Below are 56,872 nucleotides of genomic sequence, written 5' to 3' on the forward strand. Positions count from 1 at the left end.
CGATGAGATCGTCGCGCCAGCGGTCGATGCCGAAGCGGCGCGAGGAGTCGGTGAAGAAGATCGTGCCGTCGGTGGCGACGGCGGCGTTGTTGCAGAACACGAGGTCGAGGCCGGCGGCGGAGGTCGCGAGGGTGCGCACCGCTCCCCCGGCCAGCGGCATCGTGAGCAGGCCGGCGCGGGCGTCGCAGATGAGCAGGTCGTCGCCGTAGAGCTCCAGGCCCAGCGGGCGGCCGCCGGTGTCGCCGAGGACGTCGATGCGGCGGCCGTCGGGGGCCACGCGCAGGACCCGGCCGTCGTCGACGCCGGTGTAGACCCGGCCCTCGGCGTCGACCACCACGTCTTCGGGTGCGTGCCCGTTGACCGGGACCACCGTGACGTCACCGAAGTCCATCACGAACCTCCTACCGGTAGGTGAGCAGCTGCGCCGCCTCCGCTTCGAAGTGCGGGTGTTCGTTGAACGTCAACAGGTTCACGCCGCCGCGGCCCGAGGTGAGCTTGGTGATGCCGGTGTTCACGGTGACGCGGTTGAACTTCAGCAGGCCGACCTCGGGCACGCCCAGCACCGCGCCCGCGATCGTGCCGATCACACCGCCGGAGGTGAACACGAGCGCGTGCTCCCCCTTGCCGAGCGACTCGACGAGGTCGGTCAGGGCCGCGGTGCAGCGGTCGAGGAACGCCGGCCACGTCTCGGCGCACGGCCCGTCGGCGCCCGCCGCGACCCACGCGCCGAGGGCGGCGTCGAGCAGGCCCTGGTACTCGCGCGAATCCTCCTGCGGGGCACCGTCGGCGTGGTGGCGCGAAATGTCCACGTGGTCGTATTCGTTCCACCGCGGGTCCTCGACCACGGCCACGTCCGAACCGAGCGTCTTCAGCGCCGTCGCCGCCGTGTCGCGCTGGCGGGCGAGCGAGCCGGAGCGCACCTGCGCGAATTCGACGCCGCGGCGCGCGAGCTCATGACCGACCACAGTGGACTGTTCGAAGCCGCGCTCGGACAGCGCGTCGTAGTCGGCCGCGCCGAACGAGGCCTGACCGTGGCGGACGAGGTAGATCGCACCCAACGCATTCGCTCCTTCGGCTCGTCAGGAGAACTTGGCCAGCAGCCCGGCGGGCAGCACGCGCATGACCACGCTCAGCGGTACCCACGGCCACGAAGGAACGTACGCCATTTTCGGCTCCGCCTCGACCGCCTTGGCCAGTGCGCGGGCACCCGCCTCGGCGCCGGTCAGCAGCGGCGTGCTGCCGCTGCGCGCGGACATCTCGGACGCGATGTAACCGGGGCGGATCTCGGTGACGCTGATGTCGGTGCGGCGCAGCTCGACCCGCGTGCCCGCCACGAACGCGGAAATCCCGGCCTTCGAAGCGGCGTACGCGGTGAGATTCTTCGGCAGGCCCCGGATCGCGCTGAACGAGGAGACCACGGCGAGGTGCCCTTCGCGCTGCTCACGGAAGATGCCCACGGCGGCCTCGATCTGCGCGGCCGCGGCGACGAAGTTGGTCTCGAGCGTCTGGCGGTTGGCGTCGAAGCGGCCCTTCCCCACGGGCTGGCCCTTGCCGAGCCCGGCGTTCACGATTACGCGGTCCAGCGAGCCGAGCTCGCCGCGGAACTCCTCGAAGACGGTGAACACGCGGTCGTGGTCGTTCACGTCGAGCGGGCGGGTGACGACCGTGATCCCGGGGAAGGCGGCCTTGAGCTCGGCCGCAAGCGCGTCGAGGCGGTCGGTGCGCCGCGCGCAGAGGGCGAGGTTGCGGCCGCGCGCCGCGAACTGGCGCGCCATGCCCTCGCCGAGCCCCGAGCTGGCGCCGGTGATCAGGATGTTCTTCCGCAGGACCATGGGCCGGATCCTACCGGTTGGTAACCACCGTGCCGCGGCCCTTGACCGGTGGCCCGGCGCTGGGGGCATCGCCGGGCCACCGGTACCGGGTACGGCCGCCGGCCGTGCACGGGGCGCGGACCGCGGGCCGGGGGCCGAAGCAGCTGCTCCGCGACCGGGATCGCCGGCGCGGGGCTCGCTGGCCATACAAACGCGACCCCGCAGGTCAGGGCAATGGTTCACAGTTGCCAGTACTAGCCCGTTCGCCCCAGCGGTGACGCGGAGTGCCTGGTCGGCTGCTGATACGGTCTGACGTGTCGGTTCGGACACTGTGGGTTTTCGGACACGGGTTTTCACCACGAACCGGTGCGATGCGAGACCACGGGCGGAAGCATGGCTGGTGCAACTGCGGACGAGTCCGGGGCCGACGGCGCCCGGACCGCGTTCGCGAGCGCGCTGCGCGCGGCGATCACCGCCAGCGGCCTGTCGCTCGACCGGATCCAGGCGCGGTTGCGCGCCCGAGGCGCGGCCGTCAGCGTCACGGCGCTGAGCTACTGGCAGTCGGGCAAACGCCAGCCCGAACGCGCGGGGTCGCTGTCCGCGGTGCGCGTGCTGGAGGAGATCCTCGACGTCCCGGCCGGCTCGTTGCTCGGCCTGCTTCCGCCGCCCCGCCCGCGCGGGGCGACTCGCCGCGACCGCGTCGGCGAGGAACCGCTGACGTTCACCCGCGAAACGCTGCAACCGCTGCTGGACCGGGTCGGCGCGCCGAACATGCTCGACCAGCAGCAGCACCTCAAGCTCGTCGGCCTGCACGACCGCTGCGAGATCGCCGCGGACGGCGGCCAGCAGGCCGTCACGTCCCGCGCCGTCTTCCAGGCCGGCGCGGACGGTCTCGACCGCTGGCTGCTCGTGTACGCCCAGGACGACGCCGCTTCCGTGCCGCAGGTCCACGCCGTGCGCAACTGCCGCGTCGGCCGCTTCGAGGCGGATTCCTCGCACGGGATCCTGGTGGCGGAGCTGCTCTTCGACCGTCCGCTGGACCGCGGCGAGACGCACCTGATCGAGTACTCGCTGACCAACTCGGGCCCGCCCTACCCGCAATGCCGCGCCACGCACTACCGCGAGTTCCGCCGCCCCGTGCGCGAATACCTGCTGGAAATCCGCTTCGCCCCGGAAGCCGAACCCGTCCGCTGCTGGCAGTACACCCGCGGCGGCTCGGCCCCGACGCGCCGCCGCCTGCGTCTGGACTCGGCGGGCGGGGTGCACGCCGTGGCGCTGGACTTCGGGCCGGGGATCTTCGGCATCGGGTGGGAGTGACTCAGCTCAGACGACGCCGATCAGCTCCTCCTCGGCCTTCCCGCCCACGAACAGCCACGAGCGGAGTTCGATCTTCTTCCGGTCGCGCACCGACCCGTATCGCTGATGTACGTCCTCGTCGAGGCGCACCGCCAGGTCGACCTTCGACGGAGTCATGTCACCGGACCCGTAACAACGGAACACACGCCTCGCCGCTCGATTCCCCGGTACACGCCAAGGGAGAACCCCAGCGTCGAGCTCCCGCACCACCGGGGGGTTCGCGGCGTTGGCGATCGGGGTGAAGCGGCCGGCCGGATCCGGCCGGCCGGTGAGGATCCCGCAGGCCACCACCGGGTGCTGCGGACGAGCGCGTGCGGCCGGCTGCAGCACCGCGTACTGGCTCAGGGTCAGCACGGTCACCCTCGATGGTCGGCGTTGTCGATCCGCCCGAAGTCTGACGGGTGAGGTCGCCGCCGGCCGCGAATGTCCGGTTCGGCAGCTTCCGGACCCGCGGCGCCGAGTCAGCTCAGCTTGGCGCGCAACACCTTCCCGGTCGCGTTGCGCGGCAGCTCGTCCAGGAACTCCACATCCCGCGGCACCTTGTAGCGGGCGAGGTTCGACTTCACGTAGTCGCGCACCCCCTCGGCGTCCAGCGTGGAGTTCTCGCTGCGCACCACGAACGCCTTGAGCCGCTGGCCGAACTGCTCGTCCTCGACGCCGATCACGGCGGCCTCGATCACATCGTCCCGTTCCACCAGGAGGTTCTCCACCTCGACCGGGAACACGTTTTCGCCGCCGGAGACGATCATCTCGTCGTCGCGGCCGTCGATGAACAGGAGGCCGTCTTCGTCGAAGTGGCCGACGTCCCCGCTGGAGAGGAGGCCGTCGATGATCTCCTTGTGGCGGCCGTCGGTGTAACCGCCGAAGCTGAGTCCACTGCCGACGAAGACGCGGCCCGTCACATTCGGCTCGGAGATCTGCTTGCCGTGCTCGTCGTACAGCGCGACGCGGCAGCCTACGGGCGCGCGCCCGACGGTGCCCGGCGCCTTGCGCCAGTCTTCCGGCGTGGCAACGGTCGCGACGGCGACTTCCGTTGAGCCGTAAAGGTTGTGCACGACGTCGCCGAACTGCTCGTTGGCCCGGTTGCCCAGGTCCGGCGACAGCGCGGAGCCCGCGACGAAGATGATCCGCAGGCACGATGTGTCGTACTTGTTCCGCACCGAAGCCGGCAGGTCGACGATGCGCTGCAGCATCGTCGGCACCAGCACGAGCGTGGTGCAGCGGTGCTCGGCGACGCCTTTGAGCGTCTGCTCCGGGTCGAACTTGCGCCGCATCACCACCTTGCAGCCCAGCGCAAAGCTCAGGATGAACTGCGAAAGCCCGGTGCCGTGGAACAGCGGCGCGCCCATGTAGGTGGCTTCGCCCGCGCGCAGCGGGATGCGGTCGAGGAACTGCGCGGACGCCAGCGGTGACGTGTGCGGCCGAGGCGCGCCCTTCGGCGTGCCGGTCGTGCCGCTCGTGAGCAGCACGAACCCGCCGGGCCTGGCGGGCGCGGGCAGTGGGCGGTCGTCGGTGCTGGCGATGATCTCGTCGAGCACCGGCACGGAGTGATCGCCCGGCTCGTCGACCCACGCGAGGTAGCGCTCGACGTCGCCGGGGATCGCGTCGAGCAGGCCGGTGAACTCCTGGTCGTAGACGAGGGCGGTGACGCGTTCGCGCTGCGCGACGTCGGCCAGCTGCGGCTTGGCGAAGCCGGTGTTCATCAGCAGCAGGCGTGCGCCGAGCTTGCCGGCGGCGGCCATCGTGAGCACCAGGCCGCGGTGGTCGCGGCACAGCGCGGCGATCACGGTGCCCTCGCCGAGCCCGCGCTCGGACCAGGCCCTGGCCAGCGCGTTGGACCGGTCGTCGAGCTGCTTGAACGTGAGCGGGCCGAACTCGTCGACGATCCCGACGGCCGCGGGGTCGCGGCGCGCGGCGATGTGGTTGGCGCCGGCGAACGGGCCGTACTTCCGGATGGCGACGACCGAGCGCACGCCCTCGTCGAGCCGCGGGAACGGGACGAGCCCCGCGCGGCGCATCACGTCGATGCTGCGCACGGTCTCGGCGACCTTGTCCGTGACCTGGCTGGCGAGGCCGAACACCCCGGCCGGGTTCCTCATCCGGGCACCTCCGTCGCTGCTTCGGGGAAAGCCGCCCGTACCGCCGGTATGGGTGGCTACTCGACAGTAGACCAAGCCGGGCGCGCGTGCACCAGACCGCGGCGGACGAGTTCGGTGACCGGAATTGTCGGTGCCTGCGAGCACAATGACGGCGTGCAGGTGATCACCGGCCAGGAGGAGGACTCCGGCTACACGATCTCGACCCCGGAGCGGACCTCCCGCGGGCTGTCGCAGGCCGAGTGGGCGGCCGAGGTGCGGCGGCTCGAGGAGGCCGAGGCGCCGCGCTGGGTGCTGCCCTCGGTCGACGCGCTGTACCCGAAGCTCATCGACGCGGGCGTGCGGCTGGGGCGCTGTCACGACCTGGGCCTCGCGGAGGGCCTGCTGCTCGCGTACGAGGGGCGGGAGAGCGAGTCGCGCAGCCTGCGCGCGGCGTGGGCGCGGGCGCAGGGCGAGGAACCGCCGGACGACGGACCCGCGTTCGGCGAAGCGGCGCAGCCCACTCTGTTCTCGCCGCGCGGACCGGGACTGCCCGAAGGTGTCACGGTCGCCGACGCGGCTCGACGCGTGCTGGCCGAGCAGGAGCAACGCGTGGCTGCCGTCGCTTCGCCAGGTCGGATGCGCCTGCTGCTGGCGGCGGAGTCCGCGAGCGCGCTGGCCGCCGCGGAGATGTCGGCGGCCGGGTTGCCGTGGCGAGCGGACCTGCACCGAGCGCTCCTGGAGTCCCGGCTCGGCCCGCGTGTGCCGTCCGGGCAGCGGCCGAAAGCGCTGGTCGCGCTGGCCGCGCAGATCACCGAAGCGTTCGGCGGGCGGCCAGTGAACCCCGACTCGTCCCCGAGCGTCATCCGCGCTCTGGCCCGAGAGGGCATCGAGGTGCCGGCGGCGCGGAAGTACCTGCTGCGCGACATCGACCACCCGGCCGTCGCGCCGTTGCTGGAGTACAAGGAACTCTCGCGCCTGCACTCGGCCAACGGCTGGGCCTGGCTCGACGAATGGGTCACCGACGGGCGCTTCCGCCCCCACTACGTCGTCGGCGGCGTGGTCTCCGGCCGCTGGGCCACCCGCGGCGGCGGGGCGCTGCAGATCCCGAAGGTGCTGCGCACGTGCGTCCGCGCGGATCCCGGCTGGAAACTCGTCGTCGCCGACGCCGCGCAATTGGAACCACGAGTGCTGACGGCACTGTCGGGCGACCACCGGCTGGCCGACGTCTCGGCGGCCACGGACCTGTACGCCCGGCTGGGCGAGGCTCTCTTTTCGGGCGGCCGCTACGTTCCCCCGCCGTCCGGTTCCTCGGACGACCGCTCCCGCGCGAAAATCGCCATGCTGTCCGCCATGTACGGCGGCACCTCCGGCGAAGCCGGCCCGCTGCTTGCGTTGCTCCGCCAGCGCTTCCCCGACGCCGTGTCCTATGTGGAACAGGCCGCGGCCGCCGGCGAGCGCGGCGAACGCGTGCGGTCCCGGTTGGGCCGCACCTCCCCCGCCCCGTCCGCCGCGTGGCGTGCCCTCACCGGCGGCCTCGCCGACGACGAAGCCACGGAAACCCGCGCCCGCCGCGCCTCCCGCGGCTGGGGTCGCTTCACCCGCAACTTCGTCGTGCAAGCCAGCGCGGCCGACCTGACGGCCGTCCTCCTCGCCACCCTCCGCGGCCGCCTCCCGGCCCCCGCCCACCTCGTCTTCTTCCAGCACGACGAGGTGATCGTCCACACGCCGGCCGAGCTGGCGCCCACCGTGGCGGCCCTCATCGAGTCCACCGTGACGGAGTCGGCACAACTGTTGTTCGGCGAGGCGTGCCCGGTCCACTTCCCGATGCAGACCGCGGCGGTGGACACGTACGCGGACGCGAAATAACCCCAAGGAGATTCGTCATGGGAGCCTCAGACTGGCACTACCGCGCGCCTTATGTTGGCAGCGTCAAAGCAACACACAGGTTCGTCCAGGCGCAACTCCTGTCCACCGGTGACTACCTCTGGCCGTGGGAGAGCTTCGATCCCGAGTACGTTGCGCCCGTGCCCCGACCCAGATCGCTGCCCGACCTCGAAGCCGCCAAGGACTCCGAAAACTTTTGGGACGCCGGCACCCACACCATCCTCGACACCCACCAGATCTCCGAAGCCGACAGCGTGGGCACCATCCGCCCGTTGAACCCCACCGAACTCACCGAGGTATTCGGCACCCACCAACCATCGGCGGCCGACTTCGATCGCGTCTTTCGGCCCGGCCCCTCCGGCCCCCTCGCCGACCTGATGGGCGAGCGCTGGACCGGCCGAAGCCTGGTGCTGTACCACAACGGCAGCCCCAGCGAAGTCTTCTTCTGGGGCTTCTCCGGCGACTGACCTCCGCCGGCTCCTCAGCCCACAGGGCGCTCCGCTTTTCCGTCGGGTCACCCTGTGGTTGAGTTCTCTCATGCTCTACAGCTACTTCACGGCGAATTCGGACGAAAAAGCCGTAACATCCCTCGAGGCGCCCGAAGGCCCGGCCGCGTTGTTCCCCACGGCCTCCTTCAAGGGCGTCGACCCCTACCTGCAGGTGCCCCGGGCCGAAGCGTTCCTGACGGGGATCGGCGAGGAGGCGGCCGCCGACAACCTGCGGGCGATGAAGCTGCTCGCGGAAGTCGGCGAGGGCGACGTCGTGGTCATCACGCTGACCGACGAGTTCCGCGACGCGATCGCGGCCACCGACGAAGCGCGCCGCCGGGAGCTGGCGGAGTTCTGGTCCCGCGCCGAGGAGCTCGAGGCCGGCGCCGACGACATGCTGCCCGTCGTGGACGAGCTCGCTGCTCTCGCGAAGCAGGCGAAGCCCACAGGTGGCCGTCTCTACTGCTACATCGCCACCTAAGGGTCAGTAGCGCACCGAGTTCTGCAGCAGCGGCGGGTAGACCCCGTGCTCCTGCCCGTTCACGGTGGCGCCCGCGTAGCGCAGCATCGGGGCCATGCCGCGGTTCAGCTGGGCCGGGAAGTTCAGCTGCGGTGCGGATACCTCGTCCAGCGCGGCCACCTGCTCCGCGCTCAGCTTCAGCGCCAACGCCGCCAGATTCTCCGTCAGGTGCTCCACGCGCCGCGGCCCGATCAACGTCGAGGTAATCCCCGGCCGCCCCCGCACCCAAGCCAGCGCCACCGCCGCCGGGCTCACGCCCAACTCCTTCGCGATCCCCACCACCACATCGATCACCCGGAACTGCTCCTCCGTCGGCCCCACGCCGAACGCCGCCCCGCGCCGGGTGTCCGCAGCCGCCCCGTCGCGGGTGTACTTGCCGGACAGGAACCCACTCTTCAACGGGCTCCACGGCAGCATCGCCATCCCCGCGTCCTCCGCCAGCGGCAGCAGCTCACCCTCGATCGTCCGCTCCAGCAGCGAATACTCCATCTGCAGCCCGGCCACCGGTGCCCACCCGCGGAACTCCGCGATCGTCTGCGCCTTGGCCGCGAACCATGCCGGCGTGTCGGAGAATCCGACGTACCGGATCTTGCCGGCGCCGACCAGGTCATCGAGCGTGCGCAGCGTCTCCTCGACGGGCGTGCGCCGGTCGTGGTTGTGCAAGTAGTAGAGGTCGATGTAGTCCGTGCCGAGACGCCGCAGCGAATCGTCCAGCTGGTGCAGGATCGCCTTCCGGCCGGCGCCACCCCCGTTGGGGTCGCCCGGGTGCAGGTTGACGAAGAACTTCGTCGCCAGCACCACCCGGTCGCGCAGCCCCGGCGTCGCGGCGAGGAAATCGCCGACGATCTTCTCCGAGTGGGTGTTCGTGTAGAAGTTGGCGGTGTCGATGAAGTTGCCGCCGCGGTCGAGGTAGATCTGCAGGATCCTCTCGGACTCTTCGACGCTGCAGCCGGTGCCGGTGTCCTCGCCGAAGTTCATGGCGCCGAGGCAGAACGGGCTCACGACGAGGCTGGAGCGGCCGAGGTGGACGTAGGAATCAAGGCTCACGGGAATTCTCCTGGCTCTGCACGGGACTTCGATGCCGTTCAATGACAGCAGCAGCACGCCCGCCACCGTGAGCCAGAAAGTCGTAGCCTCTTGCCTGATCCTGTCACGCTCGCCAGTTGTCCCGCCGGGCGCGCCGTGGTCGAATCGAAACGTGTCCCTCTCCGAGCTGCGCACGCTGATCACCCGCCATGCCGGCCGCACCGACCTGCCGGGCGGCCTGATGCTGTCGTGCGAGCGCGCGCCGACCGACCCGGCGGCCTCGCTGACGGGCCCGGTGCTCGCCGTCGTCGCGCAGGGCCGCAAACGCATCGGCACGGGCGAGCGCACCTTCGAGTACGGCGCCGGTCAGTACCTCGTGGTCACCGTCGACATGCCCGTGACCGGGCACTTCGTGGAGGCCAGCCCCACGGAACCGTTCCTGGGCGCCGGGCTGGTCCTCAAGCCGGAAGCCGTCGCCGCCCTCCTGCTCGAAACGGGCGCCACGAGCTCGGCCCCGGCCGGCCCGTCGGCCATCACCGTGAGCGACGCGCCCGCCGAGCTGCTCGACGCGTTCGGCCGCCTGCTGCGGCTCACCGACCACCCGGCCGACCGCCGCGTGCTCGCGCCGCTCATCGAGAAGGAGATCCTCTGGCGCCTCGTCACCGGCGACCAGGGCGCGACCATCCGCCAGATCGGCCTCGCCGACAGCAGCCTGTCGCACGTCGGACGCGCCATCCGCTGGATCCGCGATCACCACGCGGAGTCCCTGCGCATCGCCGACCTCGCGCGTCTCGCCGCCATGAGCGAGTCGTCCTTCCACCGCCACTTCCGCGCCGTGACGGCAATGACGCCCATCCAGTACCAGAAGCACATCCGGCTCCAGGAGGCCCGCCTGCTCCTCCTCTCCCGGACCGACGACGACGTCGCGTCCATCGGCTACGCCGTGGGCTACGACAGCGCATCGCAGTTCAGCCGCGAATACCGCCGCCAGTTCGGCGTCCCGCCGGGCCAGGACTCGACCCGGCTGCGGGCGGGAATCGCGAACTGACCCTCACTGCCCAGACACCACACGGCGCAACGCGGAGGAGTCCCTTCGGGGCAACAAAGCTCGCACAGCGTGCAGTTCACACTTCGCCAACAGCGGCGAATTCCCTCGTGGGCAGCTATCGGGCGAAGGACGAAGATCAGGCTCCGATGTGGTGCTGCGCTCCGACGAGGGCGGGCCAGTTTTGCCGCAACAACGCCAACGGCATCCTGCTCGGCTGGCACCTGCGACAGCACAAGTTCGAGAAGCTCAAGTTCGCCGTGCGACAGCGAGCATGGAGCAAGGCCGCCGCAGCGGTTTTCAAGAGTGTCGGCGGTCAGGCCGCAAACTTTTCGGCCTTCGCCGGAATGGTGTCGCGACCGTGACGCTGGCCGTCAAGTGGCCGCCAGGGCATCGTCGAGGGCTTTCGTGATGCGTTTCAGCGATACCGGATACGCCGTCCCCAGCGTCTGTGCGAAGAACGAAACCCGCAGTTCCTCGATCATCCACCGCACCTCCGCCAGCGCGGGTGACGACGTCCCCACGGGCAGCGAAGCCAGAGCCGTGCGGTACTCCTCCGTGATCCACGCGATGTCGGCAGTCCGCTGGAGGTCGCGAGTGGGCTCCGTGGGCAGCTTCTCCAGCCGACGCGAGATCCCGCGCAGGTAGCGCTCGACATCGCGCAGCCGCGGAGCGCCGGTCTCCGTCACGAACCCCGCGTGGACCAGGCCGGCGAGCTGCGCGCGGATGTCGGCAAGAGACTCAGCGGGCCCCCGGGTGTCCGGCAGCAGTGTCTCGACGTCGATGGCCGCGCGCAGGATGCGCTCGACGTCCGTGAGCACCGCGAGCACCGCCGGGTTCAAGCCCGCACGAACGCGATCGAGCAGCACCGCGAAACCGGCCTCGTCCCAGACCGGGCCGCCGGCCGCGGTCATCAGGGAGTCGACCGCGCAGTCGACGCAGTCCTCCAAGAGGGCGGCGACGCTGCCGTGCGGGTTGCGGTTCAGCACGAGCTTGGAAGAGTTGGACAAAGAACGAGTGATGAACTTCATCGGCGAGTTCAGGTTCAGCCGCAGCATGCGCCGGGTGCCGGCCCACATCGCGTGCGTCTGCTGGGCCGGCGTGTCCAGCAGGCGGACGGCGACCGACGAGCCCTCGTCCACCAGAGCCGGGTACGCCTTGACGTCGTGGCCGCGCTGGGTCGAGGCGAAAACCTTGGGCAGGGAACCGAACGCCGGCTGCGTGAGCCCCGCCTTCTCGATGCTGTTGGCGGCCTTCGAAATCGTCTCGCGCACCTTCGGGGCGAGGCTGAGCTTCAACGCCTCCAGGTCCTTGCCCTCGGCCACCTTGCGGCCGCGGTCGTCGACCACGCGGAACGTCACCCGCAGGTGGTCCGGCACGGAAGACAGGTCGTACGCCGACAGCGGCACGTCGACCCGGCGCAGCGCGAACAATTCGTCGGACAGGACCTCGATCAACGGTCCATCCGAAGGCGACACTCGCGAAAGGACATACGCGGCTGTGTCGGGAGCCGGGACGAAGTTGCGCCGCAAGGCTTTCGGCAGCGATTTGATCAGCGCGGTCACCAGCTCGGCGCGCAGGCCGGGCACCTGCCAGTCGAAGCCGTCCGGCATCACCTGGTTCAGCACGGGCAGCGGGATGTGCACGGTCACGCCGTCGGCGTCCGCGCCGGGCTCGAACTGGTAGGTGAGCCCGAAGACCTGCGACCCCTGCGTCCACGAGTCGGGGTAGTCCGACTCGCGCACGCCGCCCGCGGTCTCGTTGATGAGCATGGACTTCTCGAACGACAGCAGGTCGGGGTCGGCGCGCCGAGCTTTCTTCCACCAGCTGTCGAAGTGGCGCACCGACACCACGTCGTCCGGTACGCGCTGGTCGTAGAACTCGAACAGTGTCTCGTCGTCCACGAGGATGTCACGGCGGCGGGCGCGGTTCTCCAGGTCCTCGACCTCGTCGAGCAGCGCGCGGTTCTCCGAGAAGAACCGGTGGTTCGTGTGCCAGTCGCCCTCCACCAGCGCGTGGCGGATGAACAGCTCGCGCGAGAGCTCCGGGTCGATGCGCCCGTAGTTCACGCGCCGGTCGGCGACGAGCGGCACGCCGTAGAGCGTCACCTTTTCCACCGCCATCACGGCGCCCTGCTTGCGCTCCCAGTGCGGCTCCGAATACGACCGCTTCACGACGTGCGCGGCCAGCGGCTCGACCCACTCCGGCTCGATGCGCGCGTTCACGCGCCCCCACAGCCGCGAGGTCTCCACCAGCTCCGCCGACATCACCCAGCGCGGCTGCTTCTTGAACAGCGCCGACCCCGGGAACACCGAGAACCGCGCCCCGCGCGCGCCGAGGTAGTCGCCCTTGGCCGGATCCTTGAGGCCGATGTGCGAGAGCAGCCCGGCGATCAGCGACGTGTGCACGTGCTGCGGGTCGGCCGGCGTGGTGTTCAGCGAGATGTCGAGGGGCTTGGCGAGCTGGCGCAGCTGGCTGAAGATGTCCTGCCACTCACGGATGCGCAGGTAGTTGAGGTACTCGGTGCGGCACAGCCGCCGGAACTGGTTGCCCGTCAACGCTTTCTGCTGCTCGCTCACGTACTCCCACAGGTTGAGGTACGCGAGGAAATCCGACGTCGGGTCGGCGAAGCGCGCGTGCAGCTGGTCGGCCGCCTGCTGCTTCTCCGCCGGACGCTCCCGCGGGTCCTGGATGGACAGTGCGGCGGCGATGATCATCACCTCGCGCACGCACCCGTTGCGCGCGGCCTCCAGCACCATGCGGCCCATCCGCGGGTCCACCGGCAGCTGCGCGAGCTTGCGGCCGATGTCCGTCAGCTTCGACGCGTCGTCCGCCTCGAACGCGCCGAGCTCCTGCAGCAGCTGTACACCGTCGGTGACCTGGCGGCGGTCCGGCGGCTCCACGAACGGGAACGCCGCCATGTCGCCGAGCCCGAGCGAGGTCATCTGCAGGATCACTGACGCGAGGTTCGTGCGCAGGATCTCCGGGTCGGTGAACTCCGGCCGCGACTCGAAGTCCTCCTCGGAGTACAGCCGGATGCAGGTGCCGTCGGACGTGCGGCCGCTGCGGCCCTTGCGCTGGTTGGCCGACGCCTGCGAGATCGCCTCGATGGGCAGCCGCTGCACCTTCGTGCGGTGGCTGTAGCGCGAGATGCGCGCGTTGCCCGGGTCCACCACGTACTTGATGCCCGGCACGGTCAGCGACGTCTCGGCGACGTTGGTCGCGAGCACGATCCGGCGCCCGCTGTGGCGCTGGAACACGCGGTGCTGGTCGGCCGACGACAGCCGCGCGTACAGCGGCAGCACCTCGGTGTTGCGCAGGTCGAGGCGGTTGAGCGCATCGGCCGTGTCGCGGATTTCGCGCTCGCCCGAGAGGAACACCAGCACGTCGCCGGGGCCCTCGGCGCTCAGCTCGGCAACGGCGTCGAGGATGCCCTGCGTCTGGTCGCGGTCGGGGTCGGCCTCCGGGTCGTCGGGGTCGGTGATCGGCCGGTAGCGGACCTCGACGGGGTAGGTGCGGCCGGAGACCTCGACGATCGGCGCGTTGTCGAAGTGCTTCGAGAAGCGCTCCGGGTCGATCGTGGCCGAGGTGATGATCACCTTGAGGTCGGGACGGCGCGGCAGCAGCTGCTTGACGTAGCCGAGGATGAAGTCGATGTTGAGGCTGCGCTCGTGGGCCTCGTCGATGATGAGGGTGTCGTACTGGCGCAGCATCCGGTCGGTCTGGATCTCGGCGAGCAGGATGCCGTCGGTCATCAGCTTCACGAGCGTGTCCTGGCCGGACTGGTCGGTGAAGCGGACCTTGTACCCGACGGCGTCGCCCAGCTCGGTCTTGAGCTCGCTCGCAATGCGGTCGGCAACCGTGCGCGCGGCCAGCCGCCTCGGCTGCGTGTGCCCGATCTGTCCGCGGATGCCGCGGCCGAGCTCGAGGCAGATCTTCGGCAGCTGCGTCGTCTTCCCCGAGCCGGTCTCGCCCGCGACGATCACCACCTGGTTCTCGGCGATCGCCTTGCCGATCTCGTCCTTGAGCTTGCTGACCGGCAGCTCTTCGGGGTATTCGATCTTGGGCACGCTCTCGCGCCGGCGCTGCACCCGCAGCTCGGCGGCGGTCACGTCGGCGGCGATGCGCTCGGCCACGGCTTGCTTGTCGCGCGACCGGCGCGCGCCGTCGAGCCGACGGCGCAAGCGGTGCTCGTCGCGCGACATCAGCTCGGGCAGCCGCGCGCGCAACGCCTCGAGGGGGGATTGAGTGGACATACTTGTTTCGAGGATAGCGGTGCGTGACGGGCCTGGCTCCTGAATATGCCCGGGGTCTCCCGTCACACCCGCTGCCGGGTCAGCCGAGCCGGCAACAGCCAGGTCAGCCGCTCCGAACGCACCACCGCGAGCGGCCCGATCACGGCCAGGAGCAGCACGTATCCGGCGACGAACGGGGCCACGCGCCCGTCGAGCCCGGCCGCCGCCGCGAGCGTCGCGAGGACCAGCGAGAACTCGCCCCGCGTGAGCACGGTCAACCCGATGTTCACCCCGGCCTGGCGGTCGAAGCCGTGCAGCCGGGCGGCGAACGCGCCGGCCGCGAGGTTGAGCACGAGCGTCAGCGTGACGGCTGCGAGCACGGGGACCACAACCGTCCCCACGGCGCGCGGGTCGATCGAGAGGCCGAAGATGAAGAAGAACAGCGCACCGAACGCGTCGCGCAGCGGCAGCACCAGCTTGTGCGCACGCGGCGCGACCTTCGAGCCGCCGAGCATCATGCCGACCATGAACGCGCCGATCGCGTCGGACACCCCCACCTCCTCGGCGACAGCCGCGCCCAGGACGGCGACGCCGACGAAGCACACGGTGAGCAGCTCGTCGTCGGCCGAGGCGAACAGCCGCGACACGAGCCGACCGCCCCAGCGCGCCAGCGCCGCGAGCACCAGGAGGAAGCCGAGCGCCATGCCGAAGACGGCGAGCGCCGCGCCGAAGCCGTCGGCACCGCTCAGCACGGGCTGCAGCAGGGCCAGGTACAGCGCCAGGAACAGGTCTTCGAGCACGATCACGCCCATGATCAGGCGTGATTCGTGGTTGGCGGTCTGGCGGGTTTCGAGCAGCAGCTTGGTCACGATGGCCGAGGACGAGATGCCGGTCGCCCCCGCGATCACCAGCGCTTCCCGCGTGCCCCAGCCCAGCGTGAACCCGAACGCGAGCCCGCCGCCGACGTTGAGCACCAGGTAGCCCAGCCCCGCCACGGCCAGGCGTCTGCCGCCGCGCGCGAGGTCGTCGAGCGAGAACTCGAGGCCGAGGTAGAACAGCAGGAAGACGAGACCGAGCCCGGCCAGCATGCCGAGCTCGGCGGGGTCGTCCACCAGCGACAACCCGGGCGTGTGCGGGCCGAACACGAAGCCGGCCAGCATGAACAACGGGATCGTCGGCAGCCCGATCCGCGTCCCGACGCGCGCGACGACCCCGGCGGCCAGGAACGCACCGCCGACGGCCAGCAAGGCATGACCGTTGGTCATGGGAAACCTCCAACAGCTGAGTACGGGTGAAGGGGGTGACGTACTCAGGGGGTGGGAGGTGCGCGGGCGGGTGCTTTCGGGCCGGACCGCTGCTCCGCGGTGGTGCTTTTGCCGGCGGTCGTGGTGCTCGTCGTCGCCGGCCGCTGTTTCTCCTGCTCGGGCGGCGTGGCCTCCGGGATCGGTTGCGCGGCAACGAAGTGCGACGACTGCTGGGCGACCAGCAGCGGCTTCGCGTCCTCGCGCGACGGGCCCGGGTGCACCGGCCCGGGCGCGGCGACGCCGAGGAGCAGCAATGCGACGAGCAGGACACTGAGGATGGACGGGTGCCGTGGCGCGGTGGCGGCGGCAGCGGTCATCGTGGCGCGAGTTTACCATCCCTTTAATGATCCGGGCGGTCCACAGTGGACGTTCGTGACACGCAGTGGCCGGATACCGTTCCCGTCGTGTCCACCGACTCCTGCAGATGCATGGTCTGCCTCGACTACGGCGACCGCGACCGCCTCGACTCCGTCGACGCCGGGCTGTTCGCCCACGTCGCCGACCCGGGCTGGGGCCTGCTCGCGATCCCCGACGACGAGGTCAGCTCGGGCTGGACGTTCACGATCGGGCTGTGGCACTCGTTCCGCGTGCCGGAGCTCGCCGTGTTCGGACTGGAGCCGGAGCCCGGGATGGGACTGCTCAACGTGGTCGGCGAGCAGGTGGCGGCGGGCCGGCGACCGGCCGCCGGTGACGAACTGGACGACGTCCTCGAGTCCGGCTGCCTGGCGCTGCGACCCGTCGACGAGGGCTGGTACGACGTGTTCTTCGGGACGGCACAACGCTTCTACCGCGCCACGCGCCCAGCCGTCCCGTTCCTGCAGGTGCTCTGGCCCGATCGCGAGGGCCGCTTCCCGGCGCAGGACGGGTTCGCGCCGGAACTCGCCCCGCGGCAGCCTCAGCTGTGGCTCGACCCGCACCGGCACCCGAAAGGGCCCTGGACCGCCGACCTCTGAGCCGCCGTCACGCCGAGCGTTCCGCCGCCACCTGTTCGCGCACCTGCGGGATCGTCTCGGCGATGAACACGTGCGACGCCCGGTCGTCCGCGCCGGAGAGCACGAAGGTGTCGAAGCCGCCCGCGAGGGCGAAGTCGGCAAGTTCCGAGGCGGTCGGGGTGGCGCCGACGTTGAGCACGCGGCGGATCGACGCCGGGTCACGACCGGCATCGACCGCGGCGGTGTCCACGGCGGAGGCCATCCGGAGGGCTTCAGCAGGGTCGTCGCGGAGGCTGACGACCCAGCCGTCGGCCAGGTGGCCGGTGAGGCGCAGGGCACGGGGGCCGTACGAGCCGAGCCACAGACCGATCGGACGCGCCGGCACGGGGCCGGAGTGGGCGCCGGCCAGGGTGTGGAAGCGGCCGTCGAAGCGGAGATTGCGGTCGCCGCTCCAGATCTTTCGGATAACGGTGATCGCCTCCTCCTCGGCGGCGAGCGCTTCGCCCGGGGTCCGGCGCGGGCCGCCGTACGCGACGATCGCGTCCCAGAACGCGCCGGCGCCCAGAGCGAGGTCGAACCGGCCGCCCGACAGCAGGTCGAGGCTGGCGGCGGCTTTCGCGAGCACGGCGGGGTTGCGCAGCGGCAGGTTGGCGACGTCGGGGAACACCCGGATGGTCGTCGTCGCGCCGAGGAGCACGCCCATGAGGGAGAAGGTCTCCACGTACCGGCGCTGGTACGGGTGGTCCTGCACAGCCAGGTGCTCGAACCCCATCCGCTCCAGCTCGCGCGCGTGCTCGACCAGGGGGTCGGCCGCGTTCGGCACCAGGAAGTAACCCGTCGAGATGTCCCGCCCGAAGTCTGTCATCACCACTCCTTCGTCCGCTTCAACGAACCCGGACGGGCGGAGATTCCGGCCCCGAAGTGACTCGGCGGTAACCTCGGGGCCAAACCTTCGGGAGGCACGCGCATGGCCGACTACGACCTGGTGCTGTTCGGCGCCACCGGCTTCACCGGCACGCTGACGGCGGCGTACCTCGCGCGCTCCGCCCCGCCCGGCTGCCGCTGGGCGCTCGCGGGCCGCAACCGCGCCAAGCTCGAGGACCTGCGCACCCGGCTGGCGGCGATCGACGAGCGCCTGGGCACGGTGCCCCTGCTCAGCGCCGACATCGCGGACCCCGACTCGCTGCGCGCGGTCGCCGCATCGGCGAGGGTCGTGGCCACCACAGTCGGCCCGTACCTGCACTACGGCGAGCCGCTGGTCGCCGCGTGCGCCGCCGAGGGCACCGACTACGTCGACCTCACCGGCGAGTCCGAGTTCGTCGACCGCATGTACCTCGCCCACCACGCGAAAGCCGCCGAAACCGGCGCCCGGCTCGTGCACAGCTGCGGCTTCGACTCGATCCCCCACGACCTCGGCGCCTGGTACACCGTGCGGCAGCTGCCCGAGGACGTCCCGCTGCAGGTCGACGGCTACGTCCGCGTCGACGCCCTGCCCTCGGGCGGCACCTTCCTCACCGCGATGACGGCGTTCTCCCGCCAGGCCGCCGCCAACCGCGTGGCCAAGGAACGCGCGGCGGCCGAACCCCCGCCGGCCGGCCGCCGCGTGGGCACCCCGATCGGCGGGCCGCACCGCGTACCCGGCACCGGGCAGTGGGCCGTGCCGCTGCCGACGATCGACCCGCGGGTCGTGGGCCACTCGGCGCGGGCGTCTGCACGCTACGGCCCGGACTTCCGCTACCGCCACTTCGCGGCCTTCTCCGGATTGCCGTCGGTGGCGGCCGCGACAGCCGGCGCGGGCGCGCTGTTCGCCGCCGCCCAGCTGGCCCCCGCGCGGGACGCGCTGTCGAAGCTGCTCGCACCGGGCCAGGGACCGAGCCTGGCGCGCCGGGCGAAATCCTGGTTCTCCGTCCGCTTCATCGGCTCAGGCGGCGGGCAGCAGGTGACCACCGAGGTCTCCGGCGGCGACCCCGGCTACGACGAGACGGCGAAGATGCTCGCGGAATCCGCCCTGTGCCTGGCTTTCGACGAGCTGCCCGCCACGGCCGGCCAGGTCACCACGGCGACGGCGATGGGTGACGCGCTGATCGAGCGGCTGATGCGGGCGGGTCTGTCGTTCCGCACCTTGTGACATCAGTCCTTTGTGGACCTAATCCACTCACCCACGAACGCAAGGGAACGCGGATAAATCGCCGGGAGTTCCTGCAGGATCGGTCGTCATCTCGCCGACCTCCCGGAGACCGTCACAGCCGGCATGAAACGCATCTCCATCGAGGACTACTGCCGATCAGTCCACTGGGCCCTGGACGTCGGAGACCGAGCACCAGAGCCCGCACAGTGATGGCGCACGGGGAATTCGCGACCGAGATCCTGAGTCAGCCGACCAACAACGATCGCATCCGACAGCTCAACCCCTGCACGCCCTCGCCGGCGCCAACTCCGGACAGTCAAAGACCAACGCCTTCCCGCTCACCGCAACCCTGCAACACCAACCAACACTCCGGCCCGACCAGACGCCCCCCGTCCGGCGGTCCTAGCGGCGGTTGCAACACTGTTGCTTGACGGTGTTGGTGAGTGACCGTGTCATGCGCTGGGCTGGACCGTCCCAGTCGATGGTCCCCCGGGGCACCACAACCTGCTTCCACCCGCGCAAGCAAGCCGTTCGTTCCTTGGCCAATCCTCTGCCACGCCGGTCTCGGACCAGCTTGCGGACAACCGCTCACCGGGACCCGGTACCACCCTCCGGGCACCAGCTCCCGCCACCCCGTTCAGCGTCAGCGAAAACCCGATCAACCCCTTGCCGCCGGGATCACCCGCGGTTATCGTTGCGCTACGCCGCAGCAGCACCGGAGCCGTGTTTACCCTGGAACGCCAGGGAATTCCCGGCTTCGTCCGCCTTGCCCACCTGTCATGGCCCTGCCCTGACAATTCTGCGGAAAGGGAATTCCCCCATGCGCAAGACGATGCGGCCTGCCCTTGTTGCCGGCCTCACCGTGGCGTCGGCCCTCACCGTCGCCCTGGCCACCCCAGCCCTCTCGAGTGCCGCGCCCACCCCCGCGTCCCTCACCAGTGCGGCCGCCATCCTCGCCTCCGGCGGCGACCTCGCTTCGCCGGAGAAGAAGGACATCGCGATGCAGCTCGTCTCCAGTGCGGAGAACTCGAGCCTCGACTGGAAGGCCCAGTACAGCTACATCGAGGACATCGGCGACGGCCGCGGCTACACCGCCGGCATCATCGGCTTCTGCTCGGGCACCGGCGACATGCTCGAGCTCGTGCAGGCCTACACCAACTCCATGCCGGACAACCCGCTCGCGAAGTATCTCCCGGCGTTGCGCAACGTCAACGGCACCGACTCCCACTCCGGCCTCGGCCAGGCGTTCGTGGACGCGTGGCAGGCCGCGGCGAAGACGTCGCAGTTCCAGGCCGCGCAGAACAGCGAGCGCGACCGCGTGTACTTCAACCCGTCGGTGAACCAGGCGAAATCCGACGGTCTCGGCGCACTGGGCCAGTTCATCTACTACGACGCCATCGTGATGCACGGTCCGGGCAACAGCTCCGACAGCTTCGGCGGCATCCGCGGCTCCGCCATCAAGCAGGCGAAGCCGCCGGCACAGGGCGGCAACGAGACCACCTACCTCAAGGCGTTCCTCGACGCCCGCAAGGTGATCATGAAGCAGGAAGAAGCCCACGCCGACACCTCGCGGGTGGACACCGAACAGCTCGTGTTCCTCAACGCCGGCAATCTTGACCTCCACACGCCCCTGAAGTGGAAGGTCTACGGCGACTCCTACCAGATCAACTGACCCACGACCCGGGCTGCCGATTTCCCCGCGGCGGCCCGGGTTCCTGCCGTAAGCTCACGCCCCATGAGAACCGTTCTCGGGACGCTGGTCTGCGTGGCGCTGGGTACGCTCGCCACCGCCGCGCCGGCTTCACCCGCCCGGAATCCTGCGCAGGAGCCCCCGCTGGCCTATCACGGTTCCGCCGGTCAGATGGTCACGGTCACCGCGCCGGACCCGTCGTCGACCACCGCGACGCTGATCGCATGGCGGCGCAAAGGTTCCCACTGGGTGCGCGCACTCGGGCCGTTCCCGGCGTTCGTCGGCGCGCAGGGCATCGGCGAAGCGAGCGAAACGACTTCGCACACCCCCGCCGGCGTCTGGACGCTCACCGAAGCCTTCGGCATCCAGCCCACCAACGGCACCCGGCTGCCCTACCGCCAGGTGACCGAGAACGACTGGTGGGTCTCCGACGTCAAGTCGCCCTTCTACAACACGCACTACTCGTGCACGCCCGGCACCTGCCCGTTCGACGAGGCGGCCGGCGAGGACCTCGGGAAGGCCGGGCCCGTCTACGACCACGCCGCCGTGATCGACTACAACCGCTCGCCCGCCGTGCCGGGCAAGGGTTCGGCGTTCTTCCTGCACGTCTCGTCGGGCAAACCGACGGCGGGCTGCGTGTCCATCCCGGGCGCGGACCTCGACGCCGTGATGCGCTGGCTCGACCCGGCGGGCCATCCCGTGATCAACATCGGCATCAGTCCACAGTAGACTAAACGAGCTCGTCCGCGGGCCGGGTGTTGATCACGCGGTCAGGGGCGAGACCGACCTTTTCGGCGCGTGCGCACCCGTAGACCTGCCAGTCGAGCTGGCCGGGTGCGTGCGCGTCGCTGTCGATGGCGAACTCGCAGCCCAGCTCCACGGCCATCCGCAGCAGCGGCATCGGCGGGTCGAGCCGCTCCGGGCGCGAGTTGATCTCCACCGCCACGCCGTTGTCCCGGCAGGCCGTGAACACCTTCTCGGCGTCGAACGTGGAGGGTGGCCGAGCCCGAGGACCGCGCACCAGCCGGCCGGTGCAGTGCCCCAGCACGCGCACGTTCGGGTTCGCGACGGCAGCCAGCAGCCGTGGCGTCAGCTCACGCGAGGGCATGCGCAGCTTCGAGTGCACGCTGGCGACCACGAAATCGAGCCGCTCCAGCAGGTCCGAACGCTGGTCGAGCGCGCCGTCGTCGAGGATGTCGACCTCGATGCCGTGCAGCAGCCGGAACGGGGCGAGCTCCTCATTGACGCGCGCGACCTCGTCCATCTGCTTGCGCAGGCGCTCGGGCGAAAGGCCGTTGGCCACGGTCAGGCGCGGCGAGTGGTCGGTGAGCACGATCCACTCGTGGCCGAGGTCGCGCGCGGCCTCGGCCATCTCCTGGATCGGGCTGCCGCCGTCGGACCAGTCGGAGTGGGTGTGGCAGTCGCCGCGCAGCGCGGCGCGCAGTGCGCCACCGTCGGGCAGATCGGCTTCCGCGACCTTCGCCGCGTACGCGGGCACGCGGCCGAGCCACGCGTCCTCGATGACCCCGGCCGTCGCCTTGCCGATGCCCTTGAGCGCCTGCAGCGTGCCCGAGCGCACACGGCTGTCCAGCTCTTCCTGCGACAGGCGGTCGACCACCGCCGCCGCCTGCCGGAAGGCGCGGACGCGGTAGGTCGGCTCAGCCGCGCGTTCGAGCTGGAACGCGATGTCGCGCAGTGCGCGTGCCGGATCCATGCGTCCTGTTCTACCCGTTCAGGCCCGCCGGGGCAGCTCGTGGAACTCGACGTCGGTGAGTTTCCCGGCGTGGATCTCGGCGGTGGCGAACGTGCAGAACTCCTGGCGCCGCCGGTCGGTGGGCGAGCCGGGGTTCAGCAGGCGCAGGCCGCCCGGTGTCACGGTGTCCCAGGGGATGTGGCTGTGGCCGAACACGAGCACGTCGGTGTCGGGGAACTGCGCTTCACACCGTGCCTCGCGGCCCTTCGCGTCGCCCGTTTCGTGGATCACGGCCAGGCGCACGCCACCGAGCGTCACGCGGGCGACCTCCGGCAGCCACTCGCGCAGCTCGGGACCGTCGTTGTTGCCGTAGACCGCGACGAGCCGTTTGCTGGCGACAGCGAGCTCGTCGAACGCGTCGAGATCCACCCAGTCCCCGGCGTGCACGACGACGTCGGCCCGCTCCACCTCGGCCCAGACCTCGTCGGGCAGCGCTTTGGCGCGCTTGGGCAGGTGGGTGTCCGCGAGGAGCAGCAGCCGCACGGGGTTACGCCCCCTCATCCGGGATCGCCGCCAGCACCCGCTCGAGAAACGCGCCGATGTGCTTGCGCAGCAACTCGGCCGCGCCCTCGGCGTCACCCTTCTTCGCGGCGGCGAGCACGGCCTTGTGCTCGGTCCACTCCTTGCGCCAGCTGGGGTTCGCGTCCCAGCCGACCACGGTGATGAGGGCGGCACGGTCCTTGAGGTCGTCGAGCATCGAGACCATCAGCGGGTTGCCGCAGCCGGCGTAGAGCGCGCCGTGGAAGCGGCGGTTGAGGAGGCTGAGCGCGGCGTGGTCCTTGTCCGCGAGCGCCGCCTGCGCCTCCTTCAGCGCTTCGGCCGCATCGTCGAACGACACCCCCGCCGCCACCGAACGGCGCAGGGCTTCGGGCTCCAGCACCATCCGCACGTCGTACACCGAACGCGCGAGCTCCGCGTCGACCACGCACACCGACGCGCCGCGGTACGGGCTGAACGTGACCAGACCCGAGTTCGACAGCACCTTCAGCGCCTCGCGCACCGGCGTCTTCGACACGCCGAGACGCTGCGCCAGCTCTGCCTCCACCAGCGGCTGGCCCGGGAGCAGCTCGCGGGTCAGGATGCCGCGCCGGATCTCCTCCAGGACCACTTCGGTCCGGGAGGCGGGCAGGCTGAACGTCGGTGGCATCGGACACTCCAGGCTCGCGCAGTCTGCCGCGGTGAACAGACCGACATTCAACCAGGCTGGCGCGGACGGTGCCCGCGACCCGCACGGCGGAGTGTGATCATATATCAGATGCCATACTGCCCGTAGCGACGAAAGGCGGCCCGGCCATGAAAACACCGGATGACCTGCGCAGCCACCGCTGGTTCGGTGGCGACGAGCTGCGGAACTTCAGCCACCGCGCCCGGGCCCGTCAGCTCGGTTACGAGCCCGAGGAACACCTGGGCAAGCCGGTGATCGCCGTGCTCAACACGTGGAGCGACATCAACCCGTGCCACATGCACCTGCGCGAGCGCGCGGAGCAGGTGAAGCGCGGCGTGTGGCAGGCGGGCGGTTTCCCGCTGGAGTTCCCGGTGGCGACGCTGTCGGAGACGTACCAGAAGCCCACGCCCATGCTCTACCGCAACCTCTTGGCGATGGAGACCGAGGAGATCCTGCGCTCCTACCCCGTCGACGGCGCGGTGCTGATGGGCGGCTGCGACAAGACCACACCCGCGTTGCTGATGGGCGCGGCGAGCGCCGGGCTGCCCGCGATCTTCGTGCCGGCCGGGCCGATGCTGCGCGGCCACTGGCGCAACGAGGTGCTGGGCAGCGGCACGGACATGTGGAAGTACTGGGACGAGCGCCGCGCCGGCACGATCGGCGACGAGGAGCTGTCCGAGCTGGAACGCGGCCTCGCCCGCTCCCCCGGCCACTGCATGACGATGGGCACGGCGTCGACCATGACGTCGGCCGCGGAGGTCCTCGGCGTGACGCTGCCGGGCGCGGCGTCGATCCCGGCCGTGGACTCGGCGCACCACCGGATGGCGGCGGCAAGCGGGGCGCGGATCGTGGACATGGTGTGGGAGGACCTCACGGTCACGAAGGTTCTCGACGAGCGCGCGTACGCCGACGCCATCACCACCGTGCTCGCGCTCGGCGGCTCGACCAACGCGGTGATCCACCTGATCGCGATGGCCGGGCGCAGCGGTCTGCCGCTGAGCCTGGCCGACTTCGACGAGATCGCGCGCCGCGTGCCCGTGCTCGCGAACATCCGCCCGGGCGGCGCGTGGCTGATGGAGGACTTCTACTACGCGGGCGGCCTGCCCGGGCTGCTGTCGCGGCTGACGGACCTGCTGCACACCGACCGCCTCACCGTCTCCGGCCGTACCCTCGCCGAGACGCTGGCGACCGCGCGCGTGCACAACGACGATGTGATCCGCCCGCGCGACAACCCGCTGGCGGCCGAAGGCGGCGTCGCCGTGCTGCACGGCAACCTGGCTCCGTCGGGCGCGGTCATCAAGCACATCGCCGCGACCCCGGAGCTGCTCACGCACACCGGGCCCGCCGTCGTGTTCGACGACTACGCCGACCTCAAGAAGCACATCAACGACCCGTCGCTCGGCATCACGGCCGACTCCGTGCTGGTGCTGCGCGGCTCCGGCCCGCTCGGCGGCCCGGGCATGCCCGAGTACGGCATGCTGCCGATCCCCGACCACCTGCTCGCGCGGGGCGTGCGCGACATGGTGCGCATTTCCGACGCGCGCATGAGCGGCACCTCGTACGGTGCGTGCGTGCTGCACGTCGCCCCGGAATCGCACGTCGGCGGCCCGCTCGCGCTGGTCCGCGACGGCGACCTGATCACGCTCGACGTGCCCGCGCGCGCGTTGCGCCTGGAGGTGCCCGACGACGAGCTGGCGCGCCGGCGGGCGGACTGGCTCGAGCCTGCGCCGCGGTTCGAACGCGGTTACGGTGCCCTGTACGCCGAGCACATCACCCAGGCCGACGAGGGTTGCGATTTCGACTTCCTCGCGCGCGCCGGCGCCAACCCGGAGCCCGACGCGCGCTGACCGGTTTGTTCCACAAGGGGCACTAGTCCGGCATGTCCGGCTCGGGCCGTACGCTGTGGCGCGGGACGCAGCAAACGGAGGGTCGAACAGGTGCCGTACGAACCGCGCTGGCCGGAGTCCGAGGACGAGCAGACGGTCGTGCTGCCGGCGGTCCCCGCCGAGCCCGAATCGCGCCCTCGCCTCCGCAAAGCCCTGTGGATCTCCGGCGGCGTGCTCGCCGCGCTGCTGGTCGTGTACCTGATCGACCTGCTCACCAGCCAGGGCAGCGTGCCGCGCGGGACCACGGTGGCCGGCGTCGACGTCGGGGGCCTCGACCGGCCGGTGGCCGAGCGGGAGCTGCGGGGTCTCATCGAGCCACGGCTCACGCAGCCGCTGACGGTGACCGCGGGCGCGGCTCGGACCACGTTGTCGCCGACGCTGGCCGGCTTGCGCCTCGACTGGTCCGCGACGCTGGATCAGGCCGGTGACCAGCCGCTGAACCCGTTCACGCGGCTGGCGTCGTTCTTCTCCTCGCACGAGATCGGCGTCGTCTCGCACGCCGAGGGCGATCGGCTGGATCCGGCGCTGGAGGACCTGCGCGGGCGGGTGGATCGTGCCGCGGTGGAGGGCACCGTGCGGTTCGACGGCACCACGCCGGTCGCCGTGGCCCCGCAGCCGGGACAGAAGCTCGATGTCGCCGCGGCGAAGGCCGCCGTGCTGAGTCAGTGGGCTTCGGGTTCCGAGTTGGCGTTGCCCGTGGTGCCGGCGCCGGTGCGGACCACTGCTGCCGGGGTGCAGGCGGCTCTGGAGCAGTTCGCCCGGCCCGCGGTGGCGTCGCCGGTGACCCTCGACGGTGAGGGCGCCTCGGCTGTGCTGGAGCCCCGTGACATCGCCTCGGCTCTGACCTTCGCGCCCGCTGACGGTGGCGGGCTCGTGCCGGTCGTGGACCAGAAGAAGCTCGTCGCGGTCGCCGGCCCGCAGCTGAAATCCACCGAGAAGGAGGGCAAGGAGGCGACCGTCGGGTTCAGCGAGGGGAAGCCGACGGTCGAGCCTTCGGTGGACGGCAAGACCGTCGATTGGGAGCCGAGCCTCAAGCCGCTGCCCGACGTGCTGAAGCGCGCCGACGGTCGCTCGCTCAAGGCCGTCTACAAGATCAGCCCGGCCAAGGTGACGACCGAGCAGGCCAACGCGCTGGGTGTGAAGGAGGTCGTCGGCGAGTTCACCACCGGTGGTTTCGCGCCCGACTCGGGCGTCAACATCCGCGTCGTCGCCCAGAAGGTCAACGGCGCCATCGTGAAGCCCGGCGAGACCTTCAGCCTCAACGGCTTCACCGGCCCCCGCGGCAACCCCCAGGGCTACGTCGAAGCCGGCGTCATCGAAAACGGCGCCCCGGCCCGCGAAGTCGGCGGCGGCATCTCCCAGTTCGCGACGACCCTGTACAACGCCGCGTATTTCGCGGGGATGAAGGACGCGGGGCACAAGGAGCACAGTTACTACATCAGCCGTTATCCGGCGGCGCGCGAGGCGACGGTTTTTCAGAACCCGAATGGGTCGAGTGTGATCGATTTGAAGTTCACGAACGACTCGCCGACGGGGATCGCCATTCAGACGATTTGGTCGCCTTCCTCGTTGACGGTGAAGTTGTGGGGCACGAAGCGGTACTCGGTGGAGTCGATCCCCGGGGAACGGACCAATCCGACTCCGCCGCCGACCAAGCCGGGGCCGGCGGAGAACTGCCACGCTTCGAACGGTGCGCCCGGGTTCACGACCACGGACACCCGGGTGCTGAAAGACGCTGCCACGGGGCAGGAAGTCTCGCGCCACACGCGGACAGTGCGGTACAACCCCCAGCCGAAGATCACCTGCAGTGCGTAGCGCGACGGTGCGTTTCGGCCGCTGAACTCCGGCTGAGATCCTTGCGGGGAACCTCAGGAGGATGCCTTGGCGGCGGCGCTGATCCGCGCCCCGGCCCGGGACTCGAACCCGTCCGAAGTGGGCCATCAGCCGGGCGGTGCTCGGCGGGCACACGGTGATCTTCGCGACTCGGCGAGGGCGCGCACGCGACCTGCGACGAGCTGGTGGTCACCGGCGAAGGCCTCGACCTGTGAAGCCGCGTGCCGGGTTTGCGGAAGCTCGCCGCCGTCGGCCGCCTGCTGCGGGCCGACTCGGCCGCTCGGTTCGGCACGGCCGCACCACCACGGCGCTGACCTGGCAGCTGGAACGCACGGCCTGGTGGCTCGCCCGGTGGACCGGTGCTGGCACCCGGACCACTACCGCACCTACCGCGAGGAGCCCGGACAGCCCGCGGGGTCGCTGTCGGTGCGGCAGGAGGTCACCCGCGCCCTCGCGCGTCCGAAGGACTTCCTGGACACGGCGGACCGGGCTCAGGCGCGCGGCCGGGCCCGTGACCGGCTCGTCGACGCACGCCCGGCGTTCGTCGTGGAACGCGGAAACCACGTCTCAGCCCGGTGGCCTGGTGATGTGCACACGTTCACGAAGACGTTCGCCGCGCGGGTTTGACTCACGCGGGCGACCAGGACACCGTGACCAGCTCGCGGCCCGACGACCCCAGATCGGGCGGCAGCTCCGGATCGACACCCAGCTCCAGCAGCGCGTCGGCCACCTCACCGGATCGCGTCACGGGCAGGCACAGCCGGCGCCGCGTCACGTCGACGAGGTCGCCGAAGGTCTCGTGCTCGGCCTCCGGCGGACGGCGCCAGTTCGTGATGTGCGGTTCGATGCCCAGCTCGACCAGTGCGGCGCAGAAATCCTGAGCGGTCGGGCCGGCGGGGCGGCGGACACCGTGGAACCGCGCCCACAGCTCGTTCAGTGCAGTCAGCGGGTGCTCGAGCGCGGTCTCGACCACCACACGCCGGCGGGCCCGGTTCGTGAGGGCGTGGACGAACGGCTCGAGGTCGGGCACGTTGTAGACCACGTTCCCGCACAGCACCAAGTCGGCGTCAGCCAACTGCCCGGCGACGCCGGGCCAGTGCCCGAGCACGGTCTCGGCGGGTACACCCAGCCGCGCGGCCCGGGCGGCGAACGACGCGAGCAACTGCTCGTCGCCGTCGACGCCGCACACCGCTGTGACGCCCGCCCGCCCCACCAGCGACAAGCTCGTGGCGCCGGCCGCGACGCCGACGTCGAGCACAGTGCCCGGCTCGGCCAGCACCGCCGCCGCCTCGGCGAAAGTCCCGCCGATCGGCGCCGCGATCTGCACGTCGGCGCGGCGCTCGAAGACCCGCCGGGGCAGCACCCACGGCGGGTCGGGGACCGCGCCGGCGATCTCACCGGGCACCGCCCACGCGGCCAGCTGCTCCGCCCACCTCAGCACCGCCGACATCCGCATCGCCTCCCACTCGGATCCGTTCCCCGAATCCTCCTCCAAACATCGCGCACACCTCCCCCAAGCCGCGTAATCTCCCCATCCAGACCACGGAAGGGGGCACTCGTGGCCGATGACGCCGCAATGGGCCTGTACGGGCTCACGAAACGGTTCGGCACCACGCTCGCAGTCGACAGCGTCACGTTGGAGGTTCCGCGGGGCTCGTTCTTCGGGCTCGTCGGGCCCAACGGCGCCGGCAAAACCACGTCGCTGTCGATGGCGGTGGGGTTGCTGCGACCGGACCAGGGGCAGGCGAACGTGTTCGGCGTCGACGTGTGGCGGGAGCCGGAGCGGGCGAAAAGCCTGATCGGCGTGCTTCCGGACGGACTGTCCATTCCGGAGCGCCTCACGGGGCGCGAGCTGTTGACCTACATGGGTCTTCTCCGGGGTCTTCCGCCGAACACCGTCGCGGAGCGGGCGCAGGAGCTGCTCGGCGTGCTGGAGCTGCTGGAAGCCGAGCGCACGCTCGTGATCGACTACTCCGCGGGCATGCGCAAGAAGATCGGGCTCGCGATGGCGCTGCTGCACGGGCCGCGGCTGCTGGTGCTGGACGAGCCGTTCGAGGCGGTGGACCCGGTGTCGGCGTCGACGATCCGGACGATCCTGCAGCGGTTCGTCGGCTCGGGCGGCGCGGTGGTGCTCTCGAGCCACGTGATGGCGCTGGTCGAGCAGCTGTGCAGCCACGTCGCGGTGATCACGCGCGGCCGGGTGGTCGCGGCGGGCGCCGTGGACGACGTGCGGGGCGGCGGGAGCCTGGAAGACGCGTTCGTGCACATCGTGGGCGGGCGCACCGGCGGAGCGGAAGGGCTGTCGTGGTTGGCGTCCTCGTCCGACTGAAGCTGCGCGTCCTGCGCAATTCCCTGCGCGGCAGCCGGGTCGCGGGCATGGTCGTCGGCGGAGTGATCGGGCTGACCGCCGCCGTGCTGACGATCGTGCTGGCCCTCGTGCCGATCCGGGGCGGCGGGATCACCGTCGATCTGCTGACCACGATCTACGCGGGATGGGCGGCCGGCTGGGTGCTCGCGCCCATCGCCACCGGCGGCGGGGACGACACACTCCGCCCGGAGCACTTCGCGCTGCTGCCGATCGGGCGGCGCAAGCTCGCCGTCGGGCTGCTGGCCGCGAGCTTCGTCGGCGTGACGACGCTGGTCAGCCTGGTCGCGTTCCTCGGCCTGTTCTTCTACGGCCTGCGCCTCGGCGCGGGCGCGGCGCTGGTCGGGCTCGTGTTCACCGTGCTGCAGCTGGCGTTCGTGGTGCTGCTCTACCGCGTGGTGATGGCGGCGCTGGGCGCGCTGCTGACGTCTCGCAAGGGCAAGGAGCTGGGCATCATCCTGGTCGCGCTGACCGGTCTGTCCGGCGTCGGCGTGAACCTGGCGATCAACAGCCTCGGCCCCGCGATCATCAACGGCCGCGTGCCGGGTTTCGTGAACGTGATGCACGTGCTGCCGTCCGGCTGGGGCACGGTCGCCGTGCACGCGGCGGGCACCGGCGAGTGGGGCACCGCGCTCGGGCTGCTGGTCGCGATGCTCGCGCTGATCGCCGTGCTGCTCGCGGCGTGGGGCGCCTTGCTCGCCCGGCAGGTGACGAACCCGTCGTTCCGCGGCGCGTCGCGCACGAAGGTGCGGGCCGAGGGCGCGCGCGGGCGCCGCAGCCTGCTGCCCGCGACGCCCGTGGGTGCCGTGGCGCGCAAGGAGCTGTTCACGTGGTGGCGCGACGCCCGCCGGCGCGTCGCGCTGCTGTCGACGCTGATCGTCGGGGTCGTGGTCACGGTGCTCCCGGCGCTGTCCGGCGGCGGGCGGCCCGCCATCGTGCCCTATCTCGGGGTCGCGGTGGTGTTCTTCGCGTGCATGCAGTCGGGCAACCTCTACGGATTCGATGGCAGCGCCTTGTGGCACACGCTCACCGTGCCCGGCGCCGAACACGCCGACGTTCGCGGCCGGCAGCTCGCGTGGGCGTTGATCGTCGCGCCGGTGGCGCTGGTGCTGGCCGCGGTCCTGCCGGGCGCGGTCGGCGAGACCGGTGCGTACCCGTGGGTGTTCGGATTGGTGCCGTCGCTGCTGGGGGCCGGTGCGGGCGTGCTGATGCTGCAGTCGGTGTACCTCGCGTACCCGCTGCCCGACCAGCGCAAGAGCTCGAGCCCGTGGTCGTCCGGCGGCCGTCCGGGCTGCGCGCGGCTGCTGCAGATGTTCGCGACGATGCTGCTGGTCGCCGCCGGAGCGCTGCCGGTGCTCGCGCTGTGCATCGCCGGCGCGGTGCTCGGCTCGCCGGTGCTGCAGTGGCTCGGCGTGCCGGTCGGGATCGTGGTCGGCGCCGTGCTGGCGTGGTGGTGGGGCGGGCTCGCGCGCCGACGTCTTGAGGCTCGCGGTCCCGAGCTGCTGGCGACGGTGTCGAAGGAGCAGTGAACCTTGGGCCGCGGGTCCGGTGGGCCCGCGGCCCGTGACGTCACGGCAACGCGGCCAGTGAAGCATCGAGCACGTCGTCGGACAGCTCGTTGTCCACCATCTCGCCCGAGAGGTAGGCGCCGTACGCGGGCAGGTCGAGGTGCGCGTGGCCGCACAGCGCGGTGAGGATCACCTTCTCCTCCCCGGTTTCCTTGCAGCGCAACGCTTCCTGAAGGCACGCGGCCAGCGCGTGCGTCGGCTCGGGCGCCGGGATGATGCCCTCCGCACGGGCGAAACGCACGCCCGCGGCGAAGCACTCCTGCTGCCCGACGGCGAGCGCCTCGATCAGGCCGAGCTCGTAGAGGTGCGAGATGAGTGGCGACATCCCGTGGTAGCGCAGGCCGCCCGCGTGGATCGGGTCGGGGATGAAGCCGTGGCCGAGCGTGTGCATCTTCAGCAGCGGGGTGAGGCCCGCCGTGTCGCCGAAGTCGTACGCGTACGTGCCGCGCGTGAGCGTCGGGCACGCCACCGGCTCGACGGCGCGGATCACCGGGTTCATCCGGCCCGCCAGCTTCTCACGCAGGAACGGGAACGCGAGCCCGCCGAAGTTGGAGCCGCCGCCGGTGCAGCCGACGAGGATGTCCGGCGTGTCGCCCGCGAGCTCGAACTGCTTGAGCGCCTCCTCACCGATCACCGTCTGGTGCATCAGCACGTGGTTGAGCACGCTGCCGAGCGCGTAACGAGCGTTCGGATCGGCCGCGGCCTGCTCCACGGCCTCGCTGATCGCGATGCCGAGGCTGCCGGTGGATTCGGGGTCGTCGGCGAGGATCTTCCGCCCGGACTCGGTGAGCGCCGACGGGCTCGGGTGCACGGTCGCGCCGAACGTCTCCATCATGAGCTTGCGGTAGGGCTTTTGGTCGTAGGAGGCGCGGACCTGCCACACCTCGCACTCGAGCCCGTACTGCGCACACGCGAAGGCGAGCGCGCTGCCCCACTGGCCGGCGCCCGTCTCGGTCGTCAGGCGCGTGACGCCCTCCGCGGCGTTGTAGAACGCCTGCGGCACCGCGGTGTTCGGCTTGTGCGAGCCGACCGGGCTGACGCCCTCGTACTTGTAGTAGATCCGCGCCGGCGTACCCAGCGCCTTCTCCAGCCTGTGCGCGCGGTAGAGCGGCGAGGGGCGCCACAGGCGGTAGACGTCGCGGACCTCCTCGGGGATGTCCACGTAACGCTCCGTGCTCACCTCCTGCGCGATCAGCGCCTGCGGGAACAGCGGCGCCAGGTCCTCGGGCCCCACGGGCTCGCGCGTGCCCGGGTGCAGCGGCGGGGGCGGTGGCTCCGGCAGGTCGGGCACCACGTTGTACCAGTGCGTCGGGAGATCGGCTTCGTCCAGGATGTACTTGGTGCGCTTCGCCATCACGCCTCCTGAGATCTGGAAAACTCAACATAGATCGCCGGGGGCCGGTGGGCCAGCCCGTCGTGATTGTCCACAGTGGATCTGCCCAGGAGGAAACTTGCCCACTCGTGTCGATCGCCTGCAGCTGACCGACGGCCCCGTCGACCTCCCCGTGTGGCTCCCCGCCGGCGGCCGCGGCCCCGGCCTGGTGCTGGTCCAGGAGATCTTCGGCCTGGACGATTACCTCTCCGGCGTCGCCTCGGACCTCGCCGAGCTCGGTTACGTGGTCGCCGTGCCCGAACTGTTCCACCGCTTCGCGCCGGGCTGGTCGTCGGCCCATGACGAGGCCGGGGTCGCCCGGTCGATGGAGATCTCCGGCCAGTTGGACCCCGCGCTGGCTCTGTCGGACGTCCTGGCGACCCTCTCGCACCTTCGGGCTGTGACCTCCGGTGCCGGCGTGCTGGGCTTCTGTCTGGGTGGTTCCCTCGCCTTCGCCGCCGCCGCTGCGGGCACGCCGGACACGGCGGTGTCGTTCTACGGCTCGACGGTGGCCGCGGAGATCACTTCGCTGGACGAGGTGGCCTGCCCGATCCAGTTCCACTTCGGGGACCGGGACCAATTCATCCCACGTTCGGATGTGCGCAGTGTCGAGTCAGCTGTGGCTTCCCACCCGGGCGCAGAGATCCACGTCCAGGAGGATGCCGGGCACGCCTTTCACAACCGGGTGGCGCCGATGTTCCACAACCCGGAGGCGGCCGCGCGAGCTTGGGACCTGACGGTGGAGTTCCTCAGGCGGACCTTGCCTGTATGAAGGCGGCAGTACGCCCCTGCTCGGGCCGATGAGCGGGCCTGTGCTGCTGTAGTCGTTCAGAGCGGGAATCGTCGTTGACGATCCCTTCTGGCCGGTCACGGTACGTGAGCTCAGGTTCCATCAGCGAGCAGGCGGGTTGTGAGCTCGTCTCGCATCGCCGGCCAGTTGTTCCGGTTGGCCTGACAGGCGTTGAACATGGCCCTGGCCAGTGCGTCGACGGGGTCGTCTGCCAGGTGTGAGCAGACGGCGGCGAGTGCATGAGCGCGGGCGCACACGGCGCGCTCGTGACTGGTGTCGGCGTTTCGGCGTCTGGCGGCGGCGCGGAGTCTTGCACGGGCGTCGAGCGTCGTGTCCCCTGGTCGGCAGCGGTTCCAGCGCAGCTCGAGGCCGTGCCGAAAGTCCTGGTACGCCTCGACGGCAATCTGATCACGGCGCTGGATGCGCTCGAGCTCGGGCAGGGCGTCCGCGTTGTCGGCCAGGGCGGCCAGTACGGCGGGATCGTTGACGCTGGCGGCTTCGCAGGCGCGGGTTGCCACCAAGGTGACTAGCGTCCGCAATTCCTGCCGAGTCGCCTCGGGTATGGCCGCAGCGATGTCAGGCGCGTTGATCGAGAGCCAGGAGCTGGGCAGTTCGAATCTGGTGGGATCGACGATCACCGAGGCAGCATGGCTCCGGCCGGACCAGTCCGAAGTCACGCGTATGCCGCTCACCCGCTCCAGAAACGCAAGCGCCGCAGCGCACATCCGATAGGGGTCATCAAAGTCGAGATCGTCGAGGAAGCGGCCGATCGCCTTCGGCGTCTCCCCCTCCGGAGGACGACCGCTGACGAAGTCGAAAGCACTCAGGACCTTGCCATCTTGCGCGAGGGTGGCTCGGCTGGCGAGGTTGACGTTCCAGTACACGCTCGCGGCCACCGTGCCGGATGACAACCGGGCCAGGACACCGGGCCTGGAACCGTGGAAACCGTTGTTTTCGGCCAGCAGCGTCCAGCCGTCCCGGTGGTCGGCAACGACGACGGCGAGTTCGTCCGGGAAGGCGTTGACGCTGATCTGCCCGGCGACCGCCAGGCTGACGTCCCGACTTGCCGGGAACCCGTCGAAGCGGAGCAATGCCTCGTCCACGGACAACCCGCGCACCGCGGTGAGGCACAGTGCCTCGGCCGGAAATGCCTGAACGCCCAGCAGAGCCACGTAATGCTGCACCGCGTCAGGGCGGACGGTGGGGACCGGCAATTGCACGACGCCACTCTGCCACATACTTGCGGTCGTCAAGAGGCTGGTCTGTCTCGCGCTGGCGAGAAGACGTCAACAGGCACACCTGCGCTCTCATGCCGCTTAGCGCGGACTTCTTCGACGACGAAACCACGAGACGGCATCACGACCTCCGCCCATGGCGACAGGGGGTGGAAACCGCCTGCGAGAGCACCGTCCAGCAGGTACGTTCACCACTCGCAAGGGTCGACGACGCAGAAGGGGTCGGTTCACTGCCTGCCACAGGAGATGATCACGTGACTGACAACGAGCTGTCGGTGTTGTGGAGGGGGCAGTGGCCGGCGTGTTCCCCGATGGCGGAGACCTTGAAGCTCGCCTACCCGGATCGATGGGTGCGCTTCCACAGCCTGCCCGAGTCCAAGCGTTATGCCGAGAACGAAGGCGAGTACGAAATCCTACTTCGCCGCTACAACTCGGTCCTGGACGAACTCTTCCATGGACAGGAAGTCCGGATCATCACAACCAGTTGGTCGAACGATCCCGAACCGCCACCCCGATCGGCGACTCATCTGCGATGGCACCGCGGCGCCCGCTATTGGATGTCCGTGTGCACCGACGAGGACGAAACAGACCCTGACTTCATCACCTACACCCACCTGTACGCCAGCCGCGCTGCTTGGCGATTCGGTTCGATCGACGACCTGCTCCATGCGGTAGCCGACGATGCCACCCGCGGGGTGATGATCACCAGCCTTTCCTTCGACCGGATCAACCACCCCTACGACGGAGGCTCCGACGTCCTGCTCCCCACGACTGCCGACCGCGACGCGATGAAACACCGTCACACCGACTGGCTCTCCAGTCATCCCTCCGGCCTGTGAGCGCTTGGAGCAGGCGCACCGCATGAGTCACGATATGTAAACAAAACTCACTCCGCCTCGGGGGTCAGGACCCGTTCATCCCGCGGTCCGATGTTGCTGTGGTGGAAGCGGCGGTGGCTTCGCATCCCGGTGCGGAGATCCACGTGCAAGAAGAGGCCGGGCACGCCTTCCGCAACCGGGTGGCGCCGATGTTCTACCGGCCGGAAGCGGCGGCTCGGGCTTGGGAGCTAACGGTGGAATTCTTGTCGCGGACATTGCCAGCGTGAAGGCCGAACTACGACTGTAGGGTCAGCCGGTGACCGCCGAGCACGTTGACTGGGGTGGACAGCGCGAGGGTGGGCCGACTGCAGAGGAACTCGCCTTCGCGACGTCGCTCAACGCACTGGCTCCAGGACTGGACTACTGGCTGCACGCGGACGACGACGGCACGCCCTGGCTTCTGGTGTCCCTGGATCTCATCGAGGAACACGTCATTCGCGACACTCTGCGAGTGGACTTCGACGGCCGCGGCCTGCGCGGCGGTTGGAGTCCGTCATGCCTCAATTGGGACGATGGGGTGAGGGCCGAGGAGGCCTTGATCGACCTGGCAGGACCCGACGGTCTGCTTTTCCCAGCGAACGGGTCGTCGGTCAAGGACCTGGCGCGGCGCGCTGCCGAGTGGTTCACCCAGCCAAAGAAGGGACGATGGGCCGACTCGTGAGCGGCGCCCGGTTGTCGCCACCGCGGCTACAAGCCAAGACGCCACGTGCAGAGTGACCGCGTCGGGCGAGACACGAGTATGTAACCAAAACCCACTCCGACTCGGTGGTCAGGACCCGTTCATCCCGCGGTCCGATGTTGCTGTGGTGGAAGCGGCGGTGGCTTCGCATCCCGGTGCGGAGATCCACGTGCAAGAAGAGGCCGGGCACGCCTTCCACAACCGGGTGGCGCCGATGTTCTACCGGCCGGAAGCGGCGGCTCGGGCTTGGGAGCTAACGGTGGAATTCTTGTCGCGGACATTGCCCGTTTGAGCGGCCTCAGCCGAGGCACCTCCGAAGAGTGGCTGGGTCCGTCCAGCTTGTGCTGGGATAACGGAGTCCGCCAAAGACAGTGCTGATCGACGTTTCGGGCAAGGGTCGACCACGCAGAAGCGGCCGGTTCACTGCCGCCGGAGACGATCACGTGCCTGACGGCGAACTGTCGGTGTTGTGGTGGGAGCAGTGGCCGGGGTGTTCCTCGATGGCGGGCACCTCAACCGACGCCTGCCCGGATCGATGGGTGCGTTCCCACACCCAGCCCGAGTCCAAGCCTTCGACCGGATCCACCACCTCTACGACGGAGGCGCCGACGTCCTGCTGCCCACGACTGCCGACCGCGACGCGGTGATGCGCCGACACACCGACTGGCTCGCCGACCCGAAGCCACGTTCATCCGGCCGGGCGCCGGGCCTGTTCCAGGTTCGCCTGGTGCGGGCCCGCGAGCCAGTCCTGTTCGAGACGCACGTCGACCGGTTCCTCACCTCGCGACAGCGCGTCGAGGTACGCGCGGTCGGCGGCAAGGCGGGCCGTCACCTCGGGCCCCTCGGCAACGGCGCCGTGGCCGGGGACCAGGACGTCGACCTGCCGGGCGGCCTCGTCAAGCCGGTCGAGTGCCGTCGCGTAGGCGGCCACCTGGCCGGGGCGGCGAGGGTCCAGCAGCGGGATCAGGACATCGGAGAGCATGTCGCCGGCGAGCAGGACGCCCCGGTCCGCCAGCAGGACCGCGGCGTGACCGGCGGCGTGTGCCTCGTGCTCGACGAGCTCGCCCGGCAGCGGTCCCCCGTCCCCGGGCAGCGGCGTCACCAACGCGACCAGTTCGAGCGGGATGCCGGACGCGCTCTGCGCCGCCATCGCCTGCGCCCGCTCCCGGGCTCCGCTCGCGACCTCGGCGCAGGCGGCGGTGGCGTAGCGCGGCACGTCGCCGAACCGGGAATGCCAGAGCAGGTGGTCCCAGTGGGGATGGGTCGCGAACCCGGCGGCCACCGGAACGCCGAGCCCCTCCACGTCGTCGGCGAGCTCGTTCAGATCGGCGCCGCCGATGCCGGGATCGACCAGGACCAGTCCCTCGTCCCCGTGCACCACGATGGCGTTGCTCCAGACCCACTCGCTCTGCCGCACCCAGACGCCGTCGGCCACCTGATTCAGCATCGGTCCACTGTGTCAGGTGTCTCCACCCGGCGCGAGGGTGCAGCCGATCCGCCCCCTCACAGCCAACCGCGGCGTTCCGCCAGGCTGCCGGCCTGAAACCGCGTCGACGCGCCCAGCTCCGTCATCAGGCGCTGAAGCCGGCGGTACGTCGTCCGGGTGCTCCAGCCGTTCACGCGCGCGATGGCCGTGTCGGTGAGGCCCGCCATCATCATCGTGAGCAGGGCGCGGGTTTCGTCGTCGGGCCGAGGGCCGTTGCCGAAACCACCCGGCGTCACGGCGGACGCGTCGAGCGGGGCGGCCTGGGCCCATTCGCCTTCGAAAAGGGCCTCGAGAGCCGTGAGGAGCGGAGAACGCCGGACGAGGTAAGCGACCTGAAGGCCGCTGTGGCTGAGGTCGAACGGGATGAGGGCGTCCTGGTCGTCGCGGATGATGAGCTTGATGGGCAGGGTCCGGCGGGTGCGGGCTTCTTCGCCGCCGCGCACGGCGGGCAGGATGTCGGTTTCCAGTTTCTGGGGCCAGGCCACCGCGTCGAGGCTGTAGATCACGCGGTGCGCGACGCCGTCGTTCTGGTGGCGGGCGATCTGCGCCTGGGTGTTGCGGGCGGCGCCTTCGCCGCCGGGCAGCTCGTAGTACGGCGGCGTGTCGAAGACGCGGACCTGGTGCAGCGCCTCGGATTCCAGGTGCGCGACGGCCGCGGCGATCGTTTCGCGGTCGGTGAGCTGCTCGATCACGAGCTCGGGGCTCGTCCGGTGCGCGCTGCGGTGGATCTCCGACAGCGAGTGCACTTTCGCGCGCGCCGCGCTCAGTTCGCGTTCCCGCTGCTGCACGAGCTGGTTGATCGCGATGTCCGGTGGAGCGGCCAGGTACCGGGCCGGGCTGCCGCTGGCGGCCACCAGGTGCTTGCCGACGAGAGCGTCGAGCGTGCGCTGCAACGGGCCCGCTGGGCTCGGCAGGTGGTCGGCGAGCGCGGCGATCGTCGACCCGGGCAGGCCGACGAGCGCGGCATAGACCCGTTCCTCGTCGGCGGACAACCCCAGGACCCCGAGCTCCATGCGAATGTCCTACCCGAGTTGTCGGGATTGTGCCAGGTGGCAGTGAGCAGCCAGTCCGGGATCTTGTGAGGGGTTCCGGCGGCTGGCACTGTTCGGCCGTTCCGGTGCGGCAAGTGCGCCCGCCGGCCTGCCCCTGCGCAGAAAGGAATCCCCTCGTTGAGAACTTCACGCAAGCGTCGGGCCGTCGCGGCGGCCGCGTGCCTCGCGTCGTCGCTCAGCTCGATTCTGGTCGCCGGTCCGGCCTCCGCCGCTCCCGGCAGATCGTCGGGGCTCACTGCCCCGTCAACCCACACCGTCACCCTGGTCACCGGCGATGTCGTCACGGTGAACACGACCGGCGACGCCGGTGACAGCGGGGGGACGATCTCGGTCAAGGGGCCCGACGGCGGCCCCGCCGACGCGCGGATCCTCGAGTCGGCGGGCGACGTGTACGTCTACCCGTCCTCGGCGATGTCCTATCTCGCCAAGGGGATCCTGGACCGCCGCCTCTTCGACGTCACGGACCTGATCACCGCCGGCTACGACGACGCACACCGCGCCGACCTGCCCCTGATCGTCTCCTACACCAACCCTTCCCCGGGATTCCAGGCGAACACCGCGCCCCGCGGCTCGGCCCTGGTCCGGCCGCTGGCGAGCGTCGACGGCGCCGCCGTCACCGAGAACCACGCGCAGGCGCGGGACTTCTGGGCCGCCGTGACGGCAGGAACGCCGTCGTCCTTCGCGGCGGCACCGGCGTTCGCGAACGGCATCAAGCAGATCTGGCTCGACGGCAAGGTCTACGCCGACCTGGCCGAATCGACCGCACAGATCGGCGCGCCCGAGGTCTGGACCGGCGGCGACACCGGGCAGGGCGTCGACGTCGCGGTGCTCGACACGGGCGTGGACGAGGGACACCCCGATCTGGCGGGACGCATCGTCGACGCGCGCAGCTTCATCCCGGGCGAGGACGTCAAGGACCTCCACGGCCACGGCACCCACGTCGCCTCCACCATCGCCGGCACGGGCGCCGCGTCCGGCGGCACCGAAAAGGGCGTCGCCCCGGGCGCTCGCCTGCACATCGGCAAGGTGCTCGCGAACTCCGGCTCCGGCAGCGACTCCGAGATCCTCGCCGGCATGGAATGGGCGGCGGTCGACGAGCACGCCAAGATCATCAACATGAGCCTGGGCACGCAGGAGCCCTCCGACGGCACGGATCCGATGTCGCAGGCGGTGAACCGGCTCAGCGCGCAGACCGGTGCCCTGTTCGTGATCGCCGCGGGCAACACCTCCGGCGCCGGCACCGTCAGCTCGCCTGGCGCGGCCGACGCGGCGCTGACCGTAGGCGCCGTGGACCACACCGATCACCTCGCCGAGTTCTCGAGCCAAGGTCCCCGGGTCGGCGACGGCGCGCTCAAGCCGGAGATCACCGCCCCCGGCGTCGACATCCTGGCCGCGCGATCGCAGTACGCCGCCGAAGGCGAGGGCTTCTACCAAACGCTGAGCGGCACGTCGATGTCCACGCCGCACGTGGTCGGCGCCGCCGCGCTGGTCGCCGCGAAGCATCCCGAACTCACCGGCGTGCAGCTGAAGGACCTGCTGACCAGCACCGCCAAGCAGACTCCCGACTACACCGCGTTCCAGGCCGGCAGCGGCCGCGTGGACGTGGCGGCCGCCGCCCGCGCCGGGATCTTCGCCTCGGCCACCGCGTACGCCGGGCAGGACGGGTCCGGCGCGGTCCGCCGCCAGGTGACGTACACCAACTTCGGTGCCACGCCGGTGAACCTCGCTCTCTCGATCGCCGGGACCGGCGTGCCCCAGGGCATGTTCACGCTCTCGGCCGACCGGGTCACCGTGCCCGCGCACGGCACCGCCGCGGTCACCGTGACCATCGACCCGCACGCCGCGCCCGGTGCGTCCGACGGCTTCACTGCCCAGATCCTGGCGACGGGAGGAGACGGCGCGCTCGCCGCGCACACCGCCGTCTCGCTCGGCGCGCTGACGCACCTGCTGACCATCAATGTCAAGGACGCCGCCGGCCAACCCGCGTCTGCCTTCGTCATCGTGCTCCGCGCGGGGGATCCCAACCCGATCCCGGTGCCGGTCGACGGCAGCGTGAGCTTCTACACGCCGGACGACCAGTACTCGGCGCTCGGCTACCTGACCGTGCCCGGTGTCCACGGCCCGAACTCCCAGGGCGTGGCGCTGCTCGGCGATCCCGACTTCACGTTCGACGGGGACCGCACGATCACGCTCGACGCCGGACACGTCCGGCTGGTCGACGAGACCACCCCGCAGCCTGGCGTCCCCAGCTACCTGCGGCTCGAATACTCGCGGATGCTCAACCAGGACGGCCGCTGGCACGACTTCGGTCTCGCCGACACGGGCACCGACAGCCTGTGGATCCAGCCGCAGGGCAAGGTCACGCACGGCGACTTCATCGTCGGCGCGCGGTGGCGCAAGGAACAGCCCGCGCTGACGGTTTCCGCCCAGGGCACCGACTACACCGACGTCCTGCGGCAGGCGGGTGTCACCCCGCTGCCCGACGGAACCCGGAACCTGCCGCTCGTGTTCGCGGGCAATGGCGCGCCGTCGGACTACGCCGGTCTCGGCGCCCGGGGCAAGGCGGTGGTCGTCCGTCGCACCGCGTCGGCGAACCCGGCCGCGCTGGCCAAGGCCGCAGCCGACGCCGGTGCCAAGCTGCTGCTGGTTGCCAACGACCGACCCGGGCGGCAGAGCCTGTTCTTCGGCACGGACTCGCTGCACCCGAGCCCGATCGACGCCGGGCTCCTCAGCCCCGACGAGGGCGCCAAGCTGATCGCCCAAGCGCGCCGGCGCAACGCGACGCTGCGCACGGAGTCGCACCCGGCGCCGGCGTACCTCTACGACCTCATGCACACCTGGCAGAACGATGTGCCCAAGGACATGGTCGTGCACGCCTCGGGCAAGAACCTCGCGCGCGTCGACGAGACGTTCGCCGGCGCCGTCCCGAGCGGTGGCGGTGAGGAATGGCGGTACGACTTTCCCTCGTACTCGGAGTGGGGCATCGGGACCTACGTCGCCATGGCCGCCAGCGGCCACCGCACCGACTGGGTCACCACCGACGGCGCGAACCGGTGGGGCCACGAGGTCACCGACGGCGTGCTGGGCGAGTGGGGCGTGGCGCGGACGTACCGGCCCGGCACCGTGTCGAGCGACGACTGGTTCACCCCGATCCAGCGGCCGTACCTCAACAACAACTACCTCGGCCCGACGCGCACCGGTGACCAGCTGCGGATCGACGTGCCGGGCTACGGCAACGCCGACCACGTCGGCGCGATCTCCGACGCGCAGCACGCGCACCAGACCGTGACCCTGTTCCAGGGCGACACCCGGCTGGGCGAGTCCGACAACGGGCTCATCATGTACCCCACCGCCCCCAGCTCCGGGCCGCGGCAGTACCGCCTGGTCGTGGCGAACGAGCGCGACGCGACGCTGAGCCCCTACTCGTCCTCGACCACCACGGCGTGGACGTTCACCTCCGCCGCACCGAAGGTCTCCGGTGAACAGGATTTGCTGCCGCTGCTGCAGATCCGCTACGACCTCGACCCGAACGCCTCCGGACCCGTGCCCCGCGACTCGAAGTTCGGCGTCATCGTCGAACAACGCGCCCCGGTCTCCGTGGGCCTGACCCCGGTCTCGGCCGCGGGCGGCGGCACTCCTCGCGCGCCCCGCGTGGAGGTCTCCTTCGACGACGGCACCACCTGGACCCGCCTCTCCGACGACCACCGAGGCGGTTACCGGCTGGACGCACCGAAGAAGGCGCGCTTCGCCTCGCTGCGGGTGACCGCTGGTGATTCTGCGGGCAACTCCGTCACGCAGACCGTCGTGCGGGCTTTCGGGCTTCGCTGATGTTTCGCGCGGCCCGCCCCGCTCCGGGGCGGGCCGCGGCTGCGCCCCCGTGCGCCTACGCTGGCCCTCGGTGGACGACGCTCGACTCCGCCGATCGGACCGAGACGCGGAGGAACTCGCCATGACCCACACGGTGGACTTCAGCACTGTATCGACCGCCGGCCTGGAGTCGTCACCGGTCGCCGCCGCGCTCGCCGGCCTGCGCGCGAACGAGGCCCGGTACTTCAAGAACAAGTACGACCACGTCTTCACCGTCGAGGCCGCCCCCGACGCCGCGGAGACGATCGACTGGGTCCACCGGATCCTCTCGGAGGAACGCGGCATCGTCATCGCCTCGCGCCCGCTCGAGGCGACGGCGTTCCAGGTCGAGAACCTCCGCATGGCGTACGTCTTCTACGAGAACGGGCTGTCGATCAACGTCATGTACGCCCTCGACGAGTCCGGGAAACGGGCCGTCGGGTTCAAGCTGTCCGACGGGATGGAGGTCCCTGAGGAGCTCTCCTCGTTCAAGTTCGCCCGGCAGAAGTCGAAGCTGGCGGGAACCATCCGCGGTTCTTACTTCGTGATCAAGAACGAGTACTGAGCGCCGGAAACGACCGCGGACCCCAGCGGGTCACGTACACCTACCGACCACCATCCATGACGTGCCCGGAGTTCCCGGCGGTCAACCTGCTCCGTGGGCACCAACGGCCAATGTCCCCGCCGCGGGCGGGAGGGGGCACATTCTCGCCGCTGACCGCGCATCGCCCGGTCAGCGGCGTTACCCATCCTCCCGTACGAGTACTCCCCCCAACCCCGGCGGCTGGTTTCGCCGAACTTGTCGAGACCGAGCCGAGTGTGAAAGTGAGCGGTGGTTGTTGTCGAGGCCGCGGTGGCGCCTGAGTGCGCGTTTCGGCGCGTCAGCGGAGGACCACCGTCAAGTGCGATCCGAAGTCCAGCCCGCTGAAGTCCACCGGGCCGCGCAGTGTTGGTAGGAAGTGGACGGTGGTGCCCGTGGCGCCGTCATCGCAGATCGGGGTCAGGTCGGTCACGGGGATGCCGTGCTCGTAGCGCTGCCTCCACGATCCGTTCGCGCGGCGGTTGAGGTGCTCGAGCCATTCGCTCAGCGCTGCCACCACTGACATGCCCCGGCGCGGATGCCCGTCAGGCAGAGTGGCGGCCGCCGGGTGGTCAAAGAAGCGCAGGTCCTTGGTAGCCATGACCGGCTTCTTCACTGTGCGCCCGGCGCTGTCCACGCGGGTGTCGGTGCCGCGCCCATCGTCGGCTACAGAGATCGAACCATCCGCGTGCCGGGTGACCACGGCGGTACCGCCGCCCCGCGAGGCGGCCTCCTCTGCGGCGTAGGCCAAGACCTCGAGCACCAGATGCCGCACACCGCCCGGGGCGAACTTCGCCGGCGCGGAGCGGACGGCCATGAGATGTGCGGTGTCCACTGTGCTGGCCCAGTCGTGGGTGGTATTGCGCCAGTTGATCACAGCTCAAGCGTATGTCGTCAGTTCCGGTCAGGTGGGCGCATCGCCGTCGGATCCGACGGCGCGGAGACTCAGATCCGGGCGAAGTCGGCAGACTCCTGGATGTTGCCGGTTGATGGCGGCCAGCACCGAGGCTTCGGCGCTGAGCTGGACGACCGGCGCAGGAGGCCGCCATCCAGGAAATACCGAGCAGAAATGGAGAAGCACTGGTCACGGGTGCGCGCCTACCGTTCCAGCCATGACCTCAATCGACACCGTCACCCTCGAAGTGACCGATCCCACCGCCGCCGAACGCTTCTACGCAGACGCATTCGGGCTCGGCTCCCGTCTGCGGCTGCGGGCGTCGCAGGAACCGTCCGACGGCTTCCGCGGCTTCACGCTCTCGCTGACGGTTTCCCAGCCCGCCAACGTCAACGCCCTCGTCTCCTCGGCTCTCGTGGCCGGCGCCACGACGCTGAAGGCCCCCACGAAATCGATGTGGGGCTACGGCGGCGTCGTCCAGGCGCCCGACGGCACGATCTGGAAGGTCGCGACGTCCGCCAAGAAGGACACCGGCCCGGCCGCGCGGGAGTTCGACGCCATCGTCTTGCTGCTCGGCGTCGACGATGTGGCGGCGAGCAAGAAGTTCTACACCTCGCGCGGGTTGAACGTGGGGAAGAGCTTCGGGCGCATGTACGTGGAGTTCGAGACGGGTCCCGTCAAGCTGGCGCTGTACCGCCGCCGCGCACTGGCGAAGGACGCCGGCGTGGCCCCCGCCGGGACGGGCTCGCACCGGATCGCGGTGGCCGGCGGGAAGGAAGCTTTCACGGACCCGGACGGTTTCGCGTGGGAAACCACCGCGTCGGCCGAGGTGCGGTGATGTGCCGCTACCGGGTGTACGCGCCGGCACGGCCGGGGTCTGCGGAGGCGGAGGACCCTCGACGAGAGGGCGCCGACGAACGCCGCACGGCGCGCGAAACACCTGACGCCGAGACGCAGATCGTTGCCCTGACGGGGAAATCGATGGACGGTTCTCCCGCCCATTGACCACAATGGCCGGATGACGCCACTCGGAGTCGAGCTGCTTTCGCGCCAGGGCAACTACACAGTTCTCCGGTCACCCGGCCGGTCGTTCCCCGGGATCCACATCGCGGGCGACTCCTTCTCCATCCTCGTGGACGAACTCCGCGAGCTGGCCGCCGAAACGGTGGGGGCGCCCGAAGCGCACGAACACGCCCAAGAGCTGGCGGAGGACCTCGAAGGAATCCTGGGCGCCTACGAAACAGCGCTGGCCGAACACGGAATTCGCCCGGTGTACTTCCCCTCGCAACCCGCGCGGACCACGGTGGACCTCGCATCCGGCTGGCTCGCGCCGGGGCGTCTTCGATCGTTCCTCGAGCTGACCAGCGGCTACGTCGGCTACGAGTTCGACGACTCCGACTGGCTGGCGATCACCACCGCGCTCGACCAGGAGGGCACCGTGGACTACCCGCTGGTCGGCAAGACGCCCTTGACGGCGCGGCTCGAGATCGACGAAGCCGACCACATCATTGTCACCATCACCGGGCAACCCGAATTGGCGCTGCGAATCCGGCTGACCACGCTCTTCGACGCGCTCACCACCCGCGGCCCGGGGCAAGTGGCTGACGCAGCCGCGGCGAAGTGCTGAAGTCGTTGCCACGCCAGGACAACCACCCGCCCGGCCCGAGGCCGAAAGCCCCGAGCCGGGCATCCGGATCACTGCTCCACGAAATCCGCGAACATTCCCGCCTCGTACGAGCCGCCCGGCATCCCAACGATGACGTTCATGCGGTTGGCCGCGTTGATCAACCCGACGAGGCACACCAGCGCGGCGAGCTGCTCGTCGTCGAAGTGCTTGCGGGCGTGGGCCCACGTGTCGTCCGAGAGGCCGGTGGAGTCGGCGAGGCGGGTGGCCTCCTCGGTGAGCGCGAGGGCCGCGCGTTCGGCGTCGGTGTAGACCGTCGTTTCGCGCCAGGCCGCGACAAGGGCGAGGCGCACGGGGGTTTCGCCGGCCGCGACCGCGTCCTTCGTGTGCATGTCGAGGCAGAAGCCGCAGCCGTTGATCTGGCTGGCGCGAATCTTGACCAGCCCCTGGATCTCGCGGGGCAGCGGCGAGCGGTCGAGCAGTGTGCTGACACCGGCGAAGCGCTTGGCAAACTTGCCGCCGATCTCGGTATCCATCAGGTTCATGCGGGTCATGGAGATTTCCTCACTCGTGGTTTCGCGAACTGACGCCCACCAGATGCCGGCGACCCCGCCGCTGTGACATGTCACGAAACACAGCCGGGCGGCATCTGGTGGAGGACACTGGCGAAACCGAAGGGGGAAGCGCATGGCCGACCGCAGCACGGAACTGTTCCTCACGCACCGCAACCTGCTTTTCACCATCGCCTACGAGATGCTCGGCTCGGCCGCCGACGCGGAGGACGTGCTGCAGGAGACGTGGCTGCGCTGGGTGGACGTCGACCTCGACGAAGTGCACAACCACCGCGCGTACCTCGTGCGCATCACCACGCGCCAGGCCCTGGGCCGTTTGCGGACGCTCGGGCGCCGCAAGGAGTCCTACGTCGGGCCGTGGCTGCCGGAGCCGTTGCTGACCGCGCCGGACGTCGCCGAGGACGTGGAGCTCGCCGAAAGTGTGTCGATGGCCATGCTGCTCGTGCTGGAGACCCTCACCCCGACCGAACGCGCGGTGTTCGTGCTGCGCGAGGTGTTCGACCTGAGCTACGGCGAGATCGCCGACGCCGTGGGCAAGAGCGGCGCCGCCGTGCGGCAGATCGCCCACCGCGCGCGGGAGCACGTGGCCGCCCGCCGGCCGCGCGGGCCCGTCTCGCGCACCGCCACCCGCGACGCCCTCGCCGCCTTCCAGCACGCCATCGAAACCGGCGACCTGCAGCACCTGCTCGACATCCTCTCCCCTGACGTCGTTTTCCTCGGCGACGGCGGCGGAGTCAAGCAGGCTGTGCTCAAGCCCGTCGTCGGCGCAGAACGCGTCGCGCGCATCCTGGGCGCCGGCCTGGGCCGCCTCGCCACGTCCACCCGCCTGCCCGCGCAGGTCAACGGCTACCCCGCCCTCACCGTCCACTTCGACGGCGCCCTCGACACCGTTCTGGCCCTGCGCATCGACGACGGGCTCATCACAGGCATCTACGCGGTGCGGAACCCGGAGAAGCTGTCGCACATGGACAAGGAATGGAGCCTGCAGCGATGAGCGAGGCCGGAATGTTTGCCCGGCCACCGGCTTTTGCCGGCCCCTCCGGGTAAGTTCGATGACATGGCAACAATGGTGACGTTCCACGCCCACCCCGACGACGAGTGCATCGTAACCGGTGGCGTGATGCGCAAAGCCGCCGACGACGGGCACCGGGTGGTGCTGGTGGTCGCGACGCGGGGCGAGGTGGGCGAGGTGCCCGAAGGGTTCCTCGACGACGGCGAAGCGCTCTGGGAGCGCCGCGTACGCGAGACCCACGCGGCGGCCGAGGTGCTCGGCGTCAAGCGCGTGGAGTTCCTGGGCTACCGCGACTCCGGGATGATGGGCGAGCCGGCCAACGACGAGCCGGGCGCGTTCTGGCAGGCGTCGGTCGAGGAGGCGGCGCAGCGGCTCGCCGCGATCCTGCGCGAGGAGGACGCCGAGGTGCTCACGGTCTACGACGACTACGGCAACTACGGCCACCCCGACCACATCCAGGTCCACCGCGTCGGCATGCGGGCGGCGGAGCTGGCGGGCACGCCGCGCGTCTACCAGGCGACCTCGAACCGCGACCACATGCGCCGCGGGCTGGAGCTGGCCGTGGAAATGGGGGCGATGCCGCGGGAGGCGGTGCCGGACGTCGACGCGCAGGAGAAGCTCGGCAAGCCCGAGGCGGAGATCACGGCGGCGGTCGACGTCAAGCCGTTCCTCGCCGCGAAGCGCGCCGCGATGCGGGCGCACCCGAGCCAGATCAGCGAGGAGTCGTGGTTCCTCGCGATGCCCGACGAGGCGTTCGGCCACGCGTTCGGCATCGAGTGGTTCATCCGCGCCGGCCACGGTCCGGGGATCACGGAGACGGACCTGATGGCGGGCTTATGACACCGCGGCGGTGATGTCCAGCTCCACCAGCTGGCCCGAATATTCCAGGCACGTCACGCCCAGCAGCGTGCTCGCGGTGCTGAACGCCGGCCCGATCGCCGAGCCGGTGAACTGGTCCCAGACGGCGAAGAGCACGGCGCGGTCGGCCGTGGCGACGTAACTCACCGTGCGGAGCACGTCGTCGGCGGTGGCGCCGGCGGCCCTGAGGGCGGTGGCGGTGTCGGCGACGACCTGGTCCGCCTGCGCGAGCACGTCACCGGCGACAATGAGGCCGTCGAGCCCGAGCGGACACTGGCCGGCGAGGTGCACGGTCGTGCGACCGGAGACGGCGGTCACGTGGTGGTAGCCGGGCGTCGCGTGCGGGGCAGGCGGGTTCTGCCGTTGAATGGTCACGGAGCCGCATGGTGGCGCACCCGCCGCGCGGCCGGCCAGTGATTCTCGGGGCTCGGGAGGGCAGATGCGCAGGACCGTGAGCTGGGCCGACGGTGCCGTCGTGATCATCGACCAGGTCGCGCTGCCCGGCGCGGACCGCACGCTGGAGCTGCGGACGGTCGACGAACTCGTCGACGCGATCCAGCGGCTCGCCGTGCGGGGCGCCCCGGCCCTCGGTGCCGCGGGCGCGCTCGGTGTCGCACTGGCGGCGTTCGCGGGTGGCCCGGACGGCGCGGTGCACGCCGAAGCCGAACGCCTCGCCTCCGCCCGCCCGACGGCCGTCAACCTCCGCTGGGGCGTCAACCGCGCGCTCGGCAAGCTCGACGACGGCCCCGAAGCCGTGCTTGCCGAGGCCCTGGCCATGCTCGACGAGGACGAACACCTCAACCGCACCGCGTCGGGCCACGCGGTGGAAGTCGTGCTGCGCGAGACCACCCGCCGCCCGCTTCGGCTGCTCAGCCACTGCAACGCGGGCCACCTCGCCACCGTCGCGTGGGGCACCGCGCTCGGCGTCATCTGGCACCTGCACGAACGGGGCCTCGTCGAGTCCGTCCTGGTCGACGAGACCCGGCCTCTGCTGCAGGGCTCCCGCCTCACCGCGTGGGAGCTCGCCCAGGCCGGCGTCCCCTACCGCGTCCAGCCCGACGGCGCCGCCGCCCTCGCGATGTCTCGCGGCCTCGTCGACTGCGTCCTCGTGGGCGCCGACCGTATCGCCGCCAACGGCGACGTCGCCAACAAGATCGGCACCTACAGCCTCGCGATCGCCGCCGCCCACCACGGGGTGCCGTTCGTGGTCGTCGCCCCGGAGTCCACTGTGGACGCCTCGATCACCACGGGCGCGGACATCGAGATCGAAGAGCGGCGGGCTGCGGAGCTCACGGAGTTCGGCGGCGTCCGCATCGCTCCGGACGGCGCCGCGGTCTTCAACCCGGCCTTCGACGTGACGCCGGCTGCACTCATCACGGCGGTGGTGACGGAAAACGGCGTCCGGCTCCCTCAGCCGACGTCGTAGACCCTGCCGTCGCGAACCGCCGCTCGGCGAGGCGGGCGATTCCGGCCTACTCCACGAGCGACCGGTACCACTCCAGATGCGCCTGCCCGGCAGCAGCCCAGGTGTGGTGCTCAGCCAGAGCCACCCCCGCCGCGCGGTCTTCCGGTCCGGAATCCAACGCGGCTTCGATCGCGGCCGCGAAGCCGCGCGGCGTCGTGGCGAACCGAGCCACCCCGCCGAAAACCTCGCGCAGCACGGGGAGATCCCGCGCCACCAGCGGCACCCCGGCGGCCAGGGCTTCCATCGCCGCCAGGCCGAAGCCCTCCTTCGTCGAAGGGAAGGCGAAAACAGCAGCCGAACGCACCAAAGACGGCAGCGAGTCGTGGGCAACCGGCCCCAGCACTACGGGATCCACGCCCAGCACGGCCGCCCGCTTGTCCCAGCGTTCGCGGTAGTCGCGGTAGTCGAAGAGCGTCTCGCCGCCCGCGATCACCAGGCGCACCGCGGGGTCGAGCAACGCGACGGCCTCCAGCAGATCCAAAGAGCCCTTGCGCGGCTCGATCCCGCCGACCGCGAGCACATACCGGCCGAACCGCGCCCGCCAATCCCCGTAGGGCGCCGAAGAAAACCGCGCAGCATCAACGCCGTTGGGGATCACCGTGGCCTCGATCCCCCAGCCCGCGCGCACCTCCTCGGCCACCGACGCGGACACGCACACATGGGCGAACGGTCGCGTGATCGCCCGCTCGTGACACGCGGCCAGCTCCGGCGTGGTGAACGTGTCGAGGTGGTGCACCGTCCGCACGCACCGGTCCACGGCGTTGGCCGAAATGCAGTCCTGCGCGTGCACGATGTCGTACTCACCGGCGGGAAAAGCCGCTCCCAGAACCGCGATCGAGCGCACGATCCGCGAACCCACCGACTCACCCGGCACGTCGGGAAACGGCACCACCACCGTCGTCACCCGCGGATCCACCGGCCGGAAGAAGCCGCTGTCACCGCCACGACCGAGCGTCCACACGGTCACGTCCGCACCGAGCGCGGCCAGGGCCTCAGCCAGCGACAGCGTGTGCACCACACCGCCGCGGGGTTTCGTCGAATAGCTCAGCAACGCGATGCGCAACGTCAGCCCTCCCGGTACGCGAAAGGTTTGCGTTCCCCCAGGTGGTGCAGCACGCGGCGGGCGTTCGCGACTTCCCCCGCCACGTCGACCTCGGCCACCGCGAGGCCCGCCTTCGACCACGTGCGCGCGAGGATCTCGCCGCCGGGTCCGACGACCTTGGCCTGGCCGAGGAACCGCATCCCACCCATCGCGCCGGTCTGGTTGGACGACACCAGCACGACCTGGTTCTCGGCGGCGCGCGCCTGGTCGTACAGGTCGAACAGCCGCGACTGGCGGTCCTGCGCCATCCGCGGCGCCCGGTCGGTGATGCTCGTCGGCCACGCCGAGAGGCACGCGACGATCTCCGCGCCGTCCACCGCGAGCGAGCGCGCCGACTCCGGGAACGTCTTGTCGTAGTCGATCAGCATCCCGACGCGCCCGACCGGGGTGTCGAACGCGGTGAAGGAATCCCCGGAGTCGTACGCCACACTCTCCCCCGGCGGCTGGTGCACCTTCCGGTGGTGGCCGAGCACGCCGTCGCCCGTCACGCACACGGCCGCGTTGTAGCGGCGCGCGCCGTCGGCCTCGCAGTAGCCCACGCACACGGTCATCTCGGCGGCCAGCGCCTGCACCGTTTTCAGCTCGGGGCAACCGGGTTCGAGCGCCGGGGGCAACGCGTCCGGGTCGGGGTGGCGCAGGTCGGCGAGGTAGCCGCCGAGCGCCGCGTCGGGCAGCACCAGCAGATCGGCGCCGCTTTGGCGCGCGTGGTCGATCAACGTGGCGATGCGCCGCAGGTCGAATTCGAGGTCACGCCCGAAGTGCGCGGCCACCGCGGCGATCCGGAGCCGGCCCATTCACCCGCCCACGGCATACGCGGCGGGCCGGCGGTCGGCCAGGTGCGCCATCGCCCGACGCGCGCCCGCCAGAGCCTGCGCGACATCCAGTTCGGCGATCGCCAGGCCTTCGCCCACGCCCGTGTCGGCCAGCACCTCACCACCGGGGTCGACGATCTTCGCGCTCGCCACGAACCGCAGGTCGCCGAACGTCCCCGACTGGTTGGCCGAGACCCACACGATCTGGTTCTCCAGCGCGCGGGCCCGGTCGAACAGGTCGAACCGGCACTTCCACCGGTCCTCCGCGAGGTCCGCGCTCGGGTTGGTCCGGCTGCCCGGCCACGCCGACATGCACACCACCACCTGTGCGCCGTCCAGAGCCAGCGCCCGCGCCGATTCCGGAAACGCCTTGTCGTAACAGATCATCATGCCCAGCCGGCCCACCGGTGTGTCGAACGCGGCGAACCCGCCGCCCGCGCCGTAGCTGGCGTCCTCCGACAACGGCTGGTGCACCTTCCGGTGGTGTCCCAGCACGCCGTCGCCGGTCACGCACACGGCCGAGTTGTAGCGCCGGTCGCCGTCGCGCTCGCAGTACCCGGCCGTGACCACGAGGTCGCCCGCCAGCTCGGCCAGGCGGCGGATCTCCGGGCCCGCCGGGTCGAGCGCGGGCGGGCCCTCCGCGTCACCGTCGAGGTTCGCGAGGTACCCGCCGAGCGCCGCCTCGGGCAGCGCGAGCAGCCCGACACCCTCGGCCCTGGCCTGGCCGATCAGCTTCTCGATCCGTGCGAAGTCGCCCTCGACGTCGCGGTCGAAGGGCGCCGCCACCGCGGCCATCCGCATCGTGCTCATGTTCTCTCCTCGATCATGCTGCCTCCCCCAACCCCGTAACCCCGCCGGCCACGACGGTGGTCACCTCGCCGTCCGGCCATCGCAGCCGCACGCCGGATCCCGCCACGAGCTCGCCACATCCGGCGGTCACGGCGGCGCGCGCCGGAGCGGGCGCCCCGGCCGTGAGCATCGCGAAGCCGGGGAAGCAGGTGAACCAGTCGCCCACCGTCGCCCCGGCCGGGCGCGGCACCTTGGCGACGTCCAGCACCGCACCGCAGCCCGACGCCTCGGCGAGCATCCCGAGCGTGCCGGCGAGACCAGCCATCGACACGTCCTTCGCCGCCGCAGGCTGCGCCCGGGCGACGGCGCCGAGCAGGTCACGCAGCTCGGGCGTGCGCCGTGAGCTGGTCGAATCCCATTGCCGCCCGGTGTATCCGGGCCGCCAGCGGCCGTCGAGGTCGGCGGTCAGGTACACCGCCTGGCCGGGTCTCCCACCTCCGCCCGGCACTGGCTGGGCAGCGCGGCCCAACGCGGTGACGGCCAGCGACGCCGGGACGCCGAACTGCGTGTGCCCGCCCAGCACCGGCACGCCGTAGGCCGCGCTCGCCTTCCGGAGCCCCGACAGGACTCTCGCGGCGAACGACGCGTCGCGCGCACCCAGCGCGTCCAGCAGCGCAACGGGTTCCGCACCCATCGCCGCCAGGTCGTTCACGTTCACCAGCACCGAGCACCAGCCGGCCCACTCCGGGTCGCGCTCCACCATCGACGGCACGATCGCGTCGCACGCCGCCACGAGGTCGCTGCCCGGGATCGGAACGCCGTCGTCGCCGAAGAAGCCCGGGCTGCCGGTGAGCCCGGGCAGCAGTGTCCCCAGTGGACGTTTGGTGGCTTGCGCCAGCGCGGCCACACGGCCGATGGGCCACCGCATCAGGACGTGCTCGACGCCCGCCACCGTGACCGGCCGGACGTGCTGCCAGCCCAGGCGCGTGAACATGCGCTCGTTCTGCACCTGCACGGTCGCCTCGAACCGCAACGCGCCTTCGGTTTCGGCCCGGGCGCACGCGGCCCGCACCAGAGCGCGCCCGACACCGTGCGGGCTGCCCGGAGCGACGACGAGCCGCCCACCGGTCCACCAGCCGAAGTCCGGGCCGTCGTGCGCCGGGCCGAGCCGGACGCCGCCGAGCACGGTGCCGGCGGCGTCGCGCGCCACGAGCACCAGCGTCCGCGGGTCGGTGTCGCGGTCGTCGACGTCGTGGCGCGCGAACAGGCCCTGGCGCTCCACGAACGTCTCGTGCCGCAGCGCCCGATATGCCGTCAGTCCACTGTGGTCGGCCGGTTCGATCCGGAACTCGGGTGGGGCGCCGGCGCTGCGGGGATCGCCGAGCAACGCCAGGATGTCGTGGTCCACGTCAGCCTCCCGCCGCGCTGAGCACACTGCACGCTCCGCAAGCCGCGCAACCCGCTCCCTGGTCGGTCCCGGTCATCCCCGCGGCCCGCAACAGCTCGGCCACCCGCCGCGTCACGTCACGCACCAGCGCGGGCGAAGGGGCCACCGCACCGTCGCGCCGGGCAAGCGTGCCGAGCATTGGGCGCATCGGCACCACGAACGGGTACACGCCCCGGTCGATCAGCCGACCGGCGCCCGCGACGAGCTCATCCGGATCCTCGCCGAGGCCGATCAGCAGGTACGTCGACACTCGGTTGGCGCCGAACACGCGCACGGCCTCGTCCCAGGCTGCCTCGTACTCCGCCATCGGCACGCTCGACTTGCCGGGCATCCACCGGCGGCGCACGTCCTCGTCGAGCGACTCCACGTGGATGCCGATCGACGTCGCGCCGGCTTCGTGCAGCTCGGTCAGCACGGCGAGGTCGCCGGGCGGCTCGATCTGCACCTGGATCGGCAGGCCGGGCACAGCTTCGAGCACCGCGCGGACGCAGCGCACGAGGTGCCGCGCTCCGCGGTCCGGCCCGGCCGTGGTGCCGGTGGTCAGCACCATCTGCTTGACCCCGTCGAGCCGCACGGCCGCTTCCGCGACCTCGGCGAGCTGCGCCGGGGTCTTGGCCGCGACGGTCGAATCGGCGCGCAGCGACTCCTCGATCGTGCAGAACCGGCAGCGCTGGTCTTCGACGTAGCGGATGCAAGTCTGCACGACCGTGCTCGCGAGCACGTCCTTCCCGTGCAGCAACGCGATCTTGCGATACGACACACCGTCCGCCGTGGACAGGTCGTAGAACTTCGGCCGGGCCACCGGTTCGACCGAGAGGCCGAGGTCCAGCGAGCCCCGGAAGACCCGGCCTTCCCTGACCTGGTACGGGCTTTCGTCGTTCAGCGGCAGCGTGGCGTTGGCACCGTCGAGGACCAGGTGCCCGTCGTCACTCGGCCCGGCGCCTTTGCAGCGCTGCACGGGTGCGTCCATCCGCACCCCGCGGACGGCCATGTCGGCGCGGGTGTCCAGAATATCTTCGGTAGTGGTGCCAACGCGCACGCCCGCCTCCTAGAACATGTACGTGGAGTTGATGATCGCGCCCTTGCGCGCGTAGTGGATCAACGCATCCTGCACGTCGAGCGGGTGCGCCGGGATCACGCCCTCGATGAGGTCTTCCTCGCGAGCGCCGTGCAGCGAGAGCCCGAAGCGGCAGCAGTAGACCTTGCCGCCCTCGGCGATGAACGTCTTGAGCTGGTCGTTGATGTTCAGCTCACCGGGGAACGCCGCGTTGCCGGTGGTGGGGAACCCGCGGGTGGCCAGGCAGTTGAGCGAGCCCGGGCCGTAGAAGTAGATCGCGGTCTCGAAACCCTTGCGCAGCGCGCGGGTCGCCTGCAGGATCGCGACGAAGCTCACCGACGACTCGTGCGCGATGCCGTGCACGAGGGTGAAGTACGTCTCCCCGTTCTCCGCCTGGTAGTCGGGGAAGATCTTGGTGGCGCCGTAGAGGTTCGAACCCTGCGGCAGAGACGGGTGCGGAATCTCGTCGAGGCTGGTCTTCTCGAGGTCGGTCAGCTCGGCCATCGGTCATTTCCCTTTCTTCGGTCCGTACAGCACCTCGAACGTGCTCCGGAAAACGTGGTCGGCCAGCTCGCCGTCGCCGACCACCGCGGTCAGCTTCGCGAGCTCGCCTTCGTGGTCGCCCCACGGCTGGTCGGAGGCGAAGAGCACGCGGTCGTGCCCGATGCCCCGCCGGGAGATCTCTTCGGCGAGCCAGCGCGGGGTGAAGCCGATCGCCCAGGACAGGTCGGTGTAAACCTGCTTGCCGGCGGCGATCCAGTCGAAGAAGCGCCCGCCGGCGAGCTTGATGTGCCCGCTCATCCCGCCGCCGAAGTGCACGAGGTGCAGCTTCGCGTGGTCGGCGTACTCGTCGACGAGCTTGCCCACTTCGTCCACATCGGACGCGGCACCGGGCGAAGTGTGCACGTGGACGACGAGGTCGTGCTCGCGGGCGGTGGCGAAGATCTTGTCGAGCTGCGGCTTGCAGGCCGGGTCGCTCGCGCGGCCGCCGAGGAGAAAGCTGAGCTTCAGCGCGCGGACGCCGGGTTCGCCGGCCAGCGTGAGTGCCTGGTCGGTGCTCGCGGCGTCTGCCGGCCTCGGCGACACCCAGAGGGCCGCACTGATGCGATCGTCCTTTTCGGCTGCTTCGACGCAGAGCTCGTTGAAGGAGAAGGCGATTTCCGGATCGGGCACGCCGTAGTTGGGGATCACGAGGGCGCGTTCGGTGCCTTCACGGTCCAAATCGGACAGCAGCTCGTCGATCGTCGCCCGCGAACCGATGGCCGGGGCGACCGGCGGGCCGCCGTAGAAGGGGTACGCGGGCAGCACGCCGAGGTGGCGGTGGGCGTCGGCGATCCAGCGCATCACGCCACAGTCCTCGGGGCGACCCAGTCGTCGACCGGGGCGGTGTTGCGGGGCGTGCCGGAGATCCAGCGGACGTCGGCCGCGCGCTCGCCCGCGACGATGCGCCGTGCCAGGTACTCGGCGTCGGCGCCGACGCCGCAGAAGCGGCCGGAGCCCCAGGTGTGCTGCCACGGCAAGCCGAGGAAGAACAGTCCCGGGCAGCTCGTGACGCCGCGGCGGTGCGTCGGGTAGCCCTTGCCGTCGAACACCGGGACGTCGATCCAGCGGTGGTCCCGGCCGAAGCCGGTGCTCCAGACGACGGCGGAGATCCCGGTGACGTCCAGGGCTCGCGGCTCGTCGTCGGGCTGCCAGACGGGGGTGTAGCGGGGTTCGGCTGGTGCTTCGATGTTCGCCCGGGTGAGGTAGGCGTCGATCGAGTCCTTGATTCCTTCGGACACGGCGTCGGCCGCGTCGAGGTTGCGACGGAGATCGGGGGCGAAGGTCAGCGTGTGATCGCGGATGTCGGTAAGGCGCCCGTAGAGCTGCATTCCCTCCAGGGCGAAGGCGCGCAGGTCGATGTCGTGGCCGCCGTCGCGCCCGGTGACGTAGTGGTTGGCGCGGAACCGGACGGCGTCGGCGTCGGCGAACTCGTCGATTCCCCTGGCGTAGTAACCCATGTCGTCGAGCCAGGCCACCACGTCGCGGCCCCGGTAGCGCCGCGCCACCCGCGGAGCCGACCCGACGGCGAGGTGCACGCGGCGGCCGGCGAGGTGCAGGTCCTCGGCGATCTGGCAACCGGACTGGCCGGTACCCACCACGAGCACCTCGCCCTCGGGCACCTGCTCCGGGTTGCGGTACTCGGAACTGTGCAGCTGCGTTGTGGCAGCCGGCAGCCGCTCGGCCAGCCGCGGCTTGAGCGGCACCTGGTACG

Annotated in this window: 54 protein-coding genes and 2 pseudogenes (2 of these 56 cut by a window edge); 27 read left to right on the forward strand and 29 right to left on the reverse strand. The window is 70.7% G+C overall.

Annotated features, from left to right (window positions below; translation table 11 throughout):
- The 3 genes in view from AB0F91_RS27415 to AB0F91_RS27425 are tightly spaced (at most 21 nt apart) and all read right to left on the reverse strand, a layout consistent with a single transcriptional unit that may run on beyond the window.
- Positions 1–391: the 5' portion of an SMP-30/gluconolactonase/LRE family protein gene (locus AB0F91_RS27415; protein ID WP_360601866.1), read on the reverse strand. It extends 527 nt beyond the left edge of the window; only the first 391 of its 918 coding nucleotides appear in the window; its start codon is at positions 389–391; its stop codon lies off the left edge, out of view.
- 10 nt (positions 392–401) lie between these two features.
- Positions 402–1,058, reverse strand: a complete 657-nt coding sequence (locus tag AB0F91_RS27420) for a histidine phosphatase family protein (RefSeq protein WP_360601868.1) — start codon at positions 1,056–1,058, stop codon at positions 402–404.
- Positions 1,059–1,079: 21 nt separating this feature from the next.
- Complete coding sequence (locus AB0F91_RS27425) at positions 1,080–1,832, reverse strand: SDR family oxidoreductase (RefSeq protein WP_360601870.1); 753 nt, start codon at positions 1,830–1,832, stop codon at positions 1,080–1,082.
- A 372-nt stretch (positions 1,833–2,204) separates the two neighbouring features.
- On the opposite strand from AB0F91_RS27425, the gene AB0F91_RS27430 reads away from it, so the two are divergent.
- Positions 2,205–3,128: a hypothetical protein gene (locus tag AB0F91_RS27430; RefSeq protein WP_360601872.1), complete on the forward strand. Its 924-nt coding sequence runs from the start codon at positions 2,205–2,207 to the stop codon at positions 3,126–3,128.
- Positions 3,129–3,134: 6 nt separating this feature from the next.
- Here the strand turns inward: AB0F91_RS27430 and AB0F91_RS27435 are convergent, their stop codons facing one another.
- Positions 3,135–3,527, reverse strand: coding sequence for a hypothetical protein (locus AB0F91_RS27435; protein WP_360601874.1), 393 nt, complete (start codon positions 3,525–3,527; stop codon positions 3,135–3,137).
- Between the two features lie 101 nt (positions 3,528–3,628).
- A complete protein-coding gene (locus tag AB0F91_RS27440; protein ID WP_360601876.1) occupies positions 3,629–5,266 on the reverse strand; it encodes an acyl-CoA synthetase in 1,638 nt (545 codons plus the stop codon).
- A 153-nt stretch (positions 5,267–5,419) separates the two neighbouring features.
- Between AB0F91_RS27440 and AB0F91_RS27445 the strand changes: the two genes are divergently transcribed.
- The 3 genes from AB0F91_RS27445 (at position 5,420) to AB0F91_RS27455 (ending at position 8,098) form a co-directional block, all read left to right on the forward strand.
- Positions 5,420–7,111, forward strand: coding sequence for a bifunctional 3'-5' exonuclease/DNA polymerase (locus tag AB0F91_RS27445; RefSeq protein WP_360602078.1), 1,692 nt, complete (start codon positions 5,420–5,422; stop codon positions 7,109–7,111).
- A gap of 17 nt (positions 7,112–7,128) precedes the next feature.
- Positions 7,129–7,596, forward strand: a complete 468-nt coding sequence (locus AB0F91_RS27450; protein ID WP_360601878.1) for a hypothetical protein — start codon at positions 7,129–7,131, stop codon at positions 7,594–7,596.
- 70 nt (positions 7,597–7,666) lie between these two features.
- Positions 7,667–8,098, forward strand: a complete 432-nt coding sequence (locus AB0F91_RS27455) for a hypothetical protein (protein WP_360601880.1) — start codon at positions 7,667–7,669, stop codon at positions 8,096–8,098.
- A 3-nt stretch (positions 8,099–8,101) separates the two neighbouring features.
- Here AB0F91_RS27455 and AB0F91_RS27460 read toward each other — a convergent pair whose 3' ends face one another.
- Positions 8,102–9,184 (reverse strand): aldo/keto reductase, encoded by a 1,083-nt coding sequence (locus tag AB0F91_RS27460; RefSeq protein ID WP_360601882.1) that lies wholly within the window; start codon positions 9,182–9,184, stop codon positions 8,102–8,104.
- Positions 9,185–9,335: 151 nt separating this feature from the next.
- On the opposite strand from AB0F91_RS27460, the gene AB0F91_RS27465 reads away from it, so the two are divergent.
- Positions 9,336–10,211, forward strand: a complete 876-nt coding sequence (locus AB0F91_RS27465) for an AraC family transcriptional regulator (protein ID WP_360601884.1) — start codon at positions 9,336–9,338, stop codon at positions 10,209–10,211.
- A 107-nt stretch (positions 10,212–10,318) separates the two neighbouring features.
- Positions 10,319–10,573: a hypothetical protein gene (locus AB0F91_RS27470; protein ID WP_360601886.1), complete on the forward strand. Its 255-nt coding sequence runs from the start codon at positions 10,319–10,321 to the stop codon at positions 10,571–10,573.
- Between the two features lie 9 nt (positions 10,574–10,582).
- Here the strand turns inward: AB0F91_RS27470 and hrpA are convergent, their stop codons facing one another.
- From hrpA to AB0F91_RS27485, 3 genes are all read right to left on the reverse strand, one after another.
- Entirely contained in the window at positions 10,583–14,464 is a 3,882-nt protein-coding gene (hrpA, locus tag AB0F91_RS27475) for an ATP-dependent RNA helicase HrpA (RefSeq protein WP_360601888.1), read from the reverse strand.
- A 62-nt stretch (positions 14,465–14,526) separates the two neighbouring features.
- Positions 14,527–15,708: a cation:proton antiporter gene (locus tag AB0F91_RS27480; protein ID WP_360601890.1), complete on the reverse strand. Its 1,182-nt coding sequence runs from the start codon at positions 15,706–15,708 to the stop codon at positions 14,527–14,529.
- Positions 15,709–15,752: 44 nt separating this feature from the next.
- On the reverse strand, positions 15,753–16,064 hold the full coding sequence (locus tag AB0F91_RS27485; RefSeq protein WP_360601892.1) for a hypothetical protein: 312 nt from the start codon (positions 16,062–16,064) through the stop codon (positions 15,753–15,755).
- A gap of 87 nt (positions 16,065–16,151) precedes the next feature.
- Here AB0F91_RS27485 and AB0F91_RS27490 point away from each other — a divergent pair, with 87 nt between their 5' ends.
- Positions 16,152–16,700, forward strand: coding sequence for a DUF4262 domain-containing protein (locus AB0F91_RS27490; RefSeq protein WP_360601894.1), 549 nt, complete (start codon positions 16,152–16,154; stop codon positions 16,698–16,700).
- 7 nt (positions 16,701–16,707) lie between these two features.
- Here the strand turns inward: AB0F91_RS27490 and AB0F91_RS27495 are convergent, their stop codons facing one another.
- On the reverse strand, positions 16,708–17,544 hold the full coding sequence (locus tag AB0F91_RS27495; RefSeq protein ID WP_360601896.1) for an LLM class flavin-dependent oxidoreductase: 837 nt from the start codon (positions 17,542–17,544) through the stop codon (positions 16,708–16,710).
- A gap of 102 nt (positions 17,545–17,646) precedes the next feature.
- Between AB0F91_RS27495 and AB0F91_RS27500 the strand changes: the two genes are divergently transcribed.
- The 3 genes from AB0F91_RS27500 (at position 17,647) to AB0F91_RS27510 (ending at position 21,226) form a co-directional block, all read left to right on the forward strand.
- Positions 17,647–18,807 (forward strand): saccharopine dehydrogenase NADP-binding domain-containing protein, encoded by a 1,161-nt coding sequence (locus AB0F91_RS27500; RefSeq protein ID WP_360601898.1) that lies wholly within the window; start codon positions 17,647–17,649, stop codon positions 18,805–18,807.
- Positions 18,808–19,627: 820 nt separating this feature from the next.
- Positions 19,628–20,479, forward strand: a complete 852-nt coding sequence (locus tag AB0F91_RS27505) for a chitosanase (RefSeq protein WP_360601900.1) — start codon at positions 19,628–19,630, stop codon at positions 20,477–20,479.
- Positions 20,480–20,542: 63 nt separating this feature from the next.
- Complete coding sequence (locus AB0F91_RS27510; protein WP_360601902.1) at positions 20,543–21,226, forward strand: L,D-transpeptidase family protein; 684 nt, start codon at positions 20,543–20,545, stop codon at positions 21,224–21,226.
- 1 nt (position 21,227) lies between these two features.
- On the opposite strand, the gene AB0F91_RS27515 is transcribed toward AB0F91_RS27510, so the two are convergent.
- The 3 genes from AB0F91_RS27515 to AB0F91_RS27525 are packed head-to-tail and all read right to left on the reverse strand — an operon-like array spanning position 21,228 to position 23,397.
- A complete protein-coding gene (locus AB0F91_RS27515) occupies positions 21,228–22,211 on the reverse strand; it encodes a PHP domain-containing protein (RefSeq protein WP_360601903.1) in 984 nt (327 codons plus the stop codon).
- Positions 22,212–22,229: 18 nt separating this feature from the next.
- Entirely contained in the window at positions 22,230–22,733 is a 504-nt protein-coding gene (locus AB0F91_RS27520) for a metallophosphoesterase (RefSeq protein WP_360601905.1), read from the reverse strand.
- A 4-nt stretch (positions 22,734–22,737) separates the two neighbouring features.
- Entirely contained in the window at positions 22,738–23,397 is a 660-nt protein-coding gene (locus AB0F91_RS27525) for a GntR family transcriptional regulator (protein ID WP_360601907.1), read from the reverse strand.
- Between the two features lie 146 nt (positions 23,398–23,543).
- Here AB0F91_RS27525 and araD point away from each other — a divergent pair, with 146 nt between their 5' ends.
- The 3 genes from araD to AB0F91_RS27540 all read left to right on the forward strand — a co-directional run bounded on the left by araD (position 23,544) and on the right by AB0F91_RS27540 (position 27,761).
- Entirely contained in the window at positions 23,544–25,262 is a 1,719-nt protein-coding gene (gene araD, locus AB0F91_RS27530) for an L-arabinonate dehydratase (RefSeq protein WP_360601909.1), read from the forward strand.
- Positions 25,263–25,352: 90 nt separating this feature from the next.
- Positions 25,353–27,116, forward strand: coding sequence for a VanW family protein (locus tag AB0F91_RS27535; RefSeq protein ID WP_360601911.1), 1,764 nt, complete (start codon positions 25,353–25,355; stop codon positions 27,114–27,116).
- Positions 27,117–27,473: 357 nt separating this feature from the next.
- Positions 27,474–27,761, forward strand: coding sequence for a hypothetical protein (locus AB0F91_RS27540; protein WP_360601913.1), 288 nt, complete (start codon positions 27,474–27,476; stop codon positions 27,759–27,761).
- Position 27,762: 1 nt separating this feature from the next.
- Here AB0F91_RS27540 and AB0F91_RS27545 read toward each other — a convergent pair whose 3' ends face one another.
- On the reverse strand, positions 27,763–28,584 hold the full coding sequence (locus tag AB0F91_RS27545; protein ID WP_360601915.1) for a class I SAM-dependent methyltransferase: 822 nt from the start codon (positions 28,582–28,584) through the stop codon (positions 27,763–27,765).
- Between the two features lie 108 nt (positions 28,585–28,692).
- Here AB0F91_RS27545 and AB0F91_RS27550 point away from each other — a divergent pair, with 108 nt between their 5' ends.
- Positions 28,693–29,463, forward strand: coding sequence for an ABC transporter ATP-binding protein (locus tag AB0F91_RS27550; RefSeq protein WP_360601917.1), 771 nt, complete (start codon positions 28,693–28,695; stop codon positions 29,461–29,463).
- Positions 29,439–31,028, forward strand: a complete 1,590-nt coding sequence (locus AB0F91_RS27555) for a hypothetical protein (protein WP_360601919.1) — start codon at positions 29,439–29,441, stop codon at positions 31,026–31,028. Before AB0F91_RS27550 ends, AB0F91_RS27555 begins: the two co-directional genes overlap by 25 nt.
- 40 nt (positions 31,029–31,068) lie before the next feature.
- On the opposite strand, the gene AB0F91_RS27560 is transcribed toward AB0F91_RS27555, so the two are convergent.
- Positions 31,069–32,421, reverse strand: coding sequence for a TrpB-like pyridoxal phosphate-dependent enzyme (locus AB0F91_RS27560; RefSeq protein ID WP_360601921.1), 1,353 nt, complete (start codon positions 32,419–32,421; stop codon positions 31,069–31,071).
- 97 nt (positions 32,422–32,518) lie between these two features.
- On the opposite strand from AB0F91_RS27560, the gene AB0F91_RS27565 reads away from it, so the two are divergent.
- Positions 32,519–33,211, forward strand: a complete 693-nt coding sequence (locus tag AB0F91_RS27565) for a dienelactone hydrolase family protein (RefSeq protein ID WP_360601923.1) — start codon at positions 32,519–32,521, stop codon at positions 33,209–33,211.
- A gap of 110 nt (positions 33,212–33,321) precedes the next feature.
- On the opposite strand, the gene AB0F91_RS27570 is transcribed toward AB0F91_RS27565, so the two are convergent.
- Positions 33,322–34,449, reverse strand: a complete 1,128-nt coding sequence (locus tag AB0F91_RS27570; protein WP_360601926.1) for a DUF6461 domain-containing protein — start codon at positions 34,447–34,449, stop codon at positions 33,322–33,324.
- Positions 34,450–34,718: 269 nt separating this feature from the next.
- Here AB0F91_RS27570 and AB0F91_RS27575 point away from each other — a divergent pair, with 269 nt between their 5' ends.
- From AB0F91_RS27575 to AB0F91_RS27590, 4 genes and pseudogenes are all read left to right on the forward strand, one after another.
- Positions 34,719–35,303, forward strand: coding sequence for a hypothetical protein (locus AB0F91_RS27575; protein WP_360601928.1), 585 nt, complete (start codon positions 34,719–34,721; stop codon positions 35,301–35,303).
- Between the two features lie 59 nt (positions 35,304–35,362).
- Positions 35,363–35,569: pseudogene (locus AB0F91_RS27580) on the forward strand (dienelactone hydrolase family protein); the annotation flags it as partial.
- 29 nt (positions 35,570–35,598) lie between these two features.
- The gene (locus AB0F91_RS27585; protein WP_360601930.1) at positions 35,599–36,003 is read left to right on the forward strand and encodes a hypothetical protein; all 405 of its coding nucleotides are present in this window, start codon (positions 35,599–35,601) and stop codon (positions 36,001–36,003) included.
- Positions 36,004–36,106: 103 nt separating this feature from the next.
- Positions 36,107–36,313: pseudogene (locus AB0F91_RS27590) on the forward strand (dienelactone hydrolase family protein); the annotation flags it as partial.
- A 396-nt stretch (positions 36,314–36,709) separates the two neighbouring features.
- On the opposite strand, the gene AB0F91_RS27595 reads toward AB0F91_RS27590, so the two are convergent.
- Positions 36,710–37,468 (reverse strand): MBL fold metallo-hydrolase, encoded by a 759-nt coding sequence (locus tag AB0F91_RS27595; RefSeq protein ID WP_360601932.1) that lies wholly within the window; start codon positions 37,466–37,468, stop codon positions 36,710–36,712.
- Positions 37,469–37,524: 56 nt separating this feature from the next.
- On the reverse strand, positions 37,525–38,520 hold the full coding sequence (locus tag AB0F91_RS27600) for a helix-turn-helix domain-containing protein (RefSeq protein WP_360601934.1): 996 nt from the start codon (positions 38,518–38,520) through the stop codon (positions 37,525–37,527).
- 156 nt (positions 38,521–38,676) lie between these two features.
- Between AB0F91_RS27600 and AB0F91_RS27605 the strand changes: the two genes are divergently transcribed.
- Both AB0F91_RS27605 and AB0F91_RS27610 read left to right on the forward strand, forming a co-directional pair.
- Entirely contained in the window at positions 38,677–42,387 is a 3,711-nt protein-coding gene (locus AB0F91_RS27605; protein ID WP_360601936.1) for a S8 family serine peptidase, read from the forward strand.
- 121 nt (positions 42,388–42,508) lie between these two features.
- Complete coding sequence (locus AB0F91_RS27610; protein WP_360601938.1) at positions 42,509–42,970, forward strand: phage tail protein; 462 nt, start codon at positions 42,509–42,511, stop codon at positions 42,968–42,970.
- Between the two features lie 316 nt (positions 42,971–43,286).
- Here AB0F91_RS27610 and AB0F91_RS27615 read toward each other — a convergent pair whose 3' ends face one another.
- Positions 43,287–43,862, reverse strand: a complete 576-nt coding sequence (locus AB0F91_RS27615) for an ATP-binding protein (RefSeq protein WP_360601940.1) — start codon at positions 43,860–43,862, stop codon at positions 43,287–43,289.
- A 235-nt stretch (positions 43,863–44,097) separates the two neighbouring features.
- On the opposite strand from AB0F91_RS27615, the gene AB0F91_RS27620 reads away from it, so the two are divergent.
- Positions 44,098–44,718 carry a glyoxalase gene (locus AB0F91_RS27620; RefSeq protein ID WP_360601942.1) on the forward strand — a complete coding sequence of 207 codons (621 nt, stop codon included), beginning with the start codon at positions 44,098–44,100 and terminating at the stop codon, positions 44,716–44,718.
- Between the two features lie 180 nt (positions 44,719–44,898).
- A complete protein-coding gene (locus tag AB0F91_RS27625) occupies positions 44,899–45,507 on the forward strand; it encodes a hypothetical protein (protein WP_360601944.1) in 609 nt (202 codons plus the stop codon).
- A 68-nt stretch (positions 45,508–45,575) separates the two neighbouring features.
- Here the strand turns inward: AB0F91_RS27625 and AB0F91_RS27630 are convergent, their stop codons facing one another.
- Positions 45,576–46,049 (reverse strand): carboxymuconolactone decarboxylase family protein, encoded by a 474-nt coding sequence (locus AB0F91_RS27630; protein WP_360602080.1) that lies wholly within the window; start codon positions 46,047–46,049, stop codon positions 45,576–45,578.
- Positions 46,050–46,191: 142 nt separating this feature from the next.
- On the opposite strand from AB0F91_RS27630, the gene AB0F91_RS27635 reads away from it, so the two are divergent.
- Both AB0F91_RS27635 and AB0F91_RS27640 read left to right on the forward strand, forming a co-directional pair.
- A complete protein-coding gene (locus tag AB0F91_RS27635) occupies positions 46,192–47,070 on the forward strand; it encodes an RNA polymerase sigma-70 factor (RefSeq protein WP_360601946.1) in 879 nt (292 codons plus the stop codon).
- Positions 47,071–47,133: 63 nt separating this feature from the next.
- Complete coding sequence (locus AB0F91_RS27640) at positions 47,134–47,928, forward strand: PIG-L family deacetylase (protein ID WP_360601948.1); 795 nt, start codon at positions 47,134–47,136, stop codon at positions 47,926–47,928.
- Here the strand turns inward: AB0F91_RS27640 and AB0F91_RS27645 are convergent.
- Entirely contained in the window at positions 47,923–48,321 is a 399-nt protein-coding gene (locus AB0F91_RS27645) for a RidA family protein (RefSeq protein WP_360601950.1), read from the reverse strand. The two genes, AB0F91_RS27640 and AB0F91_RS27645, sit on opposite strands and share 6 nt — an antisense overlap.
- Before the next feature lie 64 nt (positions 48,322–48,385).
- Here AB0F91_RS27645 and mtnA point away from each other — a divergent pair, with 64 nt between their 5' ends.
- Positions 48,386–49,372 (forward strand): S-methyl-5-thioribose-1-phosphate isomerase, encoded by a 987-nt coding sequence (gene mtnA, locus AB0F91_RS27650; RefSeq protein ID WP_360601952.1) that lies wholly within the window; start codon positions 48,386–48,388, stop codon positions 49,370–49,372.
- 46 nt (positions 49,373–49,418) lie between these two features.
- Here mtnA and AB0F91_RS27655 read toward each other — a convergent pair whose 3' ends face one another.
- The 8 genes in view from AB0F91_RS27655 to AB0F91_RS27690 are tightly spaced (at most 13 nt apart) and all read right to left on the reverse strand, a layout consistent with a single transcriptional unit that may run on beyond the window.
- Positions 49,419–50,474 (reverse strand): MSMEG_0565 family glycosyltransferase, encoded by a 1,056-nt coding sequence (locus AB0F91_RS27655; protein ID WP_360601954.1) that lies wholly within the window; start codon positions 50,472–50,474, stop codon positions 49,419–49,421.
- A gap of 2 nt (positions 50,475–50,476) precedes the next feature.
- Complete coding sequence (locus AB0F91_RS27660; RefSeq protein WP_360601956.1) at positions 50,477–51,307, reverse strand: carbon-nitrogen hydrolase family protein; 831 nt, start codon at positions 51,305–51,307, stop codon at positions 50,477–50,479.
- Positions 51,308–52,135, reverse strand: coding sequence for a carbon-nitrogen hydrolase family protein (locus AB0F91_RS27665; RefSeq protein ID WP_360601958.1), 828 nt, complete (start codon positions 52,133–52,135; stop codon positions 51,308–51,310).
- Between the two features lie 13 nt (positions 52,136–52,148).
- The gene (locus AB0F91_RS27670; RefSeq protein ID WP_360601960.1) at positions 52,149–53,522 is read right to left on the reverse strand and encodes an MSMEG_0567/sll0787 family protein; all 1,374 of its coding nucleotides are present in this window, start codon (positions 53,520–53,522) and stop codon (positions 52,149–52,151) included.
- 1 nt (position 53,523) lies between these two features.
- On the reverse strand, positions 53,524–54,600 hold the full coding sequence (locus AB0F91_RS27675) for an MSMEG_0568 family radical SAM protein (RefSeq protein WP_360601962.1): 1,077 nt from the start codon (positions 54,598–54,600) through the stop codon (positions 53,524–53,526).
- A gap of 9 nt (positions 54,601–54,609) precedes the next feature.
- On the reverse strand, positions 54,610–55,122 hold the full coding sequence (locus AB0F91_RS27680) for an MSMEG_0572/Sll0783 family nitrogen starvation response protein (protein ID WP_220243137.1): 513 nt from the start codon (positions 55,120–55,122) through the stop codon (positions 54,610–54,612).
- 3 nt (positions 55,123–55,125) lie between these two features.
- Positions 55,126–55,962 carry an amidohydrolase family protein gene (locus AB0F91_RS27685; protein ID WP_360602082.1) on the reverse strand — a complete coding sequence of 279 codons (837 nt, stop codon included), beginning with the start codon at positions 55,960–55,962 and terminating at the stop codon, positions 55,126–55,128.
- Positions 55,962–56,872: the 3' portion of an MSMEG_0569 family flavin-dependent oxidoreductase gene (locus AB0F91_RS27690; RefSeq protein WP_360601964.1), read on the reverse strand. The gene runs 409 nt beyond the window's last position; only the last 911 of its 1,320 coding nucleotides appear in the window; the start codon falls outside the window, past its right edge; its stop codon occupies positions 55,962–55,964. Before AB0F91_RS27690 ends, AB0F91_RS27685 begins: the two co-directional genes overlap by 1 nt.

It is taken from the genome of Amycolatopsis sp. NPDC023774 (assembly GCF_040639695.1).
Classification (GTDB): domain Bacteria; phylum Actinomycetota; class Actinomycetes; order Mycobacteriales; family Pseudonocardiaceae; genus Amycolatopsis.

Coding starts and splice junctions, on each gene's coding strand:
- AB0F91_RS27425 (WP_360601870.1), bottom strand. CDS start 1,832: ATGGTCCTGCGGAAGAACATCCTGATCACCGGCGCCAGCTCGGGGCTC.
- AB0F91_RS27430 (WP_360601872.1), top strand. CDS start 2,205: ATGGCTGGTGCAACTGCGGACGAGTCCGGGGCCGACGGCGCCCGGACC.
- AB0F91_RS27440 (WP_360601876.1), bottom strand. CDS start 5,266: ATGAGGAACCCGGCCGGGGTGTTCGGCCTCGCCAGCCAGGTCACGGAC.
- AB0F91_RS27450 (WP_360601878.1), top strand. CDS start 7,129: ATGGGAGCCTCAGACTGGCACTACCGCGCGCCTTATGTTGGCAGCGTC.
- AB0F91_RS27455 (WP_360601880.1), top strand. CDS start 7,667: ATGCTCTACAGCTACTTCACGGCGAATTCGGACGAAAAAGCCGTAACA.
- hrpA (WP_360601888.1), bottom strand. CDS start 14,464: ATGTCCACTCAATCCCCCCTCGAGGCGTTGCGCGCGCGGCTGCCCGAG.
- AB0F91_RS27480 (WP_360601890.1), bottom strand. CDS start 15,708: ATGACCAACGGTCATGCCTTGCTGGCCGTCGGCGGTGCGTTCCTGGCC.
- AB0F91_RS27485 (WP_360601892.1), bottom strand. CDS start 16,064: ATGACCGCTGCCGCCGCCACCGCGCCACGGCACCCGTCCATCCTCAGT.
- AB0F91_RS27495 (WP_360601896.1), bottom strand. CDS start 17,544: ATGACAGACTTCGGGCGGGACATCTCGACGGGTTACTTCCTGGTGCCG.
- AB0F91_RS27500 (WP_360601898.1), top strand. CDS start 17,647: ATGGCCGACTACGACCTGGTGCTGTTCGGCGCCACCGGCTTCACCGGC.
- AB0F91_RS27505 (WP_360601900.1), top strand. CDS start 19,628: ATGCGCAAGACGATGCGGCCTGCCCTTGTTGCCGGCCTCACCGTGGCG.
- AB0F91_RS27510 (WP_360601902.1), top strand. CDS start 20,543: ATGAGAACCGTTCTCGGGACGCTGGTCTGCGTGGCGCTGGGTACGCTC.
- AB0F91_RS27515 (WP_360601903.1), bottom strand. CDS start 22,211: ATGGATCCGGCACGCGCACTGCGCGACATCGCGTTCCAGCTCGAACGC.
- AB0F91_RS27525 (WP_360601907.1), bottom strand. CDS start 23,397: ATGCCACCGACGTTCAGCCTGCCCGCCTCCCGGACCGAAGTGGTCCTG.
- araD (WP_360601909.1), top strand. CDS start 23,544: ATGAAAACACCGGATGACCTGCGCAGCCACCGCTGGTTCGGTGGCGAC.
- AB0F91_RS27545 (WP_360601915.1), bottom strand. CDS start 28,584: ATGTCGGCGGTGCTGAGGTGGGCGGAGCAGCTGGCCGCGTGGGCGGTG.
- AB0F91_RS27560 (WP_360601921.1), bottom strand. CDS start 32,421: ATGGCGAAGCGCACCAAGTACATCCTGGACGAAGCCGATCTCCCGACG.
- AB0F91_RS27595 (WP_360601932.1), bottom strand. CDS start 37,468: ATGCTGAATCAGGTGGCCGACGGCGTCTGGGTGCGGCAGAGCGAGTGG.
- AB0F91_RS27600 (WP_360601934.1), bottom strand. CDS start 38,520: ATGGAGCTCGGGGTCCTGGGGTTGTCCGCCGACGAGGAACGGGTCTAT.
- AB0F91_RS27610 (WP_360601938.1), top strand. CDS start 42,509: ATGACCCACACGGTGGACTTCAGCACTGTATCGACCGCCGGCCTGGAG.
- AB0F91_RS27620 (WP_360601942.1), top strand. CDS start 44,098: ATGACCTCAATCGACACCGTCACCCTCGAAGTGACCGATCCCACCGCC.
- AB0F91_RS27625 (WP_360601944.1), top strand. CDS start 44,899: ATGACGCCACTCGGAGTCGAGCTGCTTTCGCGCCAGGGCAACTACACA.
- AB0F91_RS27630 (WP_360602080.1), bottom strand. CDS start 46,049: ATGAACCTGATGGATACCGAGATCGGCGGCAAGTTTGCCAAGCGCTTC.
- AB0F91_RS27635 (WP_360601946.1), top strand. CDS start 46,192: ATGGCCGACCGCAGCACGGAACTGTTCCTCACGCACCGCAACCTGCTT.
- AB0F91_RS27640 (WP_360601948.1), top strand. CDS start 47,134: ATGGCAACAATGGTGACGTTCCACGCCCACCCCGACGACGAGTGCATC.
- mtnA (WP_360601952.1), top strand. CDS start 48,386: ATGCGCAGGACCGTGAGCTGGGCCGACGGTGCCGTCGTGATCATCGAC.
- AB0F91_RS27660 (WP_360601956.1), bottom strand. CDS start 51,307: ATGGGCCGGCTCCGGATCGCCGCGGTGGCCGCGCACTTCGGGCGTGAC.
- AB0F91_RS27665 (WP_360601958.1), bottom strand. CDS start 52,135: ATGAGCACGATGCGGATGGCCGCGGTGGCGGCGCCCTTCGACCGCGAC.
- AB0F91_RS27680 (WP_220243137.1), bottom strand. CDS start 55,122: ATGGCCGAGCTGACCGACCTCGAGAAGACCAGCCTCGACGAGATTCCG.
- AB0F91_RS27685 (WP_360602082.1), bottom strand. CDS start 55,962: ATGCGCTGGATCGCCGACGCCCACCGCCACCTCGGCGTGCTGCCCGCG.